Below are 57,671 nucleotides of genomic sequence, written 5' to 3'. Positions count from 1 at the left end.
GATCCTTCAGCTTGCCGGCGAACAGGTCGGGCAGTTTGGCGATCTCGATCATCGACACGGTCGGCGACAGCTTGCCGTTGGCGATGAAATACTTGCCGTCGGACGAAGTGTTGAGGCCGTGCGGGTTCTTCGGCACCGGAATGTAGCGGGTGAATTCGCTGTCCTTGTCGCCCTTCTTGCGGCCATCGAGCACCGGCACCTTGGAGTCGCCCAGGGTGATGAACTTGCCGGCCTTGACCGCCTTTTCCGCCGCCTGCATGTCGAACACCACGACCCAGTCGCGCTCGTTGCGCATCATGCCGCCGAGGTCGTAGGCCTTCTCCGAGTTGTAGCAGGTGGCCGCGGTGAAGCGGCCGGTGTAGTCGGCGTCGGTGTTGTCGAGGTTGCCGTCGACGATGATCTGGTAGGCCATCTCCATCGTTTCGGCGTCGATGACGTTGTACATGGTGTAGCTGTTCTCATCCTGCAGATCGAAGATCTTGCCATCGTTGGGATGGGGGATGACGAACTCGGCGTTGGCGTACACATACTTGGTGTACGGCACCTTCTGCAGGCGCAGGCCGTGGATGGACTGGCAGTTCGGCACGGTCAGCATCTTGTCGCATTTCATGATATCCAGACGGATACGTGCGACCCGGGTGTTGGCCTTGTCGTTGATGAATACGTACTTGCCGTCGTACTTGCCGTCAACCATGGAGATGTGCGGGTGGTGGCAGTCGCCGTTGAGGAACTTGACGCTGTCACCCATGATGGCGCGGCTTTCGTTAGTCAGGCCCCAGCCGGTGGCGGAGTCGACGTTGAACACCGGGATGCGCATCAGCTCGCGCATCGACGGAATGCCCAGCACACGTACTTCACCCTGGTGACCGCCGCTCCAGAAACCGATGTAGTCGTCCAGTTCGCCAGGGGCGACGTGGTACTTCTGCTTGGCCTCCTTGGCCGCCGCTGCCCAGGATTCGCGGGTCATTACCGCGCTGCCCAAGGCTGTCGCGCCGACCAGCGCCGCACCTGTCATGGCGCTGGCACCGAGGAAGCCGCGGCGGCTCAAGCCGGACTTCTCCAGCATTTGCTCCTGCTGCTTGCCATCGACTGCTGGCTTGTTCTTCAGTTCTTTATCACTCATGGGTCCTGCTCCTTGACTAGACAAACACTATTGCTCTTACGCTGTTATAGGACTCGCGCAGGGGCTACTACCTGCACTACCGGTATCAATTCGGCGCTGACAGGAGCCTTTTTGCTGCGTTTCTTTTGTTTGAGGATCAGCGGCGGGCACTTGTCGTCGTTGTGGTAGGTCATCTGGCAATCGAGGCAGTAGTGGCACTCGTTGGCATTGATGTGACCGTCCGGGTGGATTGCCTGGATTTCGCACTCCTTGGCACACAGTTGACACGGACTGCCGCACTCTTTGCGCCGTTTCAGCCAGTCGAACAAACGCAACTTGGTAGGGATGGCCAGCGCCGCCCCCAACGGGCAGACGTAACGGCAATACACCTTGCGGGTAAAGATATTGATCACCAGGAGAATCACCGCGTAGAGCACGAACCACCACTGGCGGTCGAACTTCAGAGTGATGGCGGTTTTGAACGGTTCCACCTCGGCGAAGCGCTCGGCAGTGGCCAACGACTCCAGGGAGATGCCAAACAGCAGCAGGAGGATGATGTACTTGATCGCCCACAGCCGCTCATGCACCGCGAAGGGCAACTCATACTGAGGAATCTTCAGCTTGCGCGCGGCCTCGTTGATCAGCTCTTGCAGGGCGCCGAACGGGCACAGCCAGCCGCAGAACACACCGCGGCCCCAGAGCAGGATGCTGGCGGCGGTGAAGGTCCAGAGGATGAAGATGATCGGGTCGGTGAGGAACAGCTCCCAACGGAACTCCTGCACCAGGGCGTGCACGAAGGTCAGCACGTTGACCACCGACAACTGACCCAGGGCATACCAGCCGATGAACACCACGGTGAAGATCAGGTAGCCACGGCGCAACCAGTGGAGAAAATGCGGGCGCTTGGTGAACTTGTCCTGAAGGAACAGGATCACCGTGAGCAGCAGCAGCGCCACGCCGATCACGCCGATCTGGAAAGTTTTCTGGTACCAGATGTTCAGCCACAGCGGCCGATTGGCCTCGTCGATGGCGGCCAGTTCCGCTGCGGTCGGTAATGGCCGCTCGAGGTATTCCTCGGGCATTTGATAGCCGAGTTCGAAACTGCTGAACATACCGCTGGTAGGTCCGGTCTGGCGCCGCACCAGCAGCTCCAGCGACCAGGGCGAGCCAGGGTCGAACTTGGATTGGGCGCGAATGATGAAAATCGACATTTCATCGAACTCGGGCATACCGACGGCGTACACGTCGGACAGGCGCTGGTGGTCCATATCGCGGAAGCTGATGCTGTCGCCGAATTGGCGCAACTGCACCCGGTCGAAAATGCCACCGCGCACATAGCCCGAACCCTTGTAGGAGTAATCGCCACTGCCCAGCACGGCAATCGCCTGTTCGCCGGGTTTTAGCTCCTCCATCAGGAAGCGATACTGGTTGTCGCCCAGCAGGTTACGACCGATGGTCGGCGCGTTCAGGTGGGCGGTGTAGAGATCGATAAAGGTATCGTCGACTTGCTCGGGCGACGCGGCTTCCACCCCTTCGGCCTCGGTGCCCTTGAACGCCTCATCGACCTGACCACGGGTCAGGTGCAGGCGGCGAATGGCGCCGTTACCGGTGAGCTGGGCCCAGTCGGCGGGCTGGTAGACATCTTCGCGCACAGTGGCCGGTTTCTGCGCCAGACCGGCATCGCTCTCGATCAAACCGAGCGACACAGCCACCTCGTGGGCGGCGCGCATCACCACCTCGTTGACCACCATGACCGTGACGGTGGCGCCGGTGACCGCATCGACCGTCACCGCATCGGGATCGCCGGAACGGCCGACCACTACCCGCTGACTGACCTTGATGCCCTGGTACTTGGCGTTGAAGGCGTGCAGTTTCGCTTCGGGAATACCGATCAGCAGGATCGGTTCGTGGTGTTCGAGCACATAGGCGTCCCGAATTACACCGTCAGTGTCGAGAATCACCTGCATGTTGATCGGCTTACCGGAATAGGCCGGAATATCGATCACATCGAGGCTCTGGAATACATAGCCGAGCACCTCGTCGCCACTCGACAGGGTGCGCACTTTAAACTCCCCCTGCGCTTCTGACACGCTAATCCCGCCGGGGAAAACCTGATCGATGCGCTCTTGCTCGATGTCGCCGTAACTCTTGGCCTGCACACCCTGAAGCGTCGTACAGGCCAGAATCAGCAAAAACAAGCACGCATTTTTCCATGAACACAGATGACTGTACGCAAAAAACCGATTGATCTTCATGGGGTTATATAAAGCCGACAATGAATATGCCTGCATGGTACTTAGCCCGCCCCCTATCTCGATTGACACAAGTCAAGCTACACCCCAGTGCGGCAATCTGCCGCAAAGAGGGAAACTGCCCTGAAAGTAGCTCATTTCGCCGCACTTGCCGCGAACGAAATACTGCCCATTCCGACCAGCCTACTCCACCCGCGGCAGCCTTTCATGCGATTGTGAAAAACCGAAGGCCGTCGCGAGGGCTTCGTCGGACGAGCGCACCAGGCGCTCAAAAACCTTGCTGCGTCAGCACGATCCTCAGTCTTTGCCGAATGGAGTCAAATAGACCGCAGTGGCCCCGCGCGTAATTGCACTGGCCTTGAGCTCCAGGCGCGCGATGCTGCGCAGATGCACCTGATCCGGACCATCGGCGAAGCGCAAGGCGCGACCAGTGGTCCACATGTCCGCCAGCGGCGTATCGGGAGTCAACCCCATGGCGCCGTAGACCTGCATGGCGCGGTCGACCACGCGGGTGTGCATGCCCGGCACCAGTGCCTTAATCATGGCGATTTCCTTGCGCGCCGCCTTGGCGCCTACCTCGTCGATCATCCAGGCGGTCTTGAGCACCAGCAGGCGTGCCTGCTCTATCTCGATACGCGACTCGGCAATCCAGTCACCGATGTTGGCGTACTGATGCAGGTACTTGCCGAACGCCTTGCGCTCCTGGCAACGCTCGACCATCAGCTCCAGGGCCAGCTCGGCCATGCCGATCGAGCGCATGCAGTGATGCACGCGTCCGGGGCCAAGGCGCGCCTGGGCCATCATGAAGCCCGCCCCCTCCTCGCCCAACAGGTTGCTCGCCGGCACCCGCACATTGCGCAGCAGCAGCTCGCTGTGGCCTTCCGGGGCGATGTGATTCATCACCGGAATATTGCGCAACAGCTCGACGCCGGGCGTATCGAACGGCACCAGGAGCATGCTCTGCTGCTGGTGGGCATCCGCATCCGGGTCGGTCTTGCCCATGACGATCAGCAGCTTGCAGTCGGGGTGCGAGGCGTTGGTGATGAACCACTTGCGGCCGTTGATAACATACTCATCGCCTTCGCGGCGGATCAGGGTCTGGATGTTGCTGGCATCCGAGGACGGTACGTCCGGCTCGGTCATGGCGAAGGCCGAACGCATCTCGCCATCGAGCAGCGGCAGCAGCCAGCGCGCACGCTGCTGCGGGGTGGCGAACAGGTGCAGCAGCTCCATGTTGCCAGTGTCCGGCGCGTTGCAGTTGAACACCTCGGAGGCCCAGGACACGCGACCCATGATCTCCGCCAGCGGTGCGTACTCCAGATTGCTCAGGCGGGTGCCCGGCTCGTCCGCGCCCAGCGCCGGGAGAAACAGGTTCCACAACCCCTCACTGCGCGCCAGCGCCTTGAGATCGGTCATGAACGGCACCGGAAACTGGCCGGCGCCAACGGCTTGGTGCCAGGCGCCGATGCGCGGCACCACATGCTCATCCATAAAATGGCGCAGCTGCTGACGCAGCGCTTCGGTGCGGGGGCTGTAGGCAAAGTGCATGGCGAACCTCGAATCGATCATGGAGTTGAGGCATTACGTTAGGCCGACACCTGAGCTAAACACAGGATATTCGCCCGCCTGAATCGCGGCCCATCACAGCCGCTCAGCAGGCAACGAACCTTGACCGGGATCATCATCGATGCCGCCAGAGCTGCTACGTGCAGCAATTTACTCCGCATCAAGGATGCCGGTTTGCTCCGGTATGTATTGCCAAGTCATTTGCTGAATCCAGGCAGGACTGATGAAGGACGCGCCGCTTATTCTATGAATTCAGGAGGCATGCATATTTATTAAAATCACTTACGCCGGACAAGGTTATTTCAATCTTTCCCATAAAAGTGAACATGCCATTAAGTGGCGATCCCACCACGTTTGTGGACAGTTACGTAAAGCTTAACTACCTTCATCCTTACTTAATTTCATGACATCCGATCATGGCCCTGAGACAGGCGGATACGGGTGAGATCGTGAATACCCCCATTACCTATTGGCCACTCTCTGAACTCAGAGGCTGTGAAAAAACCGAACGCAGTTGCAGCCGCCCGACGGCGGTCGCAGCAGGCAAGCGATTTTTTCACAACTTTCAGCTTTCAGGCACCTAGGCTCGAGGTCGCTAGCGTCAAGAGGCACAGCCGCAGCGATCTGCCGGACACTTTCCAACTGCACGTTCAACCAGGAATGCAGCCGTGCAAAAAGCACTGAAGATAGTCAGTTTCGTGATCCTTGCGCTGATGGCCGGCGCAGTCGTCTATGCCGGGCTTATCGGCATCACCTATTGGACCGGCATCGGCGTCTAGAGAGTTGGCAATGAATAAACGACAAACACGCTCGTTCGCTCTGATATCGACCGCTATCGCTGTTGTTGTATTTCTTGGCCTGACAGTCGACAGTCACCGACAGTTCCCCAAACTGACCAATGCCGACCAGATCACCCCGCAAGTCACGCGCGGCAAGGATGTCTGGCACCAGTACAACTGCATCAATTGCCACACCCTGTTCGGCGAGGGCGCCTATTACGCCCCCGATCTGACGAAAATCTCCCAGCAGCGCGGCGCACCCTATCTCACGGCCTTCCTCAAGGATCCCTCCAAGTTCTATGACGAGCAGCGCCATCGCCGGCTGATGCCAAACCTGAACCTCGACGACGAGGAAATCGCCGGGCTGATCGCCTTCCTTGACTGGGTGAGCAAGGTCGACAACCAAGGCTGGCCGCCACGACCGATTCTGGTCACTGGCTCGTCGATCCCCGGTACGGACCTGGCGGTGGCACAACAGGACGTCTCCGGCTCGACCCCATCCGACAGCCGCCTGCCGCCTGGTGCCCGCCCGGTCTCCGGCACGGAAGACCCGATAGCCCTCGGTGAAGCGCTGTTTCGCACGGCCACACCAGTGTGTAGCGCCTGCCACTCCATCGCGCCGGGGGTCAATCTTGCCGGGCCAACGCTCGCCGGGTTGGCCAGCCGAGCCAAACAGGTCATCGCCTCCGCCGACTACCAGGGCGGCGCCAAGGACGTCGAAGGCTTCATTCGCGAATCCATAGTCACGCCGAGCGCCTACCTCCATCCCGGAGAAATGTATTCAGCCGACGGCATGTCGTTCATGCCCAACACCTACCCCAAATCGCTGACGTCTGAACAGATCGACCAACTGGTCGCCTATCTGGCGTCCTTCCAGTAACCGCCGGTTGCCTCGTGCGCAACGGCGCAACTGATCGCAGGGGATGACCATGCGCTACAAGTCTCAATCCGTCGCCTACTGGTATTTCGCCGTCGCCATGGTGCTGTTCGGCCTGCAACTGGTCTTCGGTCTGCTCTCGGCGGCGAAGTACCTGGGGCCGGACCCGCTGCTGCAGTTCCTGCCGTTCGATGTGACCAAGGTCATCCACACCAACCTGTTGATCGTCTGGGTGCTGACCGGGTTTATGGGCGCGACCTATTGGATGGTGCCCGACGAGTCGCGCACCGAGTTGCATAGCACCAAGCTGGCGTACATCCAGCTCGGCTTGTGGACGGCCATGGGCGTCACCGCGGTCATCGGCTACCTGTTCGGCTATGGCACCGGTAACAAGTTGCTCGAACAACCGCTGCCGCACAAGCTCGTGATCGTCATCTGCATGTTGATCTTCCTCTACAACATCGGCATGACGATCAAGAAATCCGGGCGCTTCACCACCACCGAAGGCGTGCTCTTGCTCGGTCTGGGCAGCGCCGCCGTGCTGTATGTTCCGGCCCTGCTGCATTACGAGAACTACACGGTCTCCATCTACTATCGCTGGTGGACCATCCACCTGTGGGTCGAAGGCGTCTGGGAGATGATTCAGGGCGCCTTCCTCGCCTACCTGCTGATACGTCTGTCCGGCGCCGACCGTGAAGTGATGGAAAAATGGCTGTACGTGATCGTCGGCCTGGTCTTCATCGCCGGCATCCTCGGCACCGCACACCATTATTACTGGGTCGGCGTGCCGGGTTACTGGTTGCCGATCGGAGGCGTCTTCAGCGCGCTGGAGCCCGCAGCGCTGGCCGGCATGGCGATATATGCCTACAACGCGTTACGCCGATCCGGGCTCTCCCACCCGAACAAACTGGCGCTGCACTGGACCCTCGGCAGTGCGATCTTCACCCTGTTCGGCGCCGGTCTTCTGGGCTTGGCCCACACCTTTCCCGACGTTAACAAGTGGACTCACGGCACCCTGATTACCGCCATGCATGGCCACGCGGCTTTCTACGGAGCCTACGCCATGATCATCCTGGCGATGATCACCTATGCCCTGCCGCGCATGACCCGGCGCAACGAGGAAGGCAGCAGCATCGGTTATTGGGCGTTCTGGCTGCAATTGGCGGGCATGTTCGGCATGACTCTGTCATTCGCCACCGCCGGCATCGCCCAGGTCTACCTCGAACGCATCCTCGGCATGGGCTATCTGGACGTGCAACTGAAGATCCAGGTGCACTTCCTGATGCTGGTGGCCACTGCGTCTATCTTCGCCCTCGGTGTAGGGCTGTTCATCTTCGATTTCTTCCGCCATGCGCCGCGCTTCGTTATCGACGAGCCCGATCCGGCTCTGACAACGCCGCCGACCTCAGACGCTGCCTTATGATGGAGCATTCGCTGTCGCGCCGCTCAGGCACGGAGCCCGTACTGCGGGAAGCACAGCCCTATTACCAGCCCTCCGGTGACGAGGTGGCGATCTTCGAACAATGCCATGCCCAGCAACTGGCGATCATGCTCAAGGGGCCAACCGGCTGTGGCAAGACCCGCTTCGTCGAGCACATGGCCTGGCGCCTCAAGCGCCCGCTGATCACCATCTCCTGTCATGACGACCTGAGCGCCAGCGACCTGGTTGGGCGCTTCCTGATCGGTCAGCAAGGCACCCATTGGGCGGAAGGCCCACTGACCCGGGCGGTGCGCGAAGGCGCCATTTGCTACCTGGACGAGGTGGTCGAAGCGCGCCAGGACACCATTGTCGTGCTGCACCCGCTGACCGACTACCGGCGCATCTTGCCACTGGACAAAACCGGCGAAACTGTCGAAGCCTCGCCGCACTTCCAACTGGTGGTGTCCTACAACCCCGGCTACCAGCGCATGCTCAAGGATCTGAAGCCGAGTACCCGCCAGCGCTTCGTGGCACTGGACTTCGACTTCCCGCCTGCCGAGCGCGAGATCGCCATCGTCATGCACGAAGGTGGCACCGACCACGCCACCGCCCACGCCCTGGTCTCGCTCGCGCAGCGGCTGCGTGCCCTGCAGGACCGCGGCCTGGCGGAAGTTCCCAGCACGCGACTGCTGATCGCCAGCGCACGCCTGATCAGCAGCGGCATCGCCGCCCCCATCGCCTGCCGGGCCGCGCTAATCTCGCCGCTGTCCGATGATGCCGCGCTGGTCGGCGCCATGCGCGACCTGGTCGACCTGACGTTCATCTGAATGGCCGAAGCCGAAGATGTCATCACCGATGTCGCACGGCATGCCACGGTCTATGCCCAGGCGTTGTGGCGGCGCCACCACAGTCCCGCGAACGCAGCGAAAATCGTCACCTTGGCAGATGTCGCGCAACGCCTCGATCTGCTGATCAGGGCCCTGTTCGGCACCAGCTATCCGCTACGTGTCGCGCAACCGCCCTTGCCACCCACGCTGTTGGTAAAGCTGTTCCAGCGTAACGAAAAACCCCGCCAGCAGACCGCCGTTCCCGCTACCGATGGCGTGCATATATGGCTGCCGGGGCAACTGGACGGCGAGGATACCCCGCTCGCCCTGGCGCGCTACCGAACCCTCGCCCTGCAACAGGCAATGCGCGCCCAGCGAGGCAGCGCCGCCCACCTGCAGGTTCTCGACGATCCGCTGCAGCGCAGCCTCTATCTGCTTCTCGAAGCCTGGGCTGCAGATCGCGATCTTGTGCACCAATTGCCGGGGCTTACCGCCTCGCTGCAGGCGCTACGTCAGCAGGCCTTGGCCAATCGCCCGCCCATGCGCGCCTTCTCCAGCCAGCGCCAGCCGTTGGAAAGGTTCCTGCGTGCCCTGCTGCGCAGCGAATGCGGCCAACCACTGGAGCATTTGCCGATACCAGCGACAGCGACCGACTCGCTGCAACAGGCGCAGGCGCAGGCGGCACGCCTCATGTCGGCTGAACAAACCCGCAGGCTCGGCGCCCAACCGCTGTTGCGTGACGCCTGGACCGGCGATCTACGTTTGCCGGCAATCGCCTTGAAGCTGCCGGAAACTGTCGGCGCCGAAACCGAACCAGCCGATGCCCTGCCGCGCAGCGCGCGCCTGCCGCGCCGACCGAACGTGCGCGAGGCTCATGCGGGCGAAGATGACGTCCAGGAACAGGGCCCGAGCATGGTGCAACCCGGCGAGCCGCTGGAACATGCCGAAGACCCCATGGGCATATCGCGCCCGACGGATCGGGACACAGCCACCCCAGCCGCCGATTTCGCCGACTCGCTGGCGGAGTTGAACGAAGCCAGGCTGGTGGTCGCACCGGGCCGGCCGAAGGAAGTACTGCTTGCCGACGAACCGCCAGAAACGCGGGTTCAGCGCAGCGCCGAGGCCCCGGCAGCCAACGGCATCAGCTACCCCGAATGGGATTACCACAGCCAGACCTACCGCGACCCAGGCGCGACTGTGCGCCTGTGCGCCGCCCAGGACGGCCCGCAGCAATGGGTCGAACAGACCCTGGAGACCCATCGTTCGATGCTCGATGCCATCCGCCGGCAATTCGAAAGGTTGCGCGCCAGTCGGGTCAGGCTGCGCAAGCAACTCGATGGCGACGATATCGATCTGGAAGCCTATATCGATGGCTGCGCCGAGGCCCGCGCCGGCCTGAGCATGCCGCAGGCGCTGTACCAGACGCAGCATTGCATCAGGCGTGATATGGCGATCATGCTGCTGATCGACGTCAGCGGCTCCACCGACGGCTGGCTCTCCCAGCATCGACGGATAATCGATGTCGAGCGCGAAGCCTTGCTCCTGGTTTGTCTGGCGCTGGAAAGCATGGGCGAACCCTATAGCGTGCTGGCGTTCTCCGGCGAAGGGTCGCAGCAGGTCACGCTACGTACGCTCAAGGCATTTGATGAGCGCTACAGCGACGAGGTCGGTCGGCGCATCGCCGCGCTCGAACCGGAACGCTATACCCGGGCGGGCGCCGCCATCCGCCACGCCAGCACCTTGCTGATGCGCGAAGCGGCCAGACATCGGCTGCTCCTGCTGCTCTCCGACGGCAAACCGAACGATGTGGACGAGTATGAGGGCCACTATGGTGTGGAAGACATGCGCCAGGCGGTGACCGAAGCCAAGTTGCAAGGCATCTACCCCTTCTGCCTGACCATCGACCGCCAGGCCGCGAACTACCTGCCGGCGGTGTTCGGCCCCCGCCAATATGCCCTGCTGCCCAAGCCCGAGCTGTTACCCGGGGTGCTGCTGGAATGGATCAAGCGACTGGTATTGGCATGAGCTCGATACCCATCGGTGAGCCATCCATCAGCGCGTAGCGCAACTATGCCCAACTCCAGTTTCGTCACCCCTATAAGCGCGCGGCAATCGATAGCGAAGTGTCCGCAGGGTTTTGCGGCTCACCAGTGGATATAGAACATGCCCTTGGCCAGCAGGACGATGCCGAGCATCTGCGCCAGTACGGCCCAGTGCAGCTTGCGGTAGAGGCTCGGGCTCATGCGCCCGGAGCGCAGCAGCATGGCGACCAGGCCGAAGCTGAAGAACAGGCTGACGGCCAGCACGATCTTCAGACTGAGCAAGGTGGCGAAACTGCTGGCGAAGGGATCGACCAGCGCCTGGCGGTGGTACCAGGCCAGGCCGAAGCCGGCGCCGTAGACCAGCAGCACCACCCAGTGCAACACCGTGCGCGTGCGCCGGCCGAGCGCCTGTTCCAGCTCGGCTACCGCGCCAGATGCGAGTTGCGGCTTGACCTTGGCGAGGATGATCACCTCGAAGAACAGCGTGCCGATAAAGGCAATCGCCGCCAGCAGGTGCACCACGTGTAACAACGAATAATTCATTACAGCCTCTGCATTCAGCGCCGAACTTGCGGAGCGAGGGTTAGCCGCGCAGCGGCGTAACCCGCCAGCGGGCGTCACACCGTGCGCGAGAAGCGGCCTTTCTGCTCGCCACCCAGATAAGCATCGAAAGCCATGGCCACGCTGCGCATCATCAGATGCCCCTGCGGCAGCAGCACCAGGGCGTCATCGTGGATTTCCACCAGGCGATCCGCTACATGCTCCTCGAGTGCCGCCAGGGAGTCGGCGAAGTAGTCCTTGAAGTCGATCCCGTGGCGGGCCTCGATAGTGGCGAAATCGACCCGGCCATGGCACATCAGGGCGCTGATCACCTCACGGCGCAACAGGTCGTCGGCATTCAGGGTGTAGCCGCGATGCACCGGTAACAGGCCCTGGTCGATGCGGGCATAGTACTGCGAGAGCAACTTGACGCTCTGACTGTAACTGTTGCCGACATTGCCGATAGAGGACACGCCCAGGCCGATCAGATCGCAATCGGCATGGGTCGAATAGCCCTGGAAATTACGCTGCAAGGTGCCATTGGCGCGCGCCAGGGCCAGTTCGTCATCCGGCAGGGCGAAATGGTCCATGCCGATATACACGTAGCCAGCGTCGGTCAGGCGCTTGATGGTCAGTTCCAGCAGCTCCAGTTTGCGCTCCGGTGGCGGCATGTCTTCACGACGGATCAGGCGCTGCGCACGCACCATTTCCGGCAGGTGGGCATAGCTGTAGGCAGCGATGCGATCCGGACGCAGGGCAATGATCTTGCTCAGTGTCACGTCGAAGCTGGCCACCGTCTGCAGCGGCAGGCCGTAGATCAGGTCGACGCTGACCGACTTGAAGCGCGCCGCGCGAGCGGCGGCGACCAGCGCATAGACCTGTTCCTCGCTCTGCACCCGGTTGACCGCCGCCTGCACATCCGCATCGAAGTCCTGCACGCCGAAGCTCAGACGGTTGAAACCGAGCCCACGCAAATGCTGGATCTGCTCGGTGCTGATAGTGCGCGGGTCGACTTCGATGGAGAACTCGTGGTCGTCGCTGTCATCCATGTTGAAGGCCTGGTGCAAGGTAGCCATCAGGTCGGCCAGTTGTTCGCTGGTCAGGTAGGTTGGGGTGCCGCCGCCCAGGTGCAACTGGGTCAGCTTGCGCGTACTGTCGAACAACTGCGCCTGCATGGCGATCTCGCGCTTGAGATAGGTCAGGTACTCCACCGCGCGGTGGGTCTTCTGGGTGATGATCTTGTTGCAGGCGCAGTAGTAGCAGAGGCTCTGACAAAACGGGATGTGGATATACAGCGACAACGGCTTGGGGACGGCCGCCTGATTGCTGGCCGTAGCGGCACGCTGATAATCGTCCACGGCAAACGCCTGATGAAACTGCGGCGCAGTGGGGTAAGAGGTGTAGCGCGGCCCTGGACGATCGTACTTCTCGACCAGAGCGCGATTGAAGTTCAGCGATTGGCCCATGTTCGGCCACCTCGTAGCGTGAATGTGGAAGACCGCAGCAGCGGATAGCGAAGCGCCTGCCCTGCCCGTATCGACAGCCGGCAACAATGCCGCAATTGTAGGATGCGGGTTCAGGCGAAAAACCTGACGAAGGTCAATTTTGGCACAGAACCCGGCTCCAGTTATGCGCGTCGCACAGCTATTGTCGGGTATGGGTGCCGGACGCGGCAGCTGGCGCGTGCGCGGCTCAGGGGCGGGGAAAGAAGTCGCCAGAGCGCCGCTGGGCTTGGCAGGCCGCTGCGCGCCCGCCGCAACCAGCGACATACACTAAGAATGCCGGATTACTGCTCAGTGATCGCGCAACTCGAAATGCACAAACAGTTGCTCCAGGCGCCGCCACAACTCGCCCGCCTCGCTCGGCGTGGCAGTCATGGGCAGATCCGGATCGAGCATGCGCCCGCTGCGCACCAACTGCACGGCGAAGCGCTCGACCCCGAAGGCATGCAGGCGCTGGCCGATTCGCCACAGACGCTCGACGTCCAACAGATGCCAATGCACTGTGGTTCGGCACTCGTAGTCCACGCCACTGGCCAGTAACCGTTCCAGGCTGCGCCAGTTGGCCTTGCCGCTGCCGCTGACTCCCGTGATCAGATCGGCATCCTCGACCAGAGCCTTGACATCGAAACCGACCCAGTCCGCCGCCTGGGCCGCCCAGGCGAAAGCCCAGGGCTTGATTCCGGCGCTATGCAGGCCGACCTTGAAACCCAGCTGGCGTACCTGTTCCATCGCCGGCACCAGGCCACCCTGCAGTGTCGCCTCGCCGCCACTGAACACCACCGCCTGCAACAGGCCCTGACGCCGCTGGAGGAACCCCAGTATCTGCGACCAGGCGATTTCCTGCTCACCACGGGCCGGGATCAGCTGCGGGTTGTGGCAATAACGACAGCGCCAAGCGCAGCCCTGACAGAACAGCACACAGGCCAGCAGCCCGGGGTAGTCGAGGGTGGTCAGGGGCACCATGCCCCCGACCCGTAACGCTCTGCTCACGCAGCGCGTACTCGCGCCGCCGCTTCGGTGAAGTGCTGACGCTCATGGTGCTCGGACTGCTTGCCCGGGTTGAAGGCGGTGACCGGGCGGTGATAGCCCATCACCCGGGTCCAGACCTCGCAGCGCTGGCGCTGGGCTTCGGGGAGTTGCTGAGTGCTGTGCATGGTGTCGCTCCTTGCTGTGGGGAAACGGGAAAACAGTGGCTCCGTGGGAGGGGCTTTAGCCGCGATCGGACCGCACAGTCAGCCGCAAGCCTTCTCGGCGCAGCCTTGCTGCTTGTGCAGCAGCGCCTCGTCGCATTTCGGGCAGAACTCGTGCTCGCCATCCAGGTAGCCGTGCACCGGACAGATGGAAAAGGTCGGGGTCACTGTCAGGTACGGCAGGCGGAAGCGGCCCAGGGCGTTGCGTACCAGTTGCTTGCAGGCCTGGATCGAGGAAATCCGCTCGGCCATGTACAGGTGCAGCACGGTGCCGCCGGTGTATTTGCACTGCAGCTCGTCCTGCAGTTCCAGCGCCTCGAAGGGGTCGTCGGTGAAGCCCACCGGCAACTGCGAGGAGTTGGTGTAGTAAGGCGCGTCGCTACTGCCGGCCTGGAGAATGTCCGGGTAACGCTTGCGGTCTTCCTTGGCGAAACGGTAAGTGGTGCCCTCGGCCGGGGTGGCTTCGAGGTTGTACATCTGCCCGGTTTCTTCCTGGAAGCGCATCAGGGTGGCCCGCACATGGTCGAGCAGATGCAGGGCGAATTCACGCCCCTTCGGCGTATGCATGCCCTCCTGGTCATCGGTGAAGTTGCGCAGCATCTCGTGCAGGCCATTCAGGCCGATGGTCGAGAAGTGATTACGCAGGGTGCCCAGGTAACGCTTGGTATAGGGATAGAGACCGGCGTCCATGTGGTGCTGGATCACCTTGCGCTTGACCTCCAGGCTCTCCATCGCCAGCTCCATCAACTGATCGAGGCGCTTGAGCAGGCCCTGGGTGTCGCCCTTGAACAGGTAGCCCAGACGCGCGCAGTTGATCGTCACAACGCCCAGCGAGCCGGTCTGCTCGGCCGAGCCGAACAGGCCGCCGCCGCGCTTGAGCAGTTCGCGCACATCCAGTTGCAGGCGGCAGCACATCGAGCGCACCTGATTGGGCTGCATGTCCGAGTTGAGGAAGTTCTGGAAGTACGGCAGACCGTAGCGTGCGGTCATCTCGAACAGGCGGTCGGCGTTCTCGCTGTCCCAGGGAAAGTCATGGGTGATGTTGTAGGTCGGAATCGGGAAGGTGAACACCCGGCCCATGGCGTCGCCGGCCTGCATCACCTCGATATAGGCACGGTTGATCAGCTCCATCTCGGCCTGCAGGTCGCCATAGGCGAAGGGCATTTCCACACCGCCGATATAGGGAATCTGTTCGCGCAGGTCTTCCGGGCAGACCCAGTCGAAGGTCAGGTTGGTGAACGGGGTCTGGGTGCCCCAGCGCGACGGCACATTGAGGTTGTAGATGAACTCCTGGATGGCCTGGCGCACCTCGGCAAAACCCAGGTTGTCCTTGCGCACATAGGGCGCCAGGTAGGTATCGAAGGAGCTGAAGGCCTGAGCCCCGGCCCACTCGTTCTGCAGGGTGCCGAGGAAGTTGACCATCTGCCCCAGGGCACTGGACAGGTGCTTGGGCGGCCCCGCCTCGACCCGCCCGGGAATGCCGTTGAAACCCTCGTTGAGCAGGCTGCGCAGCGACCAGCCGGCGCAGTAACCGGCGAGCATGTCGAGGTCATGGACATGCAGATCGGCTTCGCGATGGGCCTGGCCGATGGCCTCGCTGTACACCTCGTCCAGCCAGTAGTTGGCGGTGACCTTGCCCGACACGTTGAGGATCAGCCCACCGAGGGAATAACCCTGGTTGGCGTTGGCCCGTACCCGCCAGTCCTCGCGCGACAGGTACTCGTTCATCGACGCCGCCACATCCACCAGCGCCTTGCGGTCGCGGCGCAGCCGGCCGTGGCGTTCGCGGTAAACGATATAGGCACGCGCGGTCTGGTAGAAACCGGCCTCCATCAACACCCGCTCGACGCGGTCCTGCACCTGCTCGACATCGATACCGGGCAAGTCCAGCAGGCGCAGCAGCACCGCTTCGGCCAACTCCCCCGCCAATACCTCGCCGAACTCGCCACTGGCCTCGCCCGCCGCGATGATTGCCTGACGAATCTTGCCGAGGTCGAACGCGGCGATGCTGCCATCGCGCTTGCATAATTGCTGGGGATGAAGGGCTTTAACCGGGCTGAACATTTCGCCTCCTGGCACTACATATAGATATTTATTTGTCTTAAGACACAATATGCAGTGGAAAGTACGCGATAAACGCCAATCTGATATTGACCTCGATCAAGAACCGAAAACGCCATACCCCTAGCCCATGGCCGACCACCTCCCGCACTCGGAGGCGGTGAGAATATCGAGCCTGGTGGCGAGGCTGTCATCAGGCGCGCGCGGCAAGGCACGCACGAAAAAAAGGCCGCTTAGAGCGGCCAAATGGGAGGGTATAAGATTTTGCCAATCAGTACGCTTGCCAGGAAATCAGCAAGGCTTCAGCCGCCACTGGCATTCATGAAGCGCAGGATCTTCACTTCGCCATCGCCGCTGAATTCGTGGCGCAGTGGTTTGCGTTGCAGAGCTTGCTGCACCGCTTCGATGATTGGCTGATCGTCCAGCGGATAGCGGCGCACCAAGGCGCGTAGGTCGATGGAATTTTCATGGCCCAGGCACAACAGCAGGCGCCCTTCGACTGTCAGGCGCACGCGGTTGCAGGTGCTGCAGAAATTGTGCGAGTTCGGCGAAATGAAGCCGATGCGCGTGCCCGCATGCTCCTTCAGGCGGATATAACGGGCTGGGCCGCCGCTGTGCTCGGCGCTGTCGAGCAGGGCATGGCGACTGGCGATCAGCTTGCGTACCTCTTCGCTGGAGCAATAGGACTCGCCGCGTGAGCGGCCGACTTCGCCCAGTGGCATTTCTTCGATAAAACTGATGTCCAGTTGCTTGGCGATGGCGTAATCGACCAGGTGCAGCACCTCGTCGAAGTTACGCCCCTTCATCACCACTGCGTTGAGCTTGATCCGCTCGAAACCGGCAGCGCGCGCCGCCTCGATACCGTCCAGCACCTGACGCAGGCTGCCGGTACGGGTGATACCGCGAAACTTGCCGGCGTCCAGGCTATCGAGGCTGATGTTCAGGCGCTTGACCCCGGCGTCGGCCAAGGGCTTGGCCAGTTTGACCAGTTGCGAGCCATTGCTGGTCATCACCAGTTCACGCAGCCCGGGCAAGGCGGCGATGCGCTGACACAGTTCGACTATGCCGGTGCGTACCAGCGGTTCGCCGCCGGTCAGGCGGATCTTCTTCACCCCCAAGCCGACGAATAGCGACGCCAGCCGATACAGCTCTTCGAGGCCGAGTACCTGCTGACGCGGCAGGAAGGTCATGTCTTCGGCCATGCAATAGACACAGCGGAAATCACAGCGGTCGGTGACCGACATGCGCAGGTAATCGACTGTGCGGCCGAAGCCATCCTGCAGTTGTGTGTCCATGGTTTCTCCGATGCCTGCGCTGCCGTAGCCCGGATGCAATCCGAGGCTTTTCGCTTGCAGCTTATGGCTTGTCGCTTGCGGCTTTCTTCTATTGCAACAACGGCGAATCGGCGCCTTGCAACTGAATGCCGATGATAGTCGCCGCGCCAATCAGGGTTTGCAGGTACTGAGCCACGGCCTTTTGCCATACGCCCTGTTGCAATAGTGCACGGATAGAGTCGGCGACCACTTCGTAGGGTAACGCCTTGCCTTCGATGCGCTGATCGACGCTGACCACGTGCCAGCCGTAACGGCTCTCAATCGGCTGACTGGCCAGCCCGGCAGGCAATTTGAACAGTTGCCGCTCGAACTCGGGTACGGTCTGGCCTTTGCTCAGTTGCCCCAATGCACCAGCCTGCGCCTTGGACGGGCATGCCGAATGGGTCAGCGCCAATTCGGCGAAACGACCGCCATCCACATGCAACAGCTCGAGCAGCTGTTCGGCCTTCTCGCGTACCAGACTACGACCCTCGATATCATCCGGGGCGCACTCGAGCAGGATATGCCGCGCCGCCAACAAGGGGGCGGTGACGTAGCGCGCCTGGTTGCTCTGGTAGTAGCGCTGACAGCTCTGTTCGTCGCACTCTGGCAGCGCCACTTCCAGCGCAATCAGTTGACGGGTGGCCGCCTCCTCCGCGCTTTCGCCGGGTTCGGCCTGCACCGACACGCCCAGTTCGACGATGCGCTGGTGCAGCAGCTCACGAATAACCAGTGCCTGAGCGGCAAGAAACACCGCATCTTCACGGCTACCCGCCGGGTGATATTGCAGCTCCTGGGCCATGGCGTCTGGCGCGATAAGCACGCCATTGACCGTGATCCGCGGCCACTCCTGCTCGCTGCTGGCGATCAGCGTGGGCGCTGACTCGACCTCCTCGGCGAGCGCCTCAGGCTCATCGGCCGTAGGCTGTGATTCCGGGGTTACCTCTTGCACCCCCGGGGCATCGACCACCAGATCGACTGGCGGTTTCTGTCCGCCACAGCCGCCCTGCCCTGCATTGCCACCACCGCATCCGCATCCCATGACAAATTCCTCGCTATCGCTTAAATCATTCACCTGAACACCAGGCGTGTGGTGGGCCGAAGCGGCTAGTCGCCAGGCCCACCCCACGTCACTGGCGTGTTAAGGAGCTTTGGTCTTGACGGCGCCCATGGCATAGCCAGGCTGCGGCGCTGCTACGGGTTTTTCGCGAACAGGTTGCGCATACGGGCGAACCTGCGGCCGCTGTGCAACCGGACGAGTCCCTTTCTGCCGGACGATCTGGTAGCGCCGGCCCAGGTACCACACCGGCGCACTGACGATGTGTACCAGACGGGTGAAGGGGAACAGCACGAACAGAGTCAGACCGAGGAATACGTGCAGCTTGTAGACCAGGCCCACCGGCGCGATGGCCGCAGCGGCCTCCATCGGTTGCAGGGTCACGGTGTACTGAGCCCAGTTGGCCAGCATCACCATCACCGAACCATCCATATGGCCGGTCGAGGCGACGATGGTCAGCAAACCCAACACCAGCTGCACCAACAACACCACCAGGATCATGCTATCGCTGGTGCTGGAACTGGCCCGCACCCGCGAATCGCCGAAGCGACGCTTGATCAACATCAGCAGGCCGATCAGGCAGAGGATGCCGAAGAAACCACCGGAGACCATGGCCAGCAGTTGCTTGTTCTCGGTACTGATAAACGCATGGTAGAGGGCCGATGGCATCAGCAGGCCGACGAAGTGACCGGCCAGGACGAACAACACGCCGACGTGGAACAGGTTGCTGGCGATCCGCATGTAGCGCTGCTCAGCCGCCGTGCGGGCGAATATCTGACTGGAGCCGGCCTTCCAGCTGTATTGCGACAGATCGAAACGTGCCCAGCTACCGATGATGCAGATGGCCAGGGCGATATAGGGATACACCCCGAACGCCAACAGATTGATGTTAGACATTGCCCACCTCCTGAACCGGCGCGGCGGCCGGCCCTTCATGCTTGAAATCCACCCAGTGCAGCGGCACCGGCACTTCTTCGCGGGCCTTGCCCGGCATCGTCGTCTGGCTCGGGCAGCGGTCCTGCTGCTCGGCCTGGAGGAAGTCCACGGCCTCCTCCTCCCAGATCTTGTCGAGGGCTTCGAGCGAGTCGTCGCGGACCTCGGCGGCAACCTGCTCGCGCATCTCGGCCATGGCCTGCTGCGGCTCCACTCCGGCGAGCTGCAACAGCGCGCGGAAGCAGCTGGCATAGGCGCTTTCGCGCTCATCCAGACGAGTAGCCAGCAACGTCAGCAGATGGCTGACATCTGCCAGGCCCTCGCGGGCCTCCAGATCTTCGCGGGTGGAGAGAAACTCCAGGTACAGCGGGATATAGTCGGGCAGCTCCTTGACGCCGATGGCGAAACCGGCCTCTTCGTACTGCGCCATCATGTCGACCATGGCCTGGCCACGATCGCGCGACTCGCCGTGTACATGCTCGAACAGCAGCAGCGACAGCGAACGACCGCGACCGAACAGCGCACCGTAATGCTCCTGGCCGTCCATCAGGTCGTTGTCGCAGATCAGTGCCAGCAATTCCTGCAGCGCGCTGCGTTGTTGCGGGCTGATTTCCCGCGAGGCGTCGATGGCCAGGGCCAGCTCGGCCCGGCCCTCCAGCAACTGCTCGGTCGGGTAATCCAGGAGCAGTGAAATCACCTTGAGAATTTGCATGCTCAGTCCTCCCACAACTGTACGGTTTTGAGGATGTCGCGCTGGTTGGACTTCTTCGCCCCGAACATGTTGGTGTCGGAGCTGCCACTGCAACCGCTGCCGAAGCTGAAGCCACAACCGGAACGCTCGCCGAAGGCATCGCTCATGGCGTCCTCACGGTGGGCGCTTGGCACCACGAAGCGGTCTTCGTAGTTGGCGATCGCCAGGTAGCGGTACATGTCTTCGACCTGGGCCACGCTCAGGCCGACATCGGCCAGCACCTGCAGATCCTGCACGCCTTCCACTTGCTCGGCACGCTTGTAGGCACGCATGGCCAACAGCCGCTTGAGCGCCAGTTTGACCGGCACGACATCGCCGGCGGTGAGCAGGTTGGCCAGGTAGCGCAACGGAATGCGCAGGCTGTCGACATCCGGGATCACCCCGTTCATGCCCACGGTACCGGCTTGCGCGGCGTTCTGGATCGGCGACAGCGGCGGTACGTACCAGACCATCGGCAGGGTGCGGTATTCCGGGTGCAGCGGCAGAGCCAGCTTCCAGTCCACCGCCATCTTGTAGATCGGCGACTTCTGCGCGGCATCGATCACCGACATCGGCACACCGTCGGCCAGGGCCTGGGCGATGACTTTCGGATCGAACGGGTCGAGGAACATGTCCAGTTGCTTCTGGTACAGGTCCTGCTCGTTCGGTGTGCTCGCCACTTCATGGATGCGGTCGGCGTCGTACAGCAGCACGCCGAGGTAGCGGATGCGGCCCACGCAGGTTTCCGAACACACGGTCGGCATGCCGGCCTCGATGCGCGGGTAGCAGAAGATGCACTTCTCGGATTTGCCGCTCTTCCAGTTGAAGTAGATCTTCTTGTACGGGCAGCCGCTGATGCACATGCGCCAGCCGCGGCACTTTTCCTGGTCGATGAGGACGATACCGTCCTCCTCGCGCTTGTAGATCGCGCCGCTCGGGCAGGAGGCCGCACACGCCGGGTTCAGGCAGTGTTCGCACAGACGCGGCAGGTACATCATGAAAGTATTTTCATACTCGCCATAGATGTCGGCCTGGATCTGGTCGAAGTTCTTGTCCTTGCGGCGCTTGGCGAACTCGGTACCGAGAATCTCTTCCCAGTTCGGACCCCACTCGATTTTCTGCATGCGCTTGCCGGAGATGACCGAACGCGGCCGGGCGGTCGGCTGGTGCTCGCCCAGCGGAGCGGTGTGCAGGTGCTGATAGTCGAAATCGAACGGCTCGTAGTAGTCGTCGATGGTCGGCAGATTCGGGTTGGCGAAGATATTCGCCAGTACGCGGAACTTGCCGCCAATCTTCGGGTTGATCGAACCATCCTTGTTGCGGATCCAGCCGCCCCTCCACTTGTCCTGGTTTTCCCATTCCTTGGGGTAGCCGATCCCTGGCTTGGTTTCGACGTTGTTGAACCAGGCGTATTCCATGCCTTCGCGGCTGGTCCAGACGTTTTTGCAGGTGATCGAACAGGTGTGGCAACCGATGCACTTGTCCAGGTTGAGGACCATGCCGACTTGCGAACGAATTTTCATGGCAGAGCTCCTCAAATGTCTTGTGGCAGGGGTTGTGGCAGAGCTTCATCGTCTGTGCCGTCAAGCCAGTCGATCTTGTCCATCTTGCGTACCACGACGAACTCGTCGCGGTTGCAACCGACCGTGCCGTAATAGTTGAAGCCGTAAGCCTGCTGGGCGTAGCCACCGATCATATGGGTCGGCTTGAGCAGCACGCGGGTCACCGAGTTGTGGTGGCCACCACGGGTCTTGGTGGTCTCGCTACCGGGCATGTTCACGATGCGTTCCTGGGCGTGGTACATCATCACCATGCCGTCCTTGACCCGCTGGCTGACCACCGCACGGGCGACCAGGGCACCGTTGGCGTTGAAGCACTCGATCCAGTCGTTGTCCTCGATGCCGGCGCGCTTGGCGTCGGTCTCGGAGATCCAGACGATCGGCCCGCCACGGCTCAGGGTGAGCATGATCAGGTTGTCCGAATAGGTGCTGTGGATACCCCACTTCTGGTGCGGGGTGATCCAGTTCAGCACGATCTCGGTGTTGCCGTTCGGGCGCTTGTCCTTCACGTGACTGATGGTGCGGGTGTTGACCGGCGGCCGGTAGCTCATCAACTGCTCGCCAAACGCCTGCATCCACGGGTGATCCTGGTAGAACTGCTGACGGCCGGTGATGGTGCGCCATGGAATGTACTCGTGCACGTTGGTGTAGCCGGCGTTGTAGCTGACATGCTCGTCTTCCAGACCCGACCAGGTTGGGCTGGAGATGATCTTGCGCGGCTGCGCCTGGATATCGCGGAAGCGAATCGCCTCGTGCTCTTTCGGCAGGGCCAGGTGACTGTGGTCCAGGCCGGTGAACTCCGAGAGTGCAGCCCAGGCCTTGAGCGCCACGTGGCCGTTGGTTTCCGGAGCCAGGGTGAGGATCACCTCGGCCGCATCGATGGCCGACTCGATCTGCGGCCGGCCTTTGCTGACGCCTTCGGCGCGTACTTTGTGGTTCAACTCGCCGAGGAATTCGACCTCATGCTGAGTGTTCCAGTCGATGCCCTTGCCACCGTTACCCAGCTTGTCGAGCAGCGGGCCGAGGGAGGTGAACTTCTTGTAGATGTTCGGGTAGTCACGCTCGACCACGGTCATGTTCGGGCAGTTCTTGCCGGGAACCGGGGCTTCGCCGGCGGTTTTCCAGTCGATGCCGCCGAACGGCTGGGCCAGTTCGCCGGGGCTGTCGTGCTGCATCGGGATGGTGACCAGATCCTGCTCGATCCCCAGTTGGCCGACCGACATATCGGAGAAGGCCTTGGCGATGCCCTTGTAGATTTCCCAGTCGGAACGCGCTTCCCAGGCCGGATCGATGGCCGCGGACAGCGGGTGGATGAAGGGGTGCATGTCCGAGGTGTTCATGTCGTCCTTCTCGTACCAGGTTGCCGTCGGCAACACGATGTCCGAGTAGACGCAGGTGGAAGACATGCGGAAGTCCAGGGTGGTGACCAGATCGAGCTTGCCGATCGCGCCTTCGTCGACCCATTCGACATCGTTGGGCTTGAAGCTGCCACATTTGCCGAGGTCGTCGCTCATCAGCCCGTTCTTGGTGCCCAGCAGGTACTTGAGCATGTACTCGTGGCCCTTGCCCGAGCTGCCCAGCAGGTTGGAGCGCCAGATGAACATGTTGCGCGGGAAGTTCTCCGGGCTGTCCGGCTGCTCGCAGGAGAAGCGCAGCGAGTCATCCTGCAGCGACTTGAGCACGTATTCCACCGGCGCCATGCCGGCCGCCTTGGCATCCTTGGTGATTTGCAGCGGGTTGCGGTTCATCTGCGGCGCGCTCGGCAACCAGCCGGCGCGTTCGGCGCGGATGTTGTAGTCCAGCGCGTGCTCGGGGAACTGCGACTTGTCGGCCAGCGGCGAGAGCACTTCGTGCATGCTCATCTTTTCATGGCGCCACTGCGAGCTGTGGGCGTAGAAGAAGCTGGTGCCGTTCATCTGCCGCGGCGGACGGCTCCAGTCCAGGCCAAAGGCCAGGGGCAGCCAGCCGCACTGCGGACGCAGTTTTTCCTGGCCGACGTAGTGGGCCCAGCCGCCACCGGTCTGACCGACGCAACCGCACAACATCAGCATGTTGATCAGGCCACGGTAGTTCATGTCCATGTGGTACCAGTGGTTCATCGCCGCACCGACGATGATCATGGAGCGACCCTTGGTCTTGTCGGCGTTGTCGGCAAATTCGCGGGCGATCTGGATTGCCTTCTCGCGGCTGACACCGGTAATCCGCTCCTGCCAGGCCGGAGTACCCGGCACGCTGGCGTCGTCGTAGTCCTTGGCGACGTTGCCGCCACCCAGGCCGCGGTCGATGGCCAGGTTGGCTGCCGACAGGTCGAACACGGTGGCGACCTTGGCTTGGCTGCCGTCGGCCAGGGTGATGCTGCGCACCGGTACGCGGCGCAGTTGCACGTCTTCGCCGGCGACATGCTGGAAGTGTTCGTGGGTCTGGCCGCCGAAATACGGGAAGGCCACTTCGGCGACTTCTTCGCCGATCAGGCTCAGCTGCAGCTTGACTTCGCGACCGGCACCGCCTTCGCGGGCCTCGATGTTCCACTTGCCCTTCTCGCCCCAGCGGTAGCCGATCGAACCCAACGGCGACACCAGCTGATTGGTGTCGCTGTCCAGCGCGATGGTCTTCCACTCGGGGTTGTTTTCCTGACCGAGGTTGTCGGCCAGGTCGGAGGCGCGCAGGAAACGGTCCGGCTGGTAGCCGTTCAGCTCAGGCGTGGCACCGACGTGGTCCTTGAGCAGCACCAGCACCGGGAAGTCGGTGTAGCGGCGCACGTAATCGGTGAAGTAGGCACTCGGCTTGTCGAGGTGGAACTCTTTGAAGATGACGTGGTTGAACGCCTGCGCCAGCGCCGCATCGGTGCCCTGTTTGGGGTTCAGCCAGAGGTCGGTGAGCTTGGCCACCTCGGAGTAGTCCGGGGTGATCGAGACGGTCTTGGTGCCCTTGTAGCGCACCTCGGTGAAGAAGTGCGCATCCGGGGTGCGCGTCTGCGGCACGTTGGAGCCCCAGGCGATGATGTAGTTGGAGTTGTACCAGTCGGCCGACTCAGGCACGTCGGTCTGCTCGCCCCACACCTGTGGAGATGCCGGCGGCAGGTCGCAGTACCAGTCATAGAAGGACAGGCAGACGCCACCGATCAGCGACAGATAACGTGCGCCCGCGGCATAGCTGACCATCGACATGGCCGGGATCGGCGAGAAGCCGACCACGCGGTCCGGGCCGTGCTCCTTGACGGTGTAGACGTTGGCCGCGGCGATGATCTCATTGACTTCGTCCCAGCTCGAACGGATGAAGCCACCCATGCCACGCTTGCTCTTGTAGCTGGTGGCCTTGGCCGGATTCTCGACGATGCTCGCCCAGGCCTGTACCGGGGCCATGGTGGCCCGTGCTTCGCGCCAGAGCTTCAACAACGGCTTGCGCACCTTGGGGTACTTCAAACGGTTGGCGCTATAGATGTACCAGCTGTAGCTGGCACCACGCGGACAACCGCGTGGCTCGTGGTTGGGCAGATCGTTGCGGGTACGCGGGTAGTCGGTCTGCTGGGTTTCCCAGGTGATCAGACCGTTCTTCACGTAGATCTTCCACGAGCAGGACCCAGTGCAGTTCACTCCGTGGGTGGAACGCACGATCTTGTCGTACTGCCAGCGCGAACGGTAGACGTTCTCCCAATCGCGGGACTCTATACGGGTTTCGCCATGACCATCGGCGAACTCACCCTGTTTGCGGTTGAAAAAGCGCAATTGGTCGAGTATGTGACTCATCTTTTTTTCCTCTCAGGCTTGCAGCAGGATCTGGGTCCTACACACGCAATGATTCGATTCTTTACCGCGCCGCCCTCATCCGGCTCCAGGTACCGGCTGAGGGTGGAGTCATGCCCGTTAGCAGGGGGTTTCCGCGCCTTTGCGCGAGTACCACCACCAGGTCACCAGGATGCAGCTGACGTAGTAGCCGGCGAACACGTACAACGCCATTTGCGGGCCGCCAGTCAGCGCCATGGAGGTGCCGAAGGATTTCGGAATGAAGAACGCCCCATAGGCGCCCATTGCCGAACTGAAACCGAGCACCGCGGCCGCTTCCTTACCGGCGTTCTTGATCGCCTGTTCCTTGACCGCCGCCGTCTTACCGATGCTGTCGCGCTCGTGCAGGGTGCGGAAGATCACCGGGATCATGCGGAAGGTGGAGCCGTTACCGATGCCGGTGGTGATGAACAGCAGCATGAACATGGCCAGGAAGCCGTAGAAGTTGCCCTCGGCGCCGGCCTGCGGAATGAAGGCCAGCACGCCGAATACCGCGGCGATCATCAGCACGAAATTCCACAGGGTGACCCGCGCACCGCCCATCTTGTCCGCCAGCCAGCCGCCCAGCGGGCGCGCCAGGGCGCCGACCAGCGGGCCGAGGAAGGCGAACTTGAGCGGATCGACGCCGGCAAACTGGGTTTTGATCAGCATCGGGAAGCCGGCGGCGAAACCGATGAAGGAACCGAAGGTGGCCAGGTACAGCCAGCACATCAGCCAGTTGTGCTTGCGCTTGAAGATCACCGCCTGCTCGGCGAACGAGGCCTTGGCGCTGCTCAGGTCGTTCATGCCGAACCAGGCCGCCACGGTCACCGCCGCAATGAACGGCACCCAGATGAAGCCGGCGTTCTGCAGCCACAGCTGGTTACCATCGGCCAGTTCCTGGGCCTGGCCGCCGACAGCGCCAAACAGGCCCATGCCGATCACCAAGGGCACGCCGAACTGCATCACCGATACGCCGAGGTTGCCCAGGCCGGCATTCAGACCAAGCGCAGTGCCCTGCTGGGCCTTGGGATAGAAGAAGCTGATGTTGGACATGCTCGAGGCGAAGTTGCCGCCGCCGAAGCCGCACAGCAAGGCGATGATCACGAACACGCTGTAGGGGGTGGCCAGATCCTGCACCGCGAAGCCCATCCACAATGCCGGAATCAGCAAGGACGCGGTACTCAGCGCCGTCCACCTGCGCCCACCGAAGATCGGCACCATGAACGAGTAGAAAATCCGCAGGGTCGCGCCGGACAGCCCCGGCAGCGCCGCCAGCCAGAACAGCTGGTCGTTGCTGAAGGTGAAGCCGATGCTGTTCAGGCGCACGATCACCGCGCTCCACACCATCCACACGGCGAAAGCCAGGAACAGCGCTGGAATCGAGATCCACAGGTTGCGCGAAGCTATCGACTTGCCGATGCTGCCCCAGAAGTGCGGATCTTCCGGACGCCAGTCATCGATCACCGGTCCCACCTTGGGCTTGCCCCCCAAGGCGGGGTTCTTGATTGCGGACATGCTCATTCTCCTTCAAGCGGCAGGAAAGCGGGAGCCGGAGACCTTTCGGCGGCCTGGCCCATAACGGAGGTTTTGCGAACTTCGCTGAAGTACATCCAGATCAGGGAGACCCAGACCACGCCGTACATCAACATGAAACTGGAGGAGCGCACGCCGGTCAGGTCGACCAGGGCGCCGAACATGATCGGCAGGATGAAGCCGCCAAGACCGCCGGCCAGGCCGACGATGCCGGAGATGGCGCCCATGTTGTCCGGGTAGTCGTTGGAGATGTACTTGAACACCGAAGCCTTGCCGAAGGCGAAGGCGATGCCGACGATGAACAGCAGCACGGTGAAGCCCCAGGCATTGAGGCCGATGCTGTAGCTCTGCGGGCCGTTGATAGTCTGGATGGTCAACTCGGTCTGCGGGTAGGACAGCAGGAACAGGCACACCCAGCTCACCCACATCACCCACCAGGTCACGCTCTGCGCGCCCCACTTGTCCGACATCCAGCCCCCCATGGCGCGCAGCACGCCGCCCGGCAGGGAGAAGCAGGCGGCCAGCAAGGCAGCGCTCTGCAGGTTGAAACCGTATTCCTCGACGTAGTACTTGGTCATCCACAGGGCCAGGGCCACATAGCCGCCGAAGACGATCGAGTAGTACTGGCAGTAGCGCATCACCTTGGGATCTTTCAGGGTGCGCAGCTGATCGGCCAGGGACACGTTGCTGCGTACCCGATGGCCCTTGTTCTCGTAGGTGCAGAACCAGAACAACAAGGCGGTGATGAACATGATCGCCGAGTAGACCTTGGGCACCATCTGCCAGCTGGCCGCGGCGATGATCGCTGGCGCGACGAACTTGGTCAGCGCGGAGCCGGCGTTACCGGCGCCGAAGACGCCCATGGCGAAGCCCTGGTTCTGCTTTTCGAACCACTTGGCGACATAGGCGATGCCGACCGAGAAGGAACCGCCGGCCAGGCCGACGAACAGTCCAAGGACGAGGAAATGCCAGTACTCGGTGGCCAGGCTGATCATGTAGATCGGCAGCACACAGACCAGCATCAGCAGGAAGAACACGATGCGCCCGCCGAACCTGTCGGTGAGCATGCCCAGCGGCAGGCGCACCAGCGAACCGGTGAGTACCGGTGTGGCGGCCAGCAAGCCGAACTGGGTGTCGTTAAGGTCCAACAACTCCTTGATCGGAACGCCGAGTACGGCGAACATCATCCAGATCATGAAGCAGATGGTGAACGCCAGGGTGCTCATACCCAGAACCAGGCTCTGCTGTATTCTCAAACTTGCCATAGCAACCCCCCTTGATTCTCGAACCATGGGCGGCACACTAGATAGGCAAGGGGGGCATGCACTTGACTTGGGTCAATTAATTCAGAGCCGCATGGGCCCACCCAGCCCCGGCCTACCTCTTAAGTGGTAGCTCGTTTGAACTTATTAAAAACCTTTTAAAACAAGCAGTTAGGCTTAATATAAATTCTTTTTTATGAGTCTTCGGGCAGCCCGAGTTCTTTGGAGGTAGTCAGTCCGATGTTGAGATGGATGCGCAGTTCAGTGCCGGTCAGAGCCGGTTTGGCGGTGACCCTGATCGCCGTGTTGGCTCTTGGCAGCTCAATCAGCGCCGGGCTGATCGCCTGGTTCAGCGAGGACGACGCGGCGGCGATCAATACCGCCGGTTCCCTGCGCATGGCCACCTACCGCCTGAACTGGCAACTCGAAGCCAATGCACCGGTGCAAGTCATCGCCGCGCTGCGCGACGACCTGCAGCAGCGTCTGGACAGCAGCCTGCAACAGCGCAGCGGCGGCAAGCCGGACGATCCGCTGTACATGGCTCACCGCGAGATCAACAGGTTGTGGCAGGAACAATTGCGCCCGGCCCTGGATCGCGGCGACAAGGCCACTTTCCAGCAGCACACCGAGAACTTCGTCGCCCAGCTGGAGCACTTCGTCATGCTCCTGCAGAAACGCAGCGAGCACCGTCAGGGCTGGCAGCAGAGCATCCAGGGCGCCGCCCTGCTGATTACCGTGATTATCCTGCTGGTGGGCATGTACGAACTGCAGCTCAATGTGATCAGCCCGCTGCAGGAACTGGTCACGGTGGCCGAGCGCTTCCGTCGCGGGGACCATAGCGCGCGGGTCGAGTTTCGCTCCGAAGACGAACTGGGGCAGATGGCCGAAAGCTTCAACGCCATGGCCGAGGCCATCGAGGAATCGCACCGCACCCTGGAAAGCCGGGTGGCGCAGAAGACCCAGACCCTGGCGCAAACCAATGCCGCCCTGGAGCTGCTCTACCAGAACAGCCGCAGCCTGGCCACCCGCCAGGCCAACGTCGAGCGCCTGGACGAATTGATCAGCCGTTTCCAGCAGCGCCTACCGGGCCTGCGCCTGACCCTGTGCCTGCAGGACAATGTCCACGCCCCCAGCGAGCAATTGCTGGCCCTGCATGGCAGCGAAACCCGCGAAGTCTGCGCGCGCAGCGAATGCGCCACCTGCGAACGCAGGACCAACCCCGAACAGGCCATCTTCAGCATCAACAACCAGGGCAATAATCTGGGCGAGCTGAAAGCCCACTTCCGCGATGGGCGCAGACCGCAGGCCTGGGAAACCGCGCTGATCCAGGCGCTGGCCAACCAGGTCGGTACGGCGCTATCGCTCAAACGCCAGCGCGAGCAGGAACATCGCCTGCTGCTGCTCGACGAGCGCACCACCATCGCCCGCGAACTGCATGACTCGCTGGCCCAGGCATTGTCCTACATGAAGCTGCAGGTCAGCCGCCTGCAGACCCTGATCCGCCGCGGTGAAAGTGTGCAATCTCTCGAAACCGTAAGCGACGAACTGCGCGACGGCCTGAACAACGCCTACCGGCAACTGCGCGAACTGCTGACCACCTTCCGCTTGCAGATTCAGGACGGCGGACTCGACCAGGAGCTCAAGGACACGGTGCAGGAGTTCGCCAAACGCGGCGACTTCAGCGCCGACCTGCAGATCGACCGCCTGGCCTTCCAGCTCTCGGCCAACGAGCAGATCCACCTGTTGCAGATCGCCCGCGAGGCGCTGTCCAACTGCGCCCGGCATGCCCGGGCCAAACACGCCTGGCTGCGCCTGCGGCAGATCGGCGAACAGGTCGAATTGTCGGTCGAGGACGATGGCTGCGGCCTGGTTCCGGGCTTCGACCCGCGCCAGCACCACGGCCTGACCATCATGCAGGAGCGTGCGCGCAGCCTGCATGGCCAACTCAGCATCGAACCCCGCGTGCCCTCGGGCACCCGTATCCATTTGCAGTTCCACCCCGAGTTCCTCGGGCATCACGAAGAAGGTAGCGCCGCATGAACTCGCCTATCCGTCACAGCATCCTGCTCGTCGACGACCATCCGATGATGCGCCGCGGCATGCGCCAGCTGCTCGAACTCGAAGCAGACCTGGAAGTCGTCGGCGAAGCCGGACACGGCCAAGAGGCCCTGGATCTGCTCGGCCAGCTGCAACCCGAGCTGATCCTGCTGGACAACAACATGCCGCAGATGAACGGCCTGGAAACCCTGCGCCGCCTGCGCGAGATGCACTACCACGGCAAGGTGCTGATCTTCACCGTGTCCGATTCCGAAGACGACATTCGCGATGCCATGCGCCTGGATGCCGACGGCTACCTGCTCAAGGACATGGAGCCGGAGTTACTGATCCAGCTGATTCGTGACGCTTTGCAAGGCAGCCTGGTGATCAGCCCTACCCTGACCCGAACCCTCGCTCAGGCGCTGCGCTCGCCCCATGCCAGCGCACAGGTCGACCTGACCGAACGCGAACGCCAGGTCCTGAAAACCATCGCCGCCGGCCACAGCAACAAGGTCATCGGCCACAAACTCGGCATCACCGAGGGCACGGTCAAGGTCCACGTAAAAAACCTGCTGCACAAACTCGGCCTGCGCTCGCGGGTCGAAGCCGCGGTCTGGGCCATGGAGCATTTGCGTTAAGGCTACGTATCCCCTAACGCCCATGGTGCGTACGGCGCACCCTACCAACTGCCTGCCCATCGCGGTCATGCGCCGCGCACCAGGCATCTACGACGACTGGCGGGGCAGACCGCCAGCTCACTGATCGTAGAGAAAGCTGTCGTCGAGCTGGTCCGCTCCGTTGACCGTCACCTCCAGGTCATTTACCAGACCGTCACTCAGGCCATAGATCCAGCCGTGCACCGCCAGCGGCTGGCCGCGTTTCCAGGCGTTCTGCACGATGGTGGTGTGGCAGACATTGCGCACCTGACGCTGCACGTTCAGCTCGCACAACAGATTGACCTGGGCTTCCGGCTCCAGGCCGTGGAAACGCTCCAGATTCTGGTGATAGAGCGCCTTGAGCGCCCGCAGCCAGTTGTCGATCAGACCCAGCGCCTCGTGCCCCAGGGCCGCGCGCACCCCGCCACAGCCATAGTGGCCGCAGACGATCACCTGCTTGACCTGCAGCACGTCCACGGCGTACTGCAGCACCGAGAGGAAATTCATATCGGTGGCCACCACCATATTGGCCACGTTGCGATGCACGAACAGCTCGCCCGGCATCAGACCGACCACCTCGTTGGCCGGCACCCGGCTGTCCGAGCAGCCGATCCAGAGAAACTCCGGGCGCTGCTGCCGCGCCAGGCGCGCGAAGAACTCCGGATCCCTGGCCTTGAGCGACCCGGCCCAGAAGCGGTTATTGGCCAACAACTGTTCAACGTCCATCGATGCTCCCGTTCTCCCCACCGGTGGCAGGGGCATGCGCAAGGATAGGCACGGCGCATGACGGCAAAATTGCTGCAGGTCAATATTCCACCCCCTCTACCCACCCTGAACCAGGACGCCCTCTTTAGAGGTAGTCCGCGCAAACGCCCGGTTACAGCACCGCGACTTTTTTTTGCCATCTTGATGATCGTCAATAAGTTCGATCGCCGCGCCGCTAACGTGCCCGCAGAATTCATCTGATGAGGCATCACCATGAAAATCCGCATGACGCCAATCGCCCTTGCCCTGCTCGCCTGCGCCAGCAGCGCCGGGGCCGGTGAAAACCTCGGCGACCTGTTCAGGGACGGCAAGCCGATCCTCGACCTGCGCTACCGCTACGAACACGTCGACCAGGACAACGCCCTGAACAATGCCAACGCCCAGACCATCCGCACCCGCGTCGGCTTCCAGAGCGGCAAGTGGTACGGCCTCTCCGGCCTCATCGAAGCCGACAACGTCAGCCGCATCGGCGATGCCAGCTACAACAGCACGCGCAACGGCCAGGGCGACTACTCGGTGGTCGCCGACCCCGATGGCAGCGAGTTCAACCAGGCCCTGCTGCGCTACGATTTCGCCCTCGGCAATGCCGTGGCTGGCCGCCAGCGCATCAACCTGGACAACCAGCGCTTCGTCGGCGGCGTCGCCTGGCGCCAGAACGAGCAGACCTATGACGGCGTGCTCGGCCAGCTCAAGCCCATCGATGGCCTGACCCTGACCTATGCCTACATCGACAACATCAACACCGTCTTCGGCCCCGACGACAACCGCTTCGACAACCGCACCAACCCGGCCAACATCGACGGCCACAGCCATCTGCTCAATGCCCAGTACCTGTTCTCGCCGGCTCTGACCGTCACCGCCTACAGCTACCTGCTGGGCCTGGACAACCTCGCCAACGCCCCCGCCGCGCCCTTCGGCAGCCTCTCCAGCAAAACCACCGGTCTGCGTTTCACCGGTGCCTTGTCCGGCCTCAGCTATGCCCTCGAATACGCCCGCCAGACCGACTATGCCGATAACCCGCTGGAGCTGAGCAGCGAGTACTACCTGGCAGAGCTGGGCTACAGCCTTTCCAGCGTCGCGCTGAAGGCCGGTTACGAAGTGCTCGGCGGCGATGAAGGGCCGGGCAACCGCGCCTTCCAGACCCCATTGGCGACCAAACACGCCTTCCAGGGCTGGGCTGACATTTTCCTCACAACCCCAGCCGACGGCATCAAGGACAGCTACCTCAGCGCCAGCATGCCGCTACTCGGCGGTACCGTCACGGGCATGTACCACGACTACCGCGCCGAACTGGGCAGCAGCCACTATGGCGACGAAATCAATATTTCCTACGCCCGCCCGATCCCGCTGCTCAAAGGCCTCACCGCCCTGGCCAAGTACGCTCGTTACGACGCCGACAACGCCAATGTCGATACCGACAAGTTGTGGCTGCAAGCGCAGTACAGCTACTGATAGTCCCGTGCCGCCAGCACCTGACGGTTGGCTGGTGGCCGCCTCAACCTTATGGAGAACGCCCCATGTGGCGCAGTCTATTCTCGAGCCTGTTGCTGTTTGGCATGAGCCTGTACTGGACACCCGTCTGGGCGCAGATCAGCACCACCGAGGCGGTCAATCTATCGGGCATGCAGCGCATGCTCAGCCAGCGCATCGCCAAGAGCTACCTGATGATCGGCAGCGAGGTTCGGGCGGAACAGGCCAACCAGCAGCTCGACCAGAGCCTGGCGCGTTTCGAGAGCAACCTCCTCGCCCTGGATGACTATGCCTCCAGCCCGCCCATCGAGCAGCAACTGCAACGGGTCACCCTGCTCTGGCAGGAATACCGCAGCCTGGTTCTGCAGCGCCCCGAACGCGAATCCGCGGTGCGGGTACTGAGCCTCAGCGACCAACTGCTCGCCGAGTGCGAGACCCTGGTGGCACAGATCGAACGATCCGGCGCCGGGCGCACCGCGCAACTGGTCAACCGTAGCGGCCGCCAGCGCATGCTCAGCCAGCGCATCGCCAAGCTGTATCTGGCGCTGAGCTGGAAGCTGCCGCAGCAAGAACTGCAGACCCAGTTCGGCCAGGCAGTGAGCGAATTCAGTCAAGCACTCGACGAGTTGCAGGCGGCACCGGAAAACAACGCCGCGATCGACGCAGCCCTGACCAAGGCCAGCGCACAGTGGGCATTCTCGCAAAGCGGCTTTCGCCTGTCCGAGGATGGCCGCTATGTCCCGACACTGATCAGCATCACCTGCGAGACGCTGCTCGAACAAATGGAGGGACTCACCCGGGCCTACACCGAGCTGCTCCTTTAGAGGTAGTGCCGAGGAGGAATGGGCACACCTGCGGCGCGCACCTAAGATGGCGCCACGGAGGTGAACCATGCTGACCGATTTCACGACCCTCGAAACTCTGCGCCAGCACCACCTGTTCGACAAACTGCCCGAATCGGCATTTATCGAAGTAGGCAATCTGGCGAACTTGCGTCGCCTGGACAGCAGTGACATTCTCTTCCACCAGGGTGATACGGCCGATCGCTTCTACCTGCTCCTGGAAGGCCAGATAATCCTGACCCGCGTGCTGCCGGAAGGTAACGAGAAACTGGTCGAGATCATCCAGCCTGGACAGGTTTTTGCCGACTCCCTGCTGTTCTGCGGCACTCGCCACTATCCGGCTACCGCCAGCGCACTGAAAAGCAGTTGCCTGGTGAGCATCGACAACGCCCACTATCGCCGCCTGCTCGAAGAGCAACCGAGCATCTGCCTGGAACTGCTGGCCAGCTTCAGCATCCGCCTGCATCAGCGGCTCACCGAAATCGACACCCTGGCCGTGGCCAATGCCAGCCGCCGGGTGGTGCGCTTCCTCTGCCAGGAACAGGCGGGCAGCAATGGACAGATCAGGCTCAGTGTGCCGAAACGCCTGATCGCCTCGCAGCTGGGGATCCAGCCGGAAACCTTCTCGCGCATCCTCCATCGACTGATCGATGCCGGACTGATCGCCATGGAGCGGCGCAACATTCGCGTGATCAATACGCTCAGACTGGCCAACTACTGCGAATGAGCGCGGGTAAAAACCCTCGCCCAGCGCTAGCAATGCTGTTCGTTCGAATCGAGTGAGCGGGCCCACCCCAGGGGTGAACTTTGCGCTGCATCCGCCGCGGGCCACGCCCCCTTATCAAACAACCTGTAAGTCATTGATTTTGTGGCTATGACGTTCTTTGTGGGAGGGGCCGGGCGGCGTTCAACCCTGCAAACGGAAACGTCCGGTCAGCGTTTGCAGCCCGTCCATGCTGCGGGTGATGGCCTGGCTGGTCGACTCGGTATCGCGGGTGGAAACGGCCGCCTGGTCGGCGACACCGGCAATATGGGTCAACGAGCGGTGCATATCGTCAGCGACCTGACACTGCTCCTCGGCTGCCGTGGCGATCTGGTTGGTCATGCCGCGGATGGTCTGCACCGCGCCGACGATATTTTCCAGAGCGCCCTGGGCGGCTTCGATCTGCTGCAAGGTGGCATCGCTGCCCCGCCGCGACTCGTCCATGGCCCGGCCGGCGCGCCCGGTTTGCTGCTGCAGGCGCTCGATCAGGCTACTGATCTCACCAGCGGAACTCTGGGTGCGCGCGGCCAGACTGCGCACTTCGTCGGCGACCACGGCAAAGCCCCGGCCCTGCTCACCGGCCCTGGCGGCCTCGATGGCGGCATTCAGCGCGAGCAGGTTGGTCTGATCGGCAATGGCGCTGATAACCTCCAGCACCCGGCCAATTTCCTGGCTGTCGGCGGCCAACTGCAACATCAGCTCGCTCAATCCGTCGACATGCCCGGACAGTTCGCGAATGGCCGCCACGGAACAGCGCATGACTTCGCGGCCGTTACCCGTCTCGCTGTCGGCAGTATCGGCCGCCGTCGCCGCCGCCACGGTGCTGCGCGCGACCTCCTGCGAGGTGGCGAGCATCTCGTGCATGGCAGTGGCCACCTGATCGATCTCGGCCTGCTGACCGACCACATTGCGCGCACTCTCGGCGGCAACAGCGGCCATGTGGCTACAGTGGGCATCGGCCTGATCGGCAGCCAGGCGTACCGCGCGAATCATGTCGCCGACCTGATGCAGCAGTCGATTGTAGGCCGTGGCGATCTGCCCTATTTCATTGTCGGCGTAGCCCACCGCCAGTTGCTGGGAAAAATCGCCCTGACTGACCCGTTCGAGCCTAGCGCGCAGATCATCGAGTTGGCGCATCAACCAGCTCATGCCCGCGACCCGCCCGAGAATCGCCAGCAACAGGATGGCCAGGGTCGAAGCCAGCGCCACCCAAAGCTGCACAGTGGCGCTGCGGTTGGCCTCGGCCGACATCAACAGCACCACTTCGTTGCTCGCTGCGAGCAGCGCTTCCGAGTCGCCGGCAAGCGCTTGCAGCGCGTCGTTGTCGCCCTTGGCGACGGCCAGCACCAGCGTACGGTAACGGCTCCAGGCCTGGTCGACCTGGCGCAGACGCTCCTGGGCGATCGGCAACTCTACCGCACCGACGCCCTGGGCCGGATCGCCCTGCACCAGCAGACGATGGGCGCGCTCGAAGCGTTGCACAGTGGCCTCCAGGCTCGCCAGCGGCATCGCCCCTTGGGCGACCAGCAGGCTCTCCTTGGCCATTTTCTGGCTGAGCATGCGTTGCGCGCCGGCCATGTCCAGTTGTCTGGCATCCTGCTCGGAGCTGAACAGCACCCCGGCGGTCAGTGCCGCGCAGAGGAAGATCAGGCTGTAGGAAAAGAAGAATTGGGCGTTGATGGTGCGCAGGCCAAAGCCGCGCAATAGCCGCTGAGTTGCGTGCGCTAGCGTGTCAGACATGTTGAATCCTTTTGGCAGCATGCAATTGAATTAATCAGTATCCGACGCTCGCAACACCGCAGCCATCACACTTTAGGAGGCCCTATGAAAAAGCCTCGGTTTTGCCCTTGGCCGGAATTTCAACCGCCTCACCCAACGCACAGATCAGCTGCCACAGTTTCGGCGGCAGGCCTTCCGGGTCGAGGCTGTCCAACAGGTTCTTGATGCCCAGCCCCAGGTCGGTGTCGCCCTCGATCATCAGGCGGCGGCGGAAAAACAGGGTATCCGGATCCTCCTGACGACTGGCCAGCAGGAGAAATTCGCGCCAGTTGCCGCGAATGCAGACATCCACCGGCGCCTCGGCCGCGATACGCAGACCGCCCTTATCACGGGTCAGGCACCAGGCCAGGCTCAAATCGCTGACTTCCAAACGCAGCCAGCGGCCTTGCAGCAGGTCGAATTCGCCCGCTGCCAGCGGCTCGGCGAACAGTCGCGCAATGACCTTCTCCAGCACCAGCCGCTGCAGCGGGAATGGCACATGGCGTCCCAGCGGCAGGAGTGGCGGGCCGACACGCATGGCCAGACGGGCAAAGGCCTTCATAGCATCACCTCATCGGCGCGCAGCATGCCGGGGCGGCCGTGCCAGTAGCCGTTGCAGCCTTCCACCGCCAAGGGCGGCAGCGCGCCGCAGCGTACCGCATCGAAAGCCGCCACGACCCCGGCCATACCTTCGGCCCGCGGGCTCAGGCGCAGCAGATCGGCGCCGGCCGTGGCCAGTTGCGCATAGTCGGCCAGCAGGTTGTTGACCTTGGCCGACATGGTCTGGATGCCGTTGAGGGTGAACAACGCCTCGCCCTCCTGACTGTGCAGGACGATCCCTTCCGGGAAGTTCTCGCAACAGATCTGGCAGTCGTCCTTGGGCCGGTTTTCCGCACGGGCGGTGAAGCAGCGTGCCGAATAGGCCAGCGGCAGGTGCCCATAGGCGAACAGTTCCACCTCGGGGCGCGCCAGGCCTAGGCTGTCGAGTTGCTCCAGGGTGTTGCGGATCAACTCGCCGGAGCATTCGACCGGTGGCACCCAGCGTTGCAGGCCGCAGTCGATCAGCTCGGCCAGGGCATGGCCGTTGTACAGATTGAGGGCGGGACCGGCGACGAAAGGCAGCTTGCGCTCGCGCAGCAACTGCACCGCGCCCATGTCGTTGGCCTCCACCAGCAACTCGCCGTTGTCGCACAGGCGCTTCAGGCTGGACAGCTCGGAAGCCGCCTCGACCAGCGCCAGCCCCGAAAGCACCAGTTCGGCGCGGCTGCATTCGCCCAGCTCGCGGGCCAGACCGAGCCAGTCATCCAGGCCGAGAGCGCGACGCTTGGAGCACACCGTCTCGCCGAGGTAGATGACATCGAGCGGCTGTTCGGCCATTTCGGCGTAGAAATCCAGCAGTTTTTCACGATTCCAGTAAAACAGGACGGGTCCCAGACTGAGCTTCATGATGATCTCCTCATTGCCAGGAACGGTGATAGGCGCCCAGTGTGGTCTGGCTGCCCTCGGACAAGCTGTCCAGGGCGCTGCGCCACTGCGGCTGCACACTGAAACTCTGCGGCGCGAGAGCATAGGCATCCAGCGCCGCGCGCCAGACCCGGGTGACCTGCTCGACATAAGCTGGACTGCGCTGCCGGCCCTCGATTTTCACCGCGCTCACCCCCATGGCGGTGAGCTGCGGGATCAAATCGAGGGTGTTCAGGCTGGTCGGTTCCTCCAGGGCATGGAAGCGCTGACCGTTGACCAGGAAGCGGCCTTTGCACAGGGTCGGATAACCGGCCGGTTCGTCCTTGGCGTAGCGGTCGATCAGCACGCCATTGAGGCGTGAGCTGAGCCCGTCGGCATCTTCCTGCCAGCGCACGGCTTTAGCCGGCGAACAGACGCCGCACAGGTTGGGCGACTCGCCGGTCAGGTAGGACGACAGGTGGCAGCGACCCTCGGCCATGATGCACAGGCTGCCGAAGGCGAACACCTCGATCGGCACCGGACTCTTCTCCGCCACCTGGCGCACCTGCGCCAGCGACAACACCCGCGGCAACACCGCGCGGCGGATGCCGTAGCGCTGCTGGTACAGCGCCAAGGCGGCAGCATTGGTCGCCGAGCCCTGCACCGACAGATGCAGATTGAGGCTGGGGTGGCGGCGGCTGGCGTAGGCCAGCACCCCGGGATCGGCGGCGATCAGCGCATCCACTCCCAGCGCCGCGGCCTGGTCGACCGCACGCTGCCAGCGTGCCCAGCCATCGGGCTGGGCATAGGTATTGACCGCGATATAGAGCTGCCGGCCCTGCTGACGGATCAGTTGCAGGCCGCTTTCCAATTGCTTGTCGTCGAGATTCAAGCCAGAAAAATGACGGGCATTGGTGTCATCGCGAAAACCGACATAAACGGCGTCGGCACCCTGTCGAACTGCGGCCTTGAGGGCAGGCAGGCTGCCTGCGGGACAAACCAGTTGCATGAAAACTCCTTCCGGGCGGAATACTGTCGGGCACTTTAGGGGTTGGCTCTGAGCGAGGCCTTGATCGCGGTCAACAAGCCTCGACTCGCCAGGTGGCCATCGTATCTGTCGGCTTGTGGATACCTGCAGGAGCGGCGGGGACGCCCAGTCCCATGGCCGCGATGGGTTTCGCGGTCATCGCCCGCTCCTACGCCAATCAGTGCAGCAGCGCGCTGAACGGCAGGTAGTCGAGCAGATCGCCCTCCTCCAGGGTCTGACCCACCTCGACCAGTGCCAAGCCGTCGGCCCAACAGGCCGAGGTGAGCATGGCCGAACCCTGTTGCGGGTGCAGGCACACGCGCAGATGACCGTCCCCCTGTTCCAGCCGCGCACGCAGGTACTGGCGGCGGCCATTGGCCTTGCGCCAGGCGAAACCGGCCGGCAGACGCAGAGGCTGCGGCAGTACGTCGAGACACCCCTGGGCGCGCAGCAGAAAAGGCCGCGCCACCACCAGGGAGGTGATCAAGGCGGCCGCCGGATTGCCCGGCAGACCCAGCCAGGGCTTGCCACCCACTTCACCGAAGGCCAGCGGCTTGCCCGGCTGGATCGCCAGACGCCACAGGTGCAACTCGCCCAGCTCGCGGATCGCCTGCTTGAGGTGATCCTCCTCGCCGACCGACACCCCGCCGGAGGTGATCAGCAGGTCCCATTCCGAAGCCGCCAGACTCAGGGCATCGCGGCTGGCCGCCAGCTCGTCGGCCATGATTTCGTAATCGTGGACTTCCAGGCCGAGGCTGCTCAGCACACCGGCCAGGCTGTAGCGGTTGGAGTTGTAGATTTGTCCGGGCTGCAGCGTCTCACCCGGCTCGCGCAGCTCATTGCCACTGCTCAACAGCCCTACCCGCAAGCGCCGATAGACCGCCACCCGGTCGATGCCGAAGCTGGCCAGCAAGCCCAGCTCCTGGGGCCGCAGGCGTTGTCCGACGCCCAGTACCTGGGTACCGGCCGCCAACTCTTCGCCGCGACGGCGCACATGCTCGCCACCCGGTACCGGCGGCAGCCACACCTGCCCGCCTTCGAGCCGACACTGTTCCTGCATCACCACGCTGTCGGCGCCGGACGGCAGTGGCGCGCCGGTGAAGATGCGCACGGCATGACCTGCCGGCAAGGCTTGCGCCGCCGCATCGCCGGCAGCGATGCGCCCGGCCAGCGGCAAACAGCCGCCAGCAGCCGGCAGATCGGCCGCGCGCAGGGCATAACCATCCATTGCACTGTTGTCCCAGGCCGGCACCTCGAAGGGAGCGTACAGCGGCTCGGCCAGGACGCGGCCGAGCGCCTGGTTCAGGGTGACTCGCTCCACGGGCGGCGGTGCCGGTGCGCGCGCCAGCAGTTCGGCGATGGCCTCATCGACCGGGCGCAGGTTGTTGCCGTCGCAACCGCAGGCGCTCATGAACGGGCTCCGCAGAGCGCGACTTGCGGCTGGTCGGCCAGGCGCTTGAGGTGGGCGACGAAGTTGCACGGCCCGGTACGGCTGTCCAGTTGCTCGCGCAGAATCTTCTCCCAGGCCGTGCGGCAGGCGTTGGGCGAACCGGGCAGGCAGCAGATCAGCGCACCGTTGCTGATCCCGGCCACTGCACGCGACTGCAGGCTGGAGGTGCCGATCTCGGCCAGCGAGACCTGGCGGAACAGTTCGCCGAAGCCATCGACCAGCTTGTCCAGCAAGGGTGCCACGGCTTGCGGGGTATTGTCCCGCGCAGTGAAACCGGTGCCACCGGTGATCAGGATCACCTGCACCAGCGGGTCGGCGATCCAGGCGCATACCCGCGCGCGAATCTGCCAGATATCGTCGATCACCAGGGCCCGCTCAACCAGTGCGTGACCGGCCGCCTCCAGCCCCTCGATCAGGGTTTGCCCCGAAGTATCGGTGGCCAGACTGCGGGTATCGCTGACGGTCAGGACGGCGATGCGTAATGACTGAAAATCGGCGCTGGACAGATGAGCCATGCTGGAAGCCTCCATAGAATGTCTGGCCGCAGACTGCACCGGTACTTTGGTACAGCCCATTCCTCGTTGGAGGTATACCATCGTCGGCAGAGCATCCTGCCCAGGCCTGGACCCCTCGCCGCCTGGGGCTTTCGAGTCGATTAACGACAGCTGCGACCGAGCGTCGCAGCCTTGCCATGGGCCTGCTAGCCCGCCAGGGAAACGGATTGCGCGCGTGACACGCCATTGTATCGATCGAACAGCCGACACACCGAATGCACCAGTAAACGCCCGGCGGGCGAGATTGCGATGGACGCCTCGTCGAGGCTGATCAGGCCGTCACGCTGCATTTGCTCCAGGGCCGGCCAGGCGTCGGCGAAATATTCACGAAAAACCAGACCGAAACGCGCTTCGATGCGTCGAATATCCAGGCCGAAATCACAGGTCAAGCGCTCGATCACCTCGGCCCGCAAACGGTCGTCGGGCCCGCAGCGCAAACCGCGCCAGCTCGCCAACTGGCCCATATCGAGTTGGGCCTGATAGGCCTGGAGATCGCGACTGTTCTGTACATAGAGGCCGTCGATCTGACTGATGGCGGCGACACCCAGGCCGATGTGATCGCAATCCGCATGCCGGCTGAAGCCCTGGCAATTGCGCTGCAGGCTGGCGTTTTCCTGGGCGATGACCAGGTCGTCATCCGCCAGGGCGAACAGGCCCATGCCAAGATAGCGATAGCCGGCCCGGCCGAGCTGCTCGACACATAGTCGCTGCATGGCCAGTTTATCCTGCTGGTCCGACAAGCTTCTCGCGGCAAACCGCCCCAACGGCCGATAACGCTGCGGCGGCTCCGCATAGTCGAAGACCGTCACCCGGTTCGGCTGCAACTCGATGATGGCCGCCACCTTGCGGGCGAAACTTTCCCGGGTTTGCCAAGAGCGGCCATAGCCGATATCGATATTCACCGCACGGTAGCTAAGCGTGCGAGCGGCATCGATCAGTGAGCGGATGTGCCTCGGGTCCTGCCAGGCCAGCGCCCCTCCAGTGACCGCCGCGATATCGGGAACGCTGATGCTGATGTGATTGAACCCCAGCTCGCGCAGCCGCCCCATGGTCGTCCAATCCGAATGGGGCAACTGGATATCGACGCTGTAATCACCCTCGTCGTAATCGAGAAAACTGAAGCGCTTGCGCAGATGGCTCATCAGCTTATGCAACTGGTCGGCGCTCGGCGTACTGCCGCCAGCCAGATGAAACTGCTTGACGCGCTGCTGCGCGCCTAGATGGCAGCCGATCCTGTCGATCTCTCGCTCCAGGCATTCCAGGTAGGCGATGAAGGCGCCTGGCGAGCAACTCTCGCGCTGCTGACTGAAGACGCGGTTGATCGGCAATTGCAGCGCCAGCGAGAGTGGCCGCTGGGCCTGCCGGCTATTGCGCAAGGCACGCAGCAGATCCAGCGAGCCAATCCCGCGATGAAAGACCGCAGCCTCGGGATAATAGCTGTGACCGGGATAGCCATGGGCATAGCGGTTGAACAACTTGCCGTCCCAACTGATGGATTCCAACATCCGCCGTCCTCCCGTATGACATCGACCAACAGTGTCGGGGTATTGGCGGAAAACCTCATTGACCTGAGTCAACCCAGGAGAAAAGCCGCGCGCCAGGAGGCGGTCACGGCAGGCAAGCGAATTTTCCACGGTCTCTCAGCCCAACGCGTGGCCTGGATGCAATCCGGGGCATTCGCAGGCGCCGGATTTCCCGGATTGCATCCGGACTACGGAACAACAGGCTTGCCGCAGGGGCCATTGGGCGAGCCGGCACCAGGACTCATCACTTCAAGCGCAGACGCCGCGCCAGTTTGTGCAGGTTGCTCGGGTCGAGCTCGAGCAGGCGCGCCGCACTGGCCCAGTTATCGGCACACAACTCCAGGGCTTGCAAGATACTCTGGCGCTGGCAGGCTTCGACTGCCTCGCGCATCGAGCAGGCTGCCGACACCGGCGCGTCTTGCAGCGCCGGCAGCTCGACGGCGCCCGGCCGCCGAACCGAGTTATCGAGGTCGAGCAGATCGGGCTCCAGGGTCAGGATCTGCGTGCGGCTGGCGCCGCGACTGAGCAGCTTGAGGGCCGCCCGACTGATCACATGCTCCAGTTCGCGCACATTGCCCGGCCATGCATAGGCCAGCATGGCGCGCTCCGCCGCGGGCGACAGACGCATACTGCGCAAGCCCAGGCGCGCGCGGTTGAGCTCGAGAAAATACCCGGCCAGCAGCAGCACATCGTTGCCGCGTTCGCGCAACGGCGGGATCGGCACCGGATACACCGACAGGCGGTGGTAGAGGTCGGCACGGAAATGTCCGTCGCGAATACTGTCCGGCAGATGGCGATTGGTCGCGGCAATAATCCGCACATCGACATGCAGCGGCTTGTCCGCGCCCAGGCGCTGGATCTCGCCATTTTGCAGGGTGCGCAACAGCTTGGCCTGCACGCTGAGGGGCAATTCGCCCACCTCGTCGAGCAGCAGGGTGCCGCCATTGGCTGCATCGAAACGCCCGGGGCGATCGCTGGCGGCGCCGGAAAAGGCGCCCTTGACGTGGCCGAACAGCTCGCTTTCGGCCAGCGACTCGGGTAGCGCGGCACAGTTGACCTGGATCAGCGGCTTGTTGCGCCGCCGCGACAAGCGATGCAGGTGGCGAGCGAACAGCTCCTTGCCCACACCGGTTTCACCCAGCAACAGCACCGGCAGTTCCGAGTCGGCCACCACCTCCAACTCACCCAGCAACTGCCGAATCGCCTGGCTATGACCGAGGATCTCGCTCTCCTCGGTGACCAGGGCGGCCGTCTGCACATCGCTACGGGCCAGGCGCAGACTACGATTTTCCTGCTCCAGGCGCGTCACCCGCACCGCCGCCTCGATCATCAGGGCATAGCGCTGCAGATCGCGCCGGGCGCTGCTGTCGAAGGTCCCGGCATGCAGAGCGTCGAGGGTCAACGCGCCCCACAACTGCCCCTCGACGTACAGGCTGACGCCCATGCAGTCGTGCACAGGCAAGGGTTCGCCGACATGCGCGTCGAGCAAACCGTCATACGGGTCCGGCAGGCGACTGTCCGGCTCGAACCAGGTCGGCTCACGGGCGGCCATGATCGCCGCCAGACGCGGGTGTTCGGCGATCACGAAACGCCGGCCGAGCGCTTCATGTACCAAGCCCACGGCCGCCAGCGGACGCAGGCTGTCGCCATCCAGACGCAATAACCCCACCGCGCCACAACTGAAGTGCTCGCGCAGGGTATGCACCAGACGCTGCAAGCGCACGGCATTAGGCAGTTCGGTGATGAGATCGGCGAGCAGACTGGCTTCCAGCATGGTATTTATTACCCTGATTGGTCGACAGAACCCTAACAGATCAGGGTTCAATCAACCACATAGAATATAAATTCATTGATATTCAAGTAGCTCAACTTGGCATGAGTGCTGCTACTGACCCGTACAGTCCACATCAATGCACAAGGTAATCGCCATGAATTCGACCTTCCTCGACCAATCGCTTGGCAGCCTGGCCTGCGACATTCCCGGTGCCACACGGGTGTTCCATGCCTTCAACCTCGATTTCTGTTGTGGCGGCCACAAGAGCCTGCGCGAGGCCGCGACCCTGCGCGGAATCGAGCCCGAAGAGGTCGCCGCCGAACTGGACAGCCTGCAGGCCCAAGGCGGTACCCACCTGGACTGGCGCACCGAGCCCAGCGCGCGCTTGATCGAGCATATTCTCAAGCGCTATCACGCCCGTCATCGCGAGCAACTGCCGGAACTGATCCGCCTGGCCTGCCGGGTGGAGCAGGTTCACGGCAACCGCGCCGATTGCCCGAACGGTCTGGCCGACCTGCTGCGGGACATGCTCCAGGAGCTGGAGAGCCACATGCTCAAGGAGGAGCAGATCCTCTTCCCCATGCTCCTCAGCGGTTACGCCAGACAGGCCAGCGCGCCTATCTCGGTGATGCGTTTCGAACACGACCACCACGGCCTGGCCCTGGAGCAGATGGAAGCCCTGACCCACGGCATCACACCACCGGAAGACGCCTGCAATACCTGGCGCGCGCTGTACCGCGGGCTGAACGAACTGCACGACGACCTGATGCAGCACATCCACCTGGAAAACAACGTGCTGTTCGTCGCCGACCAGGCTTAACCCCCCGCCTGACTGCCCAATCGCCGGCATGCCGGCGATACCCGCCAATGTCCTGTCGCGTCACAAATCAACCTGCGGTTAAACGGCCTCTCGTAGAGTGGGTCGGGCCGCGCAGGTTAGGCGCATGCTGCCGATTGTGATGATCCAGCAAGATCCGTTGCGCCGTAACCCACCACCGGCGCAACGCGGGAGATCGCCTGGTGGGTTACGCGGCGCGCCACGCTGGCGGTGCCTGATCGCTCAGCGCTTGGCGCCGCCAACCCAGCCTGTCACGACAGGGTTCAAATGTCGCAAACCTGTAGTCGCGACACCCCTGAAATGGCGCAACACCGTAGTGTCGCGTCACAGGTCATTTGTCGTGGATGCCGTTAGCCATCGAGTTGTAGGAGCCGGCCATGCCGGCGATTCGCACGCATGGCGTGCTCCTACAGCGCGACATCACCAGCTCAGATAGAACATGCCCTTGGCCAGCAGCACGATGCCGACCATATGACAGAACAGGCTGAGATGGATGATGCGCAGATAACGCCCAGTCATGCGCTTGCTGCTGAACAGCCACATGGCGCTGAAAAAATGCCCGAGCACACTGGCGGCGAGCATCACCTTCAACGTCAGCAGGGTGTTGAACGGCGACGCCAGCGGCGCGGCCAGCGCGGGCAGATAGCGTAGCCAGAGCATGCCGATGCCGGCGCCGAACAGCACCAGCAACACCCAGGGCATCAACTGCCGGGCACGCCGACCGATTCCCCGCTCGATCAGACCCATCGCCTCGGCCGGCACGTGCTTGCGCACGCTCTCCAGGATCAGCACTTCGAAGAACACCGTGCCGATGAACATCAGCGCGGCGAACAGGTGAAGGATCAGCAAGACCGGATAAATCATGGATTACTCGACTGACAAGGCGGATGGCAAGGCCTGAGGAAAATGCGTATTCATCCCGGATGTCCGTCCACGCGAGCGCGGCACAGCATCGGCCCATAGCGCCAGGCGAACAGAATAAAAGCCAGGCTCCAGCATGCGGCGGCCAACCACAGCCCCCAGAACGGCCAGACTTCGATCAAGCCTACACGGGACAGACCACCCAATTGCACCAGGATAAAAGCCAGGGTCATCCCGGCTGGCGGCGTCAGCGGGCGACCGGTATGGCCCAGACTGACGCGGGCGATCATGGCCAGGATCAAACCACCCATGGAACCTACAGTCAGGGCATGCAGCGGCTGGCTAGGGTTGCTCAGCAGCCCCAGATGCCACAACGCCATGCCCAGACAGGCCACGCCCAACCACGCATAAGCCAGGTGCAGCGACCAGAGCAGGGGCACCCGCCACACGCCCGGGTCATACCAGCGCGCCAGGCGCAGCAGATGGCCTACCGCCAGGAGCGCGAACAGCAGCCCGATCCAGGCCCTGGCCTGCAGGGCGATGCCAGCGGCATACAGAATGGCGACCAATGCCGAGCCAAGCAGCAACAGCAGGTCGAGCCAGGGCCAGGGTTTCACGCCCTCCACTTTGCCCAGGCCGCGCTGGGTGAAGAAAGGAATCACCCGCCCGCCGATCAGCCCCATCATCGCCGCCACCAGCCAGACCCCGGCCAGCACACCCTGGCGCTGCAGCACCTCGTCGGCACTGGCCAGCCCCGCCACGCAGACGGCATCCACTGCCGCCAGCAGCAGCAAGACGGCGACGATGGGGTAATTGCGCTTCTGCCTGACCTGCCACAGCGAGCGCGCCATCACCGCCGCCACCGCCAACGGGAACGCCAGCTCCAGCACAGCCAGCAGCGGCAACGGCAGATCGGCCAACCAGGCCACCCGCGCCGCCAGCCAGAGCAGCGCCAGCATCGTCAGCGGACGTCCGTGCAGTCCTGGCTGACCGGTCCAGGTCTGCACCGCAGACAAGAGGAAACCGGCGATGATCGCCAGGGCGAAACCGAACAGCAACTCATGTCGGTGCCAGGCCAGCCAGCCCCCGGCCGGCTGCCACTCGCCCATCCAGCCACTCAATGCCGCCAGCCACAATGGCACGACCAACAGCGCGAACAGACAGCCACCCAGAAAGAAGGGCCGGAAGCCCAGACGCCACAACGGGGTAATAGCCAATGCCTTGCGGCGGTCAAGCACTTGCATGATGCATCTCCTTCAGATTACCGAACGGATCCGGTCCCTCACTTAACCAACACCCAGGAAATCAGCCCCACCAACAGCAGACCAAGCACAGACCAGCGCTTACTCGATCGCGAACCGGCAGCAGTAACCGCAGCCCGTCGCCCACAGAGGGCAAGGTGTGCCGCAAAGTGTTCCGAACCTTGCTCAAGATTGCCACTCACGACCTCAAACATACGAATCGCTCCTTACTGCGCCGAATCACCGCATCGATTGCTCGCAAGCGACCAGCCTGACCCGACTCAACGCCATAAGCGCGCCGGTTAGAACCGCTCGCCTTCCGGCAAACGCCTCGTCAGGAGCACCGATCGGTCAACCGTCGGACCTGCCATTTAGCACGTCGACGCGGTTATCTGCGAGCTGTTTGATCACCCGACCGACCTGCACAGCGCTAATGCCGAGCACTGCTGCAGGGCAAACGCCTGCTGAACGAGGTCATGGCCTGCTGCGGCTGAGTGATTCCCCTGACGATTATCGATACAAAAATCGCGCCAACATTTAAATCAATGTAGATCAAGGCCTTAAGGTTAATACGGTCCATATAACCTCGATAAAGAAGGTATTTTCGACCCTATCAAGTCCGAATAACTACATTACCGGCAGGCACGGACGCGCAATGACAGCGTCAGGCATATCACGCAGGAAGGGAGGGGGTAAGACAGAAACTGCGCCAGGCCATGCTGCCGCCGGACCGCGCCATGCCAACGCGGTCCGCCGGCAGGTTGCGCAATCAGAGGTTGTGAAAAAACCGAAGGCCGTCGCGAGGGCTCCGTCGCGCGAGCGAAACTAGGCGCGTTACGTGAAAACGAGGGAGTTTGGCGAGCCAAATGACCGAAGTTTTTGTGTAGCGCAACGCAGTTGCAGCCGCCCGACGGTGGTCGCAGTAGGCAAGCGATTTTTTCACAGCCTCTCAGGGCAGCAGCAGCGCCACCCGCCCGCGATTCGGGCAGGTTTCCATGTAGCGGTGAGCAGCGATGAAATCATCGAAGGCGAACACCTTGTCGATCACCGGCGTGAGCAAGTGCTCCGCAGTCAACCGATTGATGTGCTGCAAGGCTCGCCGTACCGCGTCCTGGTTGGGCTCGATGCCCAGCTCCGGGTGGCCGGTGAAGTCGAGCACGCAGTGACGGAAAAACTGCATGTGCTTCTTGAACGCGGCGCACGCCGGAAAAGCCGTGTCGTTGCCCCCGTTGACGCCACACATGATCAACTTGCCGCGTTGCGCGGCGACATCGCCGAGTAGCTTCATCTGCTGCCCGGCGCACTGGTCGAGGATCACCTCGACTCCCTTGCCCTCGGTATAGCGCTCGATTTCCAGGACCAGATCCTGCTCTTCGGTGACCACCACCTTGTCGGCGCCCAGTTCGCGCAGGAACTCGCGGTTACCCGCTGCGCTGGTCGAGGCGATGACCGTGGCGCCCAGCGCCTTGGCCAGTTGCACGGTCTGCGGCGCCAGGCAATGGCTGGCCTCGGTGATCAGTACATGCTGGCCGGGCTGCAGATTGGACAGATCGACCAGGGCGAAATAAGCGAACAACAAGGCGGTGTAATGCACGCTGGCCTGCAGCGGTGACAACACCTGTGGGTAACGGGTCAGGGCATACCGCGGCATCAGCACCAGATCGCCCCAGGTCGGGTAACGATTGGCGGTGCCGGCCGGGAAACTGGCGACCGGCGTACCGATCTCTAGGTCGTCGACGCCCTCACCCAGGGCTTCGATGGTGCCGGCCATCTCGCTGCCCATGCCGGCAGGCAATCGGGCTTGTTCGGCCGCCAGGTTCTGCCGCCACAGCACGTCGTTCCAGCTCAGCCCTACGGCCTGGACACGCACCAGCACCTCGCCAGGACCGGGTGTCGGGGTCGGCAACTCTTCGTACTGCAGTACCTCGGCGTCGCCGAATTTATGCAAACGGATCATGTGGGACATCGTTACCTCAACCTCTGATCACGAATTGACACTTCAATGATTGTGGACTCTATCCGCTGAGGTCCGGCAACACCACCCGCAGCCATTGATAGTGGTCATGCCCGGCAGTGATTGCCGGCTTTCCTTATCGGCATTGCAGCTCGTACTATTGCCCGGCGAAGGCTATCACTGGCAACGTTGATACTGGCAGCGTTGGTAGTGAAAAGTGCAGCATGCCATGCCTGATCGCATCAAGGCCGCTCCATTTCGAATGGTAACTGGATGAACCGCAACGACCTGCGCCGCCTCGATCTCAACCTGTTGATCGTGTTCGAGACGCTGATGCACGAACGCAGCGTGACCCGCGCGGCGGAGAAACTGTTTCTCGGCCAGCCGGCGATCAGTGCCGCCCTCGCCCGCCTGCGCAGCCTGTTCGACGACCCGCTGTTCGTGCGTACCGGCCGCAGCATGGAGCCAACCGCCCGCGCCCAGGAGATTTTCGCCCTGCTCTCACCGGCGCTGGACTCGATCTCCACCGCGGTCAGCCGCGCCGCCGACTTCGATCCGGCGACCAGCACCGCAGTGTTTCGCGTCGGCCTCTCGGATGACGTCGAGTTCGCCCTGCTGCCCGCCCTGCTCCGGCGCCTGCGTGCCGAGGCGCCCGGGGTGGTGCTGGTGGTGCGCCGGGCCAACTACCTGTTGATGCCCAACCTGCTGGCCTCCGGCGAGATTTCGGTGGGCGTCAGCTACACCGAGGAGCTGCCGGCCAACGCCAAGCGCAAGACCCTGCGCCGCAGCAAGCCGAAACTGCTGCGTGCCGACTCGGTGCCGGGCGTCCTGAGTCTCGACGACTATTGCGCCAGGCCGCATGCCCTGGTGTCCTTCGCCGGCGACCTCAACGGCTTTATCGACGACCAGCTGTTGAAGATGGGCCGCAGCCGCAAAGTGGTGCTGGCGGTACCGCAGTTCAACGGCCTGGGTACCTTGCTGGCCGGCACCGACCTGCTCTCGGTGGTGCCGGACTACACCGCCGCCGCCTTGACCGCCGCCGGCGGCTTGCGCGCCGAAGACTTGCCCCTAGAGACCAACAGCTTCGAGATGTCCATGGCCTGGCGCGGCGCCCAGGACAACGACCCCGCCGAGCGCTGGCTGCGCTCGCGGATCCAGATGTTCTGCGGTGACCCGGACAGCCTCGGCTGAAGCGGCGCTCTGGCCTTGATCGATCGCCCGCATTCGCGTCCAAGCTGCCAACTACCAGCATGCGTGGTCGCGCATGGCAGGCTCTTACCCTTATGCATTAAAGTGTCGGCCTGCCATGAGTCTCCCGACGCGCCAATCCCGCCAGGAATAAGTCAACGATGGAACACCGTGAAGCGCTAGTCGCGCTGCGAAACTTTCTTGCTACCCAGATCCTCGGCCAGGAGAAGCTCATCGAACGGCTGCTGATCGCCTTGCTCGCCGATGGTCACATGCTGGTCGAGGGCGCGCCAGGGCTGGCCAAGACCAAGGCGATCAAGGAACTGGCCGAAGGTATCGAAGCGGAATTTCATCGCATCCAGTTCACCCCCGACCTGTTGCCCGCCGACATCACCGGCACTGAAATTTATCGTCCGGAAACCGGCAGTTTCGTGTTCCAGCAGGGGCCGATCTTCCACAACCTGGTGCTCGCCGACGAGATCAACCGCGCGCCGGCCAAGATGCAGTCGGCGCTGCTCGAAGCCATGGCCGAGCGCCAGGTCAGCGTGGGCCGCAGCACCTACGAGCTGTCGCCGCTGTTCCTGGTGATGGCCACGCAGAACCCGATCGAGCAGGAAGGCACCTACCCGCTGCCCGAGGCCCAGCTCGACCGCTTCCTGATGCACGTGAAGATCGGCTTCCCGGACGCCGGCGTCGAACGCAAGATCCTCGCCCAGGCTCGCGGCGAGGCGCTGCATGGCGAAACCAAACCCGAGCACCGGGTCAGCCAGCAGGCGATCTTCGCCGCGCGCAAGGAAATCCTCGGCCTGTACATGGCCGATGCCGTGGAGGAATACCTGGTGCAACTGGTGATGGCCTCGCGCACGCCGGCCAAGTTCGACCCGGAACTGGCCGAATGGATTGCCTATGGCGCCAGCCCGCGCGGCTCGATTGCCCTGGATCGCTGCGCACGCGCGCACGCTTGGCTGGCCGGGCGCGAATTCGTCAGCCCGGAAGACATCCAGGCGGTGCTGTTCGACGTACTGCGCCACCGCATCATCCTGTCGTTCGAGGCCGAAGCGGCCGGCATCGACCAGGATCGCGTAGTCCAGCGCATTCTCGATGTGGTGGCGGTGGCCTGATGTCCAGCGCCCACATAGCCCGGATGCAATCCGGGGAGCAGCGCACAACATCCCCGGATCGTCTCCGGGCGCCCCGCTGACCCGCCATGCACAACCTGCCCAGCCAACCCGGCGTCCGGGTCAATCTCGCCGAACTGATCGAGATGCGCCACCGCGTGCGCGAAGTGCAGCTGTTCTCCACCCCGGCGCAACGCAGCCCGCTGATCGGCCTGCACCACTCCAAGCTGCGCGGACGCGGCGTGGATTTCGATCAGGTACGGGTGTATCAGGCGGGCGACGACGTGCGCACCATCGACTGGCGGGTCACCGCTCGCACCCAGGAGCCGCACACCAAGCTGTTCCATGAAGAGCGCGAGCGACCGATCTACCTCCTCGTAGAACAGAGCCCGCGCCTGTTCTTCGGCTCCGGGCTGATGTTCAAATCGGTGCTCGCCGCCCAGGCCGCCAGCCTCATCGGCTGGGCTGCACTGGGTCATAACGACCGCATCGGCGGCCTGGTGTTCGGCGATCAGGAGCAACATGAAATCAAACCGCGGCGCAGCAAACAGAGCCTGCTGCAGCTGCTCAGTCGCCTGGCCCGCGCCAACCAGGCGCTGTCCAGCGACAGCCAGGCCAGCCGCGACAGTTTCGGCCTGGCCCTGCGCCGCGCCCGCGAAGTGCTGCGCCCCGGCAGCCTGGCGGTGATCATCTGCGACGAACGCACCCTCGGCGACAGCAGCGAACAGCAACTGAACCTGCTGGCGCGGCACACCGACCTGCTATTACTGCCGATCTGCGACCCGCTCGACCATGCCCTGCCGGCCGCCGGCTTGCTGCGCTTTGCCGAACGCGGCGCGCAACTGGAACTCGACACCCATGACGCCAGCCTGCGCCAGGCCTACCGCGCCCTGGGCGAAGCGCGCCAGGCGCGCTGGCAACGCCTGGCGCAGAAGCTCGGCGTGCCCTTGCTGGCGCTGAGTACCCAGCGTGAGATGATCGAACAACTGCGCGACCACCTCAACGCACAACGCCCCGGTAAACGGCTATGAACCCGCTGGACCAACTCGAGCCCCTGATCGCCCCGGCACCGATCGACTGGTGGCCGCCCGCGCCCGGCTGGTGGCTGCTGGCCTTGCTCGTGCCGCTGCTGCTCTGGGGCCTGACGCGCCTGCTGCGACGTCTGCAGCGCGGGCGCAAGGCGAGCGTCAGCGACAACGCCCTCGATCCGTTGCGGCTGGCCGCCCTGGCGGAACTCGAACAACTGGCCAAACCCTACGGCGGCGCGCCCGCCGGCCCCTGGCTGCAGCAACTCAACGGCCTGCTCAAGCGCCTGTGCCGCCAGCACTATCCGCAAAGCCACAGCCACACCCTGAGCAGTCGCGGCTGGCTGGCGTTCCTCGACAGCCGTTGCCCGGCGGCCGGGCTGACCCGCTGGATGATTCTGGTCGAAGGCGCCTATCGACCGCACTGCACGCTCGACGACAAGGCCATCGACGGGCTCAACCAGGCGGTCGCCATCTGGATTCGCAAGCATGTTTGAGTTCGCCTGGCCCTGGATCATCCTGCTCGCACCGCTGCCCTGGTTGCTGCGCCTGCTGCTGCCGGCGGCGGACAGCGGCGAAGCGGCGCTGAAGGTCAGCTTCCTCGGCGAGCTGGAGGGTCTGGCCGGACGCCGCGCGCGAGCCAACCTGCCGGCCTGGCGCCAGCAGGCACCTTTCGCCCTGCTCTGGTTGCTGCTGCTTACGGCTGCCGCCCGCCCGGAATGGGTCGGCGAACCACTGCCGATTCCCGCCAGCGGCCGTGACCTGCTGCTCGCGGTGGATGTGTCCGGCTCCATGGCCTACGCCGACATGCGCTGGCAAGACGAGGAAGTCGACCGCCTGACCCTGGTCAAACACCTGCTCGGCGACTTCATCGAAGGCCGTCAGGGCGACCGCGTCGGCCTGATCCTGTTCGGCAGCCAGGCCTACCTGCAGGCTCCCCTGACCTTCGACCGACGCACCGTGCGCACCTGGCTGGACGAAGCGGTGATCGGCATCGCCGGCAAGAACACCGCCATCGGCGATGCCATCGGCCTGTCGGTCAAGCGCCTGCGCCAACGCCCGGCGGACAGCCGCGTACTGGTGCTGGTGACCGATGGCGCCAATACTGGTGGTGAGATAGAGCCGATGATCGCGGCACGCCTGGCCGCCGAGGAAGGGATCAAGATCTACCCGATCGGCATTGGCGCGGACCCGCAACAAGGCGGGATCGCCGGCCTGTTCGGCCTCAATCCGGGGCTGGACCTGGACGAGCCGAGCCTGCGCGCAATAGCCGAGGTGACCGGCGGCGAATACTTCCGCGCCCGCGACAGCCAGGAACTGCGCGCCATCGAGCAGCAGCTCGACCGCCTCGAACCGGTGGCGCAGCAGCCGACCCTGGCCCGCCCGGCGCTGGCCTTGTATGCCTGGCCACTGAGCGCCGCGCTGCTGCTCAGCGTGCTGCTGGTGAGCCGCGAACACTGGCCGCACTTGCGCCAGCGCCTGCGTTTATTGACCCAACGACCCTGGCGGAGACAGCCATGATCGAAGACTGGCTAGCGGGTTTGTGGCCCCACTGGTTGCGCCCCTACTGGCTGCTGGCGGTACCGCTGCTGGCAGGCTTGCTCTGGCAACTCTGGCACCGCGAAAAGCGCGCCGGCCGCTGGCAGCTGCTGCTGCCGCCGGCGTTCCATGCCGCGCTGCTCAGTGGCGGCCGGGGTCGCAGCAGCCGCCTGCCCTGGATCGCCCTCGGACTGGCCTGGCTGCTGGCCCTGCTGGCGCTACTCGGCCCCAGCTGGCAACGCCTGGAGCAGAGCAACCTGAAACCCGCCGACCCGCTGGTGGTCCTGCTCGAACTGACCCCGCAGATGCTCGCCAGCGACAGCCCGCCCAACCGCCTGGAGCAGGCCAAACGCAAGCTGCTCGACCTGCTCCAGGCGCGCCGCGATGCGCAGACCGCCATCGTCGTGTTCGCCGGCAGCGCCCACACTCTGGTGCCGCTGTCCGACGACCTGGCCACCAGCCGCAACCTGCTCGAATCGCTCAAACCCTCGATCATGCCCGAACCCGGCCGGCGTGCCGACCTGGCGCTGGGCAAGGCCCTGCAACTGCTTGAGCAGGCTGGACAGGGCCGGGGGCGGATTCTCCTGATCGGCAGCGGCCTGGATCAGCAGGAACGCCTCGGCATCCGCCAGGCGCTCGGCAACCGCGACGTGCTCTTGCACATGCTCGGTATCGGCAGCGCCGAGGGCGCGCCTATCGTTCAGGAAAACGGCGCGTTGCTCAAAGACGCCCAGGGTGCGATCCTCATCCCGCGCCTGGACAGCGCCGATCTGGCCCGCTTCGCCCGGCAGATCGGCGGGCGTTATCGCCAGGCCAGCCTGGATGACCGCGACCTGCACGACCTCGGCCTGTTCGCCGCGCCCGAACAACTGCGCAGCGGCGGCGAACAGACGCACCTGCAGGCCTGGGCCGATCAGGGCCACTGGCTGCTCCTGCCGCTGTTGCTGCTGGCCGCCTGCGCCGGACGCCGCGGCTGGTTGTTCTGCCTGCCGCTGCTGCTCGGCGTGCCGCAGAGCAGCTACGCCTTGAGCTTTGACGACCTCTGGTGGCGCGCCGATCAACAGGGCCAGCGCCTGCTCGAGGCACAGCGCCCGGTCGAAGCCGCCGCCCGCTTCGCCGATCCGCAGTGGCAAGGCCTGGCGCTCTACCAGGCGGGCGATTACCCGGCCGCAGCCGAACGCTTCGCCCGCGGCGACAACGCCGTCGCCCACTACAACCGCGGCAATGCCCTGGCCCGCAGCAATGAACTGGAAGCTGCCCTGGATGCCTACAACCAAGCCCTGGAAATGCAGCCCGACCTGCTCCCGGCGCAGACCAACAAGGCCCTGATCGAACAACTGCTGGAGCAAAGCCAGCACGAACAGAACCAGCAGCAAAACCAGGAGTCAGAAGCGGATAGCACGTCCACCCCGCCGCCGCAGACCGGACCGCCCCAGCCCGATGCCGACAAGCCGCCGCCCGCCTCCGGTCAATCCGCCCCGGGCGATCAGGAACAGGCACCCAGCCAACCCACGCCCGGCGACAGCGACGCGCCGACACCCAGCGAACCGGAGGACGAGCTGCAGGGCGAAGAGCAGATCGCCAGCGCCGCGCCGGCCCTCGACGGCGAGCGGCGCCAGGCCCTGGAGCAATGGCTGCGGCAAATCCCCGATGAGCCGGGTGAATTGCTGCGGCGTAAATTCTGGTACGAACAGCAACAGCGTCAGGAACAGACTCGATGACCCGCCTGCTCTGCACCCTTCTCCTCAGCCTGCTGGCACTCCAGGTCAGCGCGCAAAGCTTCACCGCGAGCATCGATCGCGCGCGCCTGAATGCCAGCGAAACCTTCGAGCTGACCCTCGAGTCCGACGACGCCACCCAATTCGGCAAACCCGACCTCGGCCCACTCGACACCCTGTTCGACGTGCTCGGCAGCCGTCAGGTCAATCGCCTGATCACGCTCAATGGCGAGTCCCGCACCATCACCCGCTGGATTCTCACCCTGCAACCCAAGCAGAGCGGCTACGTGGTGGTTCCGCCGTTGCGTCTGGGCGACCTGCAGACCCTGCCGATCACCCTGCACGTGCAGGAAGCCAGCGGCGACAATGCGGCCGGCAAACTGGCCCCGGTATTCATCGACGCCAGCCTCGATCAGCCCAGCGTCTACGTCCAGGCACAAAGCGTGCTGACCCTGCGCATCTACCACTCCGTCTCGCTGTATGACGACAGCAGCCTGAGCCCGCTGGACATGCCCGAGGCACGTATCGAACAGCTCGGCGAGCCGCGCACCTACGAAAAGGACATCAACGGTATCCGCCACGGCGTGATCGAACTGCGCTACGCGATCTTCCCCCAGCGCAGCGGCGAACTGATCATTCCCGCCCAGGCGTTCAGCGCCACCCTGGTCGACCGCGCCAGCCGCAACGACTTCCAGCCGTTCGGCCCGCGTCCCGGCAAGGTCGCCCGGGTAAAGTCGCCGCAAATCCCCCTGACGGTCAAAGCCAAGCCCGCCGGCTACCCCAGCGATGCACCCTGGCTACCGGCCCGCGCGCTGAGCCTGGCGGAAACCTGGAGCCCGCAACCGGACAGCGGCAAAGTCGGCGACTCGCTGACGCGCAGCCTGCTGCTCAAGGCCGATGGACTGTCCAGTGCGCAACTCGCGCCCTTGCCCGCCACCGAAGTCAATGGGCTGCGGCGCTACCCGGATCAAGCGCAACTGGCCAACCAGGTCAGCGACAGCGGCGTGATCGGCAGTCGTGAGGAGCGCGAAGCCCTGGTGCCCAATCGCAGCGGACAATTCGAACTGCCGGCAATAGAAATCGTCTGGTGGAATACCCACGAAGATCGCCTCGAACGCACCAGCCTGCCTGCCCGCCACCTCACCGTCGCGCCCGCCCCCGACCTGCAAGCAGAGCCGCTAGCCAGCGACACGCCGACCCAGGCCTGGGTGCAGGGCCCGCCGCTGTGGCCCTGGCAGCTGAGCAACGCCATATTGACCGTCACCACCCTGCTCGGCTTCGGCCTCTGGTGGCATGCCCGTCGCCAACCGGCCATCGCCCGCGCCAACCAGACCGGCCCCAGCCCGCGCACCCTGCTCGACGACCTCAAACGCGCCTGCCTGGCCAACGACTCGCAAGCCACCCGCCACGCCCTCGACGCCTGGGCCCGTCAACAGCCGGAAACCCTTGCCGAAATGGCCGCCCGCTTCGTGCCCCTGTCCGACGCCCTGGACGGCCTGAACGGCGCGCTCTACAGCGAAATCGGCCAGCACTGGCAAGGCGAAGATCTCTGGCGAGCCATCGGCAGCCTGCCCAGCAACCAAGCCGGCACCACTACCACCACGCCCCAGGAAGCCAGCCCGCTGCCACCGCTGTACCCGCGCTGAACAGCAGGACCTCAACCACGCGTAATGGCGGACAACACCTGTGCAAAAAAACCAAAACATCGCACCGAGGTCACGGAGATAGCGGACATCGTCCGCCCAACAAATCAAAAGCATCGCGCCGGGGCGGCCCTCCCACAAAAGCAGCAGACACCGCGATCCCCTGTAGGAGGCG

At 63.4% G+C, this 57,671-nt stretch carries 43 protein-coding genes and 4 pseudogenes (1 of these 47 running past the window's edge); 18 read left to right on the top strand and 29 right to left on the bottom strand.

Annotated elements, in window-relative coordinates:
• From nosZ to BM315_RS00350, 3 genes are all read right to left on the bottom strand, one after another.
• Positions 1-1,066, bottom strand: partial view of a TAT-dependent nitrous-oxide reductase gene (gene nosZ, locus BM315_RS00360; RefSeq protein ID WP_170862129.1) — the 5' portion only. 821 nt of this gene lie to the left of the window's left edge; the window shows 1,066 of its 1,887 coding nt (coding positions 1-1,066); its start codon is at positions 1,064-1,066; its stop codon lies beyond the left edge, outside the window.
• A 101-nt stretch (positions 1,067-1,167) separates the two neighbouring features.
• On the bottom strand, positions 1,168-3,357 hold the full coding sequence (nosR, locus tag BM315_RS00355; protein WP_090496660.1) for a transcriptional regulator NosR: 2,190 nt from the start codon (positions 3,355-3,357) through the stop codon (positions 1,168-1,170).
• 294 nt (positions 3,358-3,651) lie between these two features.
• The gene (locus BM315_RS00350) at positions 3,652-4,902 is read right to left on the bottom strand and encodes an acyl-CoA dehydrogenase family protein (RefSeq protein ID WP_090496658.1); all 1,251 of its coding nucleotides are present in this window, start codon (positions 4,900-4,902) and stop codon (positions 3,652-3,654) included.
• Between the two features lie 807 nt (positions 4,903-5,709).
• Here BM315_RS00350 and BM315_RS00345 point away from each other — a divergent pair.
• From BM315_RS00345 to BM315_RS00330, 4 genes are read left to right on the top strand one after another with little or no spacing between them, the layout of a single operon-like run.
• A complete protein-coding gene (locus BM315_RS00345) occupies positions 5,710-6,579 on the top strand; it encodes a c-type cytochrome (protein ID WP_090496657.1) in 870 nt (289 codons plus the stop codon).
• 49 nt (positions 6,580-6,628) lie between these two features.
• Positions 6,629-7,999 carry a cbb3-type cytochrome c oxidase subunit I gene (locus BM315_RS00340; protein WP_090496990.1) on the top strand — a complete coding sequence of 457 codons (1,371 nt, stop codon included), beginning with the start codon at positions 6,629-6,631 and terminating at the stop codon, positions 7,997-7,999.
• Positions 7,996-8,823 carry a CbbQ/NirQ/NorQ/GpvN family protein gene (locus tag BM315_RS00335; RefSeq protein WP_425287755.1) on the top strand — a complete coding sequence of 276 codons (828 nt, stop codon included), beginning with the start codon at positions 7,996-7,998 and terminating at the stop codon, positions 8,821-8,823. Before BM315_RS00340 ends, BM315_RS00335 begins: the two co-directional genes overlap by 4 nt.
• On the top strand, positions 8,824-10,848 hold the full coding sequence (locus BM315_RS00330) for a nitric oxide reductase activation protein NorD (protein WP_090496655.1): 2,025 nt from the start codon (positions 8,824-8,826) through the stop codon (positions 10,846-10,848). It abuts the gene before it with no gap.
• 119 nt (positions 10,849-10,967) lie between these two features.
• On the opposite strand, the gene BM315_RS00325 is transcribed toward BM315_RS00330, so the two are convergent.
• The 13 genes and pseudogenes from BM315_RS00325 to BM315_RS00265 all read right to left on the bottom strand — a co-directional run bounded on the left by BM315_RS00325 (position 10,968) and on the right by BM315_RS00265 (position 28,312).
• Positions 10,968-11,408 (bottom strand): CopD family copper resistance protein, encoded by a 441-nt coding sequence (locus BM315_RS00325; protein WP_090496652.1) that lies wholly within the window; start codon positions 11,406-11,408, stop codon positions 10,968-10,970.
• Positions 11,409-11,482: 74 nt separating this feature from the next.
• Positions 11,483-12,871: an oxygen-independent coproporphyrinogen III oxidase gene (hemN, locus tag BM315_RS00320; RefSeq protein WP_090496650.1), complete on the bottom strand. Its 1,389-nt coding sequence runs from the start codon at positions 12,869-12,871 to the stop codon at positions 11,483-11,485.
• 327 nt (positions 12,872-13,198) lie between these two features.
• A complete protein-coding gene (locus BM315_RS00315) occupies positions 13,199-13,897 on the bottom strand; it encodes an anaerobic ribonucleoside-triphosphate reductase activating protein (RefSeq protein ID WP_090496648.1) in 699 nt (232 codons plus the stop codon).
• Positions 13,894-14,061 carry an anaerobic ribonucleoside-triphosphate reductase gene (gene nrdD / locus BM315_RS00310; RefSeq protein WP_090496645.1) on the bottom strand — a complete coding sequence of 56 codons (168 nt, stop codon included), beginning with the start codon at positions 14,059-14,061 and terminating at the stop codon, positions 13,894-13,896. Before nrdD ends, BM315_RS00315 begins: the two co-directional genes overlap by 4 nt.
• 78 nt (positions 14,062-14,139) lie before the next feature.
• Complete coding sequence (locus BM315_RS00305) at positions 14,140-16,161, bottom strand: ribonucleoside triphosphate reductase (protein WP_090496643.1); 2,022 nt, start codon at positions 16,159-16,161, stop codon at positions 14,140-14,142.
• Positions 16,162-16,460: 299 nt separating this feature from the next.
• Positions 16,461-17,453, bottom strand: a complete 993-nt coding sequence (gene moaA / locus BM315_RS00300; protein WP_090496640.1) for a GTP 3',8-cyclase MoaA — start codon at positions 17,451-17,453, stop codon at positions 16,461-16,463.
• A gap of 88 nt (positions 17,454-17,541) precedes the next feature.
• Positions 17,542-18,513, bottom strand: coding sequence for a peptidylprolyl isomerase (locus BM315_RS00295; RefSeq protein WP_090496638.1), 972 nt, complete (start codon positions 18,511-18,513; stop codon positions 17,542-17,544).
• A gap of 222 nt (positions 18,514-18,735) precedes the next feature.
• Positions 18,736-19,425: pseudogene (gene narI, locus BM315_RS00290) on the bottom strand (respiratory nitrate reductase subunit gamma); the annotation flags it as partial.
• Positions 19,418-20,173: a nitrate reductase molybdenum cofactor assembly chaperone gene (gene narJ / locus BM315_RS00285; protein ID WP_090496633.1), complete on the bottom strand. Its 756-nt coding sequence runs from the start codon at positions 20,171-20,173 to the stop codon at positions 19,418-19,420. The gene narJ and the pseudogene narI, both read right to left, overlap by 8 nt.
• A 2-nt stretch (positions 20,174-20,175) precedes the next feature.
• Complete coding sequence (gene narH / locus BM315_RS00280; protein ID WP_090496631.1) at positions 20,176-21,714, bottom strand: nitrate reductase subunit beta; 1,539 nt, start codon at positions 21,712-21,714, stop codon at positions 20,176-20,178.
• Positions 21,715-21,725: 11 nt separating this feature from the next.
• On the bottom strand, positions 21,726-25,496 hold the full coding sequence (locus tag BM315_RS00275; protein ID WP_090496629.1) for a nitrate reductase subunit alpha: 3,771 nt from the start codon (positions 25,494-25,496) through the stop codon (positions 21,726-21,728).
• Between the two features lie 117 nt (positions 25,497-25,613).
• A complete protein-coding gene (locus tag BM315_RS00270) occupies positions 25,614-27,029 on the bottom strand; it encodes a NarK family nitrate/nitrite MFS transporter (RefSeq protein WP_090496627.1) in 1,416 nt (471 codons plus the stop codon).
• Positions 26,968-28,312 (bottom strand): annotated as a pseudogene (locus tag BM315_RS00265) (MFS transporter). The gene BM315_RS00270 and the pseudogene BM315_RS00265 overlap by 62 nt, the downstream one beginning before the upstream one ends.
• Before the next feature lie 237 nt (positions 28,313-28,549).
• Here BM315_RS00265 and BM315_RS00260 point away from each other — a divergent pair.
• Positions 28,550-30,349 carry a HAMP domain-containing protein gene (locus tag BM315_RS00260; RefSeq protein WP_090496623.1) on the top strand — a complete coding sequence of 600 codons (1,800 nt, stop codon included), beginning with the start codon at positions 28,550-28,552 and terminating at the stop codon, positions 30,347-30,349.
• Positions 30,346-30,984 (top strand): two-component system response regulator NarL, encoded by a 639-nt coding sequence (gene narL / locus BM315_RS00255; RefSeq protein ID WP_090496621.1) that lies wholly within the window; start codon positions 30,346-30,348, stop codon positions 30,982-30,984. The genes BM315_RS00260 and narL overlap by 4 nt, the downstream gene beginning before the upstream one ends.
• Positions 30,985-31,101: 117 nt before the next feature.
• On the opposite strand, the gene can is transcribed toward narL, so the two are convergent.
• On the bottom strand, positions 31,102-31,728 hold the full coding sequence (can, locus tag BM315_RS00250; protein WP_090496619.1) for a carbonate dehydratase: 627 nt from the start codon (positions 31,726-31,728) through the stop codon (positions 31,102-31,104).
• A gap of 57 nt (positions 31,729-31,785) precedes the next feature.
• Between can and BM315_RS24175 the strand changes: the two genes are divergently transcribed.
• The 4 genes from BM315_RS24175 (at position 31,786) to BM315_RS00235 (ending at position 34,806) form a co-directional block, all read left to right on the top strand.
• Positions 31,786-31,968, top strand: a complete 183-nt coding sequence (locus tag BM315_RS24175; RefSeq protein ID WP_141123909.1) for a hypothetical protein — start codon at positions 31,786-31,788, stop codon at positions 31,966-31,968.
• A 12-nt stretch (positions 31,969-31,980) separates the two neighbouring features.
• Entirely contained in the window at positions 31,981-33,219 is a 1,239-nt protein-coding gene (locus BM315_RS00245; RefSeq protein ID WP_090496617.1) for an alginate export family protein, read from the top strand.
• A gap of 65 nt (positions 33,220-33,284) precedes the next feature.
• Positions 33,285-34,061, top strand: a complete 777-nt coding sequence (locus tag BM315_RS00240; protein WP_090496615.1) for a type IV pili methyl-accepting chemotaxis transducer N-terminal domain-containing protein — start codon at positions 33,285-33,287, stop codon at positions 34,059-34,061.
• A 67-nt stretch (positions 34,062-34,128) separates the two neighbouring features.
• On the top strand, positions 34,129-34,806 hold the full coding sequence (locus BM315_RS00235) for a Crp/Fnr family transcriptional regulator (RefSeq protein ID WP_090496613.1): 678 nt from the start codon (positions 34,129-34,131) through the stop codon (positions 34,804-34,806).
• A gap of 180 nt (positions 34,807-34,986) precedes the next feature.
• On the opposite strand, the pseudogene BM315_RS25340 reads toward BM315_RS00235, so the two are convergent.
• From BM315_RS25340 to norR, 9 genes and pseudogenes are all read right to left on the bottom strand, one after another.
• A pseudogene (locus BM315_RS25340) lies at positions 34,987-35,580 on the bottom strand (methyl-accepting chemotaxis protein); the annotation flags it as partial.
• 273 nt (positions 35,581-35,853) lie between these two features.
• Positions 35,854-36,582 (bottom strand): annotated as a pseudogene (locus tag BM315_RS25335) (type IV pili methyl-accepting chemotaxis transducer N-terminal domain-containing protein); the annotation flags it as partial.
• Positions 36,583-36,664: 82 nt separating this feature from the next.
• Positions 36,665-37,162: a ubiquinone anaerobic biosynthesis accessory factor UbiT gene (ubiT, locus tag BM315_RS00225; protein ID WP_090496609.1), complete on the bottom strand. Its 498-nt coding sequence runs from the start codon at positions 37,160-37,162 to the stop codon at positions 36,665-36,667.
• A complete protein-coding gene (locus tag BM315_RS00220) occupies positions 37,159-38,046 on the bottom strand; it encodes a U32 family peptidase (protein ID WP_090496608.1) in 888 nt (295 codons plus the stop codon). The genes ubiT and BM315_RS00220 overlap by 4 nt, the downstream gene beginning before the upstream one ends.
• Positions 38,047-38,056: 10 nt before the next feature.
• Entirely contained in the window at positions 38,057-39,052 is a 996-nt protein-coding gene (gene ubiU, locus BM315_RS00215; protein WP_090496606.1) for a ubiquinone anaerobic biosynthesis protein UbiU, read from the bottom strand.
• A 196-nt stretch (positions 39,053-39,248) separates the two neighbouring features.
• Positions 39,249-40,481 (bottom strand): molybdopterin molybdotransferase MoeA, encoded by a 1,233-nt coding sequence (locus BM315_RS00210; protein WP_090496604.1) that lies wholly within the window; start codon positions 40,479-40,481, stop codon positions 39,249-39,251.
• Entirely contained in the window at positions 40,478-41,035 is a 558-nt protein-coding gene (moaB, locus tag BM315_RS00205; protein WP_090496602.1) for a molybdenum cofactor biosynthesis protein B, read from the bottom strand. Before moaB ends, BM315_RS00210 begins: the two co-directional genes overlap by 4 nt.
• A gap of 185 nt (positions 41,036-41,220) precedes the next feature.
• Complete coding sequence (locus BM315_RS00200) at positions 41,221-42,579, bottom strand: oxygen-independent coproporphyrinogen III oxidase (protein WP_090496601.1); 1,359 nt, start codon at positions 42,577-42,579, stop codon at positions 41,221-41,223.
• A 262-nt stretch (positions 42,580-42,841) separates the two neighbouring features.
• The gene (norR, locus tag BM315_RS00195; RefSeq protein ID WP_090496599.1) at positions 42,842-44,371 is read right to left on the bottom strand and encodes a nitric oxide reductase transcriptional regulator NorR; all 1,530 of its coding nucleotides are present in this window, start codon (positions 44,369-44,371) and stop codon (positions 42,842-42,844) included.
• Between the two features lie 154 nt (positions 44,372-44,525).
• Here norR and ytfE point away from each other — a divergent pair, with 154 nt between their 5' ends.
• Positions 44,526-45,191 carry an iron-sulfur cluster repair protein YtfE gene (gene ytfE, locus BM315_RS00190; protein WP_090496987.1) on the top strand — a complete coding sequence of 222 codons (666 nt, stop codon included), beginning with the start codon at positions 44,526-44,528 and terminating at the stop codon, positions 45,189-45,191.
• 438 nt (positions 45,192-45,629) lie between these two features.
• On the opposite strand, the gene BM315_RS00185 is transcribed toward ytfE, so the two are convergent.
• The 3 genes from BM315_RS00185 to BM315_RS00175 form a co-directional block, all read right to left on the bottom strand.
• Positions 45,630-46,073, bottom strand: coding sequence for a CopD family copper resistance protein (locus BM315_RS00185; protein ID WP_090496597.1), 444 nt, complete (start codon positions 46,071-46,073; stop codon positions 45,630-45,632).
• A 50-nt stretch (positions 46,074-46,123) separates the two neighbouring features.
• Positions 46,124-47,314: an NnrS family protein gene (locus BM315_RS00180; protein WP_090496595.1), complete on the bottom strand. Its 1,191-nt coding sequence runs from the start codon at positions 47,312-47,314 to the stop codon at positions 46,124-46,126.
• Positions 47,315-48,260: 946 nt separating this feature from the next.
• The gene (locus BM315_RS00175; protein WP_090496594.1) at positions 48,261-49,277 is read right to left on the bottom strand and encodes a zinc-dependent alcohol dehydrogenase family protein; all 1,017 of its coding nucleotides are present in this window, start codon (positions 49,275-49,277) and stop codon (positions 48,261-48,263) included.
• Positions 49,278-49,538: 261 nt separating this feature from the next.
• Between BM315_RS00175 and BM315_RS00170 the strand changes: the two genes are divergently transcribed.
• The 7 genes from BM315_RS00170 to BM315_RS00140 all read left to right on the top strand — a co-directional run bounded on the left by BM315_RS00170 (position 49,539) and on the right by BM315_RS00140 (position 57,499).
• The gene (locus BM315_RS00170; protein WP_090496592.1) at positions 49,539-50,456 is read left to right on the top strand and encodes a LysR family transcriptional regulator; all 918 of its coding nucleotides are present in this window, start codon (positions 49,539-49,541) and stop codon (positions 50,454-50,456) included.
• 158 nt (positions 50,457-50,614) lie between these two features.
• A complete protein-coding gene (locus BM315_RS00165; RefSeq protein WP_090496590.1) occupies positions 50,615-51,574 on the top strand; it encodes an AAA family ATPase in 960 nt (319 codons plus the stop codon).
• Between the two features lie 86 nt (positions 51,575-51,660).
• Positions 51,661-52,602, top strand: a complete 942-nt coding sequence (locus BM315_RS00160) for a DUF58 domain-containing protein (RefSeq protein ID WP_090496588.1) — start codon at positions 51,661-51,663, stop codon at positions 52,600-52,602.
• Positions 52,599-53,093, top strand: a complete 495-nt coding sequence (locus tag BM315_RS00155) for a DUF4381 domain-containing protein (RefSeq protein WP_090496586.1) — start codon at positions 52,599-52,601, stop codon at positions 53,091-53,093. Before BM315_RS00160 ends, BM315_RS00155 begins: the two co-directional genes overlap by 4 nt.
• A complete protein-coding gene (locus BM315_RS00150; RefSeq protein ID WP_090496584.1) occupies positions 53,086-54,117 on the top strand; it encodes a vWA domain-containing protein in 1,032 nt (343 codons plus the stop codon). Before BM315_RS00155 ends, BM315_RS00150 begins: the two co-directional genes overlap by 8 nt.
• On the top strand, positions 54,114-55,856 hold the full coding sequence (locus BM315_RS00145; RefSeq protein ID WP_090496582.1) for a VWA domain-containing protein: 1,743 nt from the start codon (positions 54,114-54,116) through the stop codon (positions 55,854-55,856). The genes BM315_RS00150 and BM315_RS00145 overlap by 4 nt, the downstream gene beginning before the upstream one ends.
• A complete protein-coding gene (locus BM315_RS00140; protein ID WP_090496579.1) occupies positions 55,853-57,499 on the top strand; it encodes a BatD family protein in 1,647 nt (548 codons plus the stop codon). The genes BM315_RS00145 and BM315_RS00140 overlap by 4 nt, the downstream gene beginning before the upstream one ends.
• Positions 57,500-57,671 lie beyond the last annotated feature (172 nt).

Source organism: Pseudomonas borbori (genome assembly GCF_900115555.1).
GTDB classification, from domain to species: domain Bacteria; phylum Pseudomonadota; class Gammaproteobacteria; order Pseudomonadales; family Pseudomonadaceae; genus Aquipseudomonas; species Aquipseudomonas borbori.
This window is presented reverse-complemented; position numbering and strand designations above follow the sequence as displayed.

Excerpts from the sequence above, each read along its gene's own strand:
- nosR (WP_090496660.1), bottom strand. The coding sequence starts at position 3,357 with ATGAAGATCAATCGGTTTTTTGCGTACAGTCATCTGTGTTCATGGAAA.
- BM315_RS00350 (WP_090496658.1), bottom strand. The coding sequence starts at position 4,902 with ATGCACTTTGCCTACAGCCCCCGCACCGAAGCGCTGCGTCAGCAGCTG.
- BM315_RS00345 (WP_090496657.1), top strand. The coding sequence starts at position 5,710 with ATGAATAAACGACAAACACGCTCGTTCGCTCTGATATCGACCGCTATC.
- BM315_RS00340 (WP_090496990.1), top strand. The coding sequence starts at position 6,629 with ATGCGCTACAAGTCTCAATCCGTCGCCTACTGGTATTTCGCCGTCGCC.
- BM315_RS00335 (WP_425287755.1), top strand. The coding sequence starts at position 7,996 with ATGATGGAGCATTCGCTGTCGCGCCGCTCAGGCACGGAGCCCGTACTG.
- BM315_RS00330 (WP_090496655.1), top strand. The coding sequence starts at position 8,824 with ATGGCCGAAGCCGAAGATGTCATCACCGATGTCGCACGGCATGCCACG.
- BM315_RS00325 (WP_090496652.1), bottom strand. The coding sequence starts at position 11,408 with ATGAATTATTCGTTGTTACACGTGGTGCACCTGCTGGCGGCGATTGCC.
- hemN (WP_090496650.1), bottom strand. The coding sequence starts at position 12,871 with ATGGGCCAATCGCTGAACTTCAATCGCGCTCTGGTCGAGAAGTACGAT.
- nrdD (WP_090496645.1), bottom strand. The coding sequence starts at position 14,061 with ATGCACAGCACTCAGCAACTCCCCGAAGCCCAGCGCCAGCGCTGCGAG.
- BM315_RS00305 (WP_090496643.1), bottom strand. The coding sequence starts at position 16,161 with ATGTTCAGCCCGGTTAAAGCCCTTCATCCCCAGCAATTATGCAAGCGC.
- moaA (WP_090496640.1), bottom strand. The coding sequence starts at position 17,453 with ATGGACACACAACTGCAGGATGGCTTCGGCCGCACAGTCGATTACCTG.
- BM315_RS00295 (WP_090496638.1), bottom strand. The coding sequence starts at position 18,513 with ATGGGATGCGGATGCGGTGGTGGCAATGCAGGGCAGGGCGGCTGTGGC.
- narJ (WP_090496633.1), bottom strand. The coding sequence starts at position 20,173 with ATGCAAATTCTCAAGGTGATTTCACTGCTCCTGGATTACCCGACCGAG.
- narH (WP_090496631.1), bottom strand. The coding sequence starts at position 21,714 with ATGAAAATTCGTTCGCAAGTCGGCATGGTCCTCAACCTGGACAAGTGC.
- BM315_RS00275 (WP_090496629.1), bottom strand. The coding sequence starts at position 25,496 with ATGAGTCACATACTCGACCAATTGCGCTTTTTCAACCGCAAACAGGGT.
- BM315_RS00270 (WP_090496627.1), bottom strand. The coding sequence starts at position 27,029 with ATGTCCGCAATCAAGAACCCCGCCTTGGGGGGCAAGCCCAAGGTGGGA.
- BM315_RS00260 (WP_090496623.1), top strand. The coding sequence starts at position 28,550 with ATGTTGAGATGGATGCGCAGTTCAGTGCCGGTCAGAGCCGGTTTGGCG.
- narL (WP_090496621.1), top strand. The coding sequence starts at position 30,346 with ATGAACTCGCCTATCCGTCACAGCATCCTGCTCGTCGACGACCATCCG.
- can (WP_090496619.1), bottom strand. The coding sequence starts at position 31,728 with ATGGACGTTGAACAGTTGTTGGCCAATAACCGCTTCTGGGCCGGGTCG.
- BM315_RS24175 (WP_141123909.1), top strand. The coding sequence starts at position 31,786 with ATGACGGCAAAATTGCTGCAGGTCAATATTCCACCCCCTCTACCCACC.
- BM315_RS00245 (WP_090496617.1), top strand. The coding sequence starts at position 31,981 with ATGAAAATCCGCATGACGCCAATCGCCCTTGCCCTGCTCGCCTGCGCC.
- BM315_RS00240 (WP_090496615.1), top strand. The coding sequence starts at position 33,285 with ATGTGGCGCAGTCTATTCTCGAGCCTGTTGCTGTTTGGCATGAGCCTG.
- BM315_RS00235 (WP_090496613.1), top strand. The coding sequence starts at position 34,129 with ATGCTGACCGATTTCACGACCCTCGAAACTCTGCGCCAGCACCACCTG.
- ubiT (WP_090496609.1), bottom strand. The coding sequence starts at position 37,162 with ATGAAGGCCTTTGCCCGTCTGGCCATGCGTGTCGGCCCGCCACTCCTG.
- BM315_RS00220 (WP_090496608.1), bottom strand. The coding sequence starts at position 38,046 with ATGAAGCTCAGTCTGGGACCCGTCCTGTTTTACTGGAATCGTGAAAAA.
- ubiU (WP_090496606.1), bottom strand. The coding sequence starts at position 39,052 with ATGCAACTGGTTTGTCCCGCAGGCAGCCTGCCTGCCCTCAAGGCCGCA.
- BM315_RS00210 (WP_090496604.1), bottom strand. The coding sequence starts at position 40,481 with ATGAGCGCCTGCGGTTGCGACGGCAACAACCTGCGCCCGGTCGATGAG.
- moaB (WP_090496602.1), bottom strand. The coding sequence starts at position 41,035 with ATGGCTCATCTGTCCAGCGCCGATTTTCAGTCATTACGCATCGCCGTC.
- BM315_RS00200 (WP_090496601.1), bottom strand. The coding sequence starts at position 42,579 with ATGTTGGAATCCATCAGTTGGGACGGCAAGTTGTTCAACCGCTATGCC.
- norR (WP_090496599.1), bottom strand. The coding sequence starts at position 44,371 with ATGCTGGAAGCCAGTCTGCTCGCCGATCTCATCACCGAACTGCCTAAT.
- ytfE (WP_090496987.1), top strand. The coding sequence starts at position 44,526 with ATGAATTCGACCTTCCTCGACCAATCGCTTGGCAGCCTGGCCTGCGAC.
- BM315_RS00185 (WP_090496597.1), bottom strand. The coding sequence starts at position 46,073 with ATGATTTATCCGGTCTTGCTGATCCTTCACCTGTTCGCCGCGCTGATG.
- BM315_RS00180 (WP_090496595.1), bottom strand. The coding sequence starts at position 47,314 with ATGCAAGTGCTTGACCGCCGCAAGGCATTGGCTATTACCCCGTTGTGG.
- BM315_RS00175 (WP_090496594.1), bottom strand. The coding sequence starts at position 49,277 with ATGTCCCACATGATCCGTTTGCATAAATTCGGCGACGCCGAGGTACTG.
- BM315_RS00170 (WP_090496592.1), top strand. The coding sequence starts at position 49,539 with ATGAACCGCAACGACCTGCGCCGCCTCGATCTCAACCTGTTGATCGTG.
- BM315_RS00165 (WP_090496590.1), top strand. The coding sequence starts at position 50,615 with ATGGAACACCGTGAAGCGCTAGTCGCGCTGCGAAACTTTCTTGCTACC.
- BM315_RS00160 (WP_090496588.1), top strand. The coding sequence starts at position 51,661 with ATGCACAACCTGCCCAGCCAACCCGGCGTCCGGGTCAATCTCGCCGAA.
- BM315_RS00155 (WP_090496586.1), top strand. The coding sequence starts at position 52,599 with ATGAACCCGCTGGACCAACTCGAGCCCCTGATCGCCCCGGCACCGATC.
- BM315_RS00150 (WP_090496584.1), top strand. The coding sequence starts at position 53,086 with ATGTTTGAGTTCGCCTGGCCCTGGATCATCCTGCTCGCACCGCTGCCC.
- BM315_RS00145 (WP_090496582.1), top strand. The coding sequence starts at position 54,114 with ATGATCGAAGACTGGCTAGCGGGTTTGTGGCCCCACTGGTTGCGCCCC.
- BM315_RS00140 (WP_090496579.1), top strand. The coding sequence starts at position 55,853 with ATGACCCGCCTGCTCTGCACCCTTCTCCTCAGCCTGCTGGCACTCCAG.